This window comes from Phenylobacterium sp. (genome assembly GCF_036495085.1).
Taxonomy (GTDB): domain Bacteria; phylum Pseudomonadota; class Alphaproteobacteria; order Caulobacterales; family Caulobacteraceae; genus Phenylobacterium.
Map to the genome: position 1 here is coordinate 1 of NZ_DASXNL010000011.1, position 55,088 is coordinate 55,088.

The window sequence follows — 55,088 nt, forward strand, 5'->3', positions numbered from 1 at the left end:
CTGGGCTTCGGCGGTCTCGGCGCGGTGCTGCGGTCTCGTCGTCGTTCCACGATCGTCGCAGCGTAGCCGCCCTCTTGGCCGAACTTTGCCGTGGCCGTCAAACGCTCGCGGCCGCTCTCGAATTAGACGGGAGCCGACCTCGTCCGACGCGTCCGGACCCTGGCGGGGCGAGGACGGGGCGGGAGCCGGCTCCCCGCCCGTCGGATGCCAATTGCGGAGAGAAACCCCCGATCGGCAGGCCGATCGGGGGATCCGCGGCCTAACGCGCCGGGACGATGCTCAGGTCCGGCTGATAACGAATGACCCGATAGTTCGTGCGCGCCACCATGCCGGCGGCTTCGGGCGGCAGCTGAGCTGCGGTTGCGGCCTTGCTGAACTCGGCCGGGAACCTGTCCAGGTCGGCGAAGGAGTCGAAGTACACCACGATATTGAACTCGTTGGGATCGCCGCCCAGGCCAGTCTGCGACACGAGCGCGCCCTTGGCGTTGGTTTTCGCGATGACCGCAGTGAGCGCCTTCAGGTTGCTCATGTAGGCTGAGACGTGACCCGGCATGACGCTCTGGGTCGAGAGGACCGCCACCTTGGCCTGATAGCCTGGCTTCGGCGCGACGCTGAGCTCCGGCCGCGGCGTGATCAGGTAGGTGCGCATGTCCAGGATCATCGACTGCCGCTTCGCCACCACCGCCGCGGTCTCGGCCTGACTGACACCGCTGGGCGGCGAGTCGTAGCTTGCGAGCCCGGTGATCGGCCGGACGAAGTAGACCTCGCCGCCGAGACCCATAGTCGTCGTCCAGGTCGAGCGGTCCTTGACCCCGCCCTTGATCCGCAGGGGATTGGATTCGTTCTTCACCCAGTCCCGGAAGGCCTGCTCCTGGCCCGGCTTCACGTGCAGGAGCGTGATCTCGATAGCCGGCGGCGCAGCAGCTTGCTGCGCCAGAGCCGCGCCCGGCGCCACCGCGGCGACAAGCAATCCACCAATGCCGACAAGAATACGTACAGCTCGCGTAACGTTCTTCATAGCGTGTCTTCCCCCGTGATTGCCTAATGGCTGGCTTCCAATCCTATCCCGTAGACAGATTACGGCTCGAATTGATTTCCAGTATTCTTCCAAGCGCACTCCATTGAAGGGAATGATTTCAAGAAATCATCTCGATAGCGGGTTTAAGTCTCGATCTCTCCCTCAGAGAGTGGACGTCCACATGTCTGTACGTGCTGTCCCCCCAACCGGCGCCGGAGATTCGTGTAACACGGCTCGGCGAACAAGCGCCATGGTCTGGGTTGTTTAGAACCGCCGGCCGACGAAAATCTCGGGCAAGGTTCTACCGCGGCCCGACTCTGGGTGTTCGCCCCTTTGCTGACATTCGGCGAATTAGGTTACATGAGCTCACCATAGCGATCCGCGGGGGGGCGGCGGCTTGGAGGTCCATCACAAACCGAAGCCGTGGCACGGCTGGCGCGAGTTCCTGAAGGAATACGCGATCATCGTGATCGGCGTGCTGACCGCCCTGGGGGCCGGTGAGGCTGTTCAGGCGCTTCATTGGCGCGCGGACGTCGCGGAGGCGCGGAAGGCCTTGGTTGACGAAGTGGGTGCGAACGCCCTTCTCAGCGCCCAGGGGGTTGAGGAGAGCCGATGCCTGCTGCGGAGGCTGGGCGAGTACACGACCTGGGCGAAGGGGGGGCCGCGGCCGGCCGTGCAACTGCAGGGTATACGGCTGAACGTGCCAAGTTCCACGGTCTGGAACGCCACGCAGGCCGCGCAATCGATTGGCCACATGCCTTTGAGGGAGCGATTGGCGTTCGCCCACTTCTATGCGGACGTCGTCAACCAGCAGGCGGTGTTCCAGTCGCTTCGCGCGGCATTTGTCGAACTTGCGCGGGACTCCGACAGGACCGAGCTGTCGCCCGACGAGGCGCACCGTGTGACTGGGGACGTCACAGCGCTGAGCATCTGGCTCAGCGTGCGCGGCATTACGGCGGCGGGCCTCGTCAAGGCCGCCAAGGATCTAGGAGTCGCCCGACCACCGATCCCTGACGCGGACCGGCAGCGCCTCGCCCAACTCTGTGGGACTTCAGGGGCGGGCCGCTAGTTTTCGCGGAGTGCGCAGCCCGAGCATCCCTGGGTCGAATTCCCGTCGGCCTTCCACAGCCCTGGCTGGGAAGCCCCTCGTCGGGATCCTGGGCGAACGGTTGCGCGGTGAGCTCCGCGGTTAACCAGCCTTTGTCGAGAACACGGTCCCCCTGACAGCAGTCCGTCGGCAGCGGCCTTTGATCGTCCCTAGAGGTGCATGGGCCGCATGGCGCGGTCCTTGTAGCGCAGGAAAGGCTTGGGGCGGGACGGATCGTCCATCCGCAGCACCGCTTCCTTCAACATCATGCGCGTGACGGTGGGGAGCGGCAGGGCCTGGGCCTCGTCAAAATCCACCCAGGCGATCTCCTCAAGTTCTCCACAGTCGGCCAGACGCTCGAGGCTCATCAGCCGTTCGGCCTCAGCTGAAAGGAACCAGGTGTCGAAGCGTTTTCCGACGCTTGGCGGGGTGATGGCGCGCGCGATGACGTCGAGCGCATCGAGGTCGGCCAGCGCGCCTTGCGCCACAAACTCACGCCAAGGCCCGGCTGCAGGCCGGACCGGGGCAGGGCGGGCGAGCAGCAGTCCGGTCTCCTCCCAGGTCTCACGTACGGCCGCCAGCGCCAGCGCACGCCCCCGGCCGGCCGGCAGGTAGGCGTCGAAGAGCGTATGCACGTCCGGCCGCATGTCGGTGGCGAAGGGCGCGCGATAGTCGGCCCGCTCGATGCGACCGCCTGGAAACACCCAGCGGTCGGGCATGAAGCTGTGGCCGCCGTGACGTTTGCCCATCAAGACGCGGGGCTTCTTCGCATCGCGCCGCACGATCATCACCGTGGCGGCGCTCTTCGGACGGACCGCGCGGGCTCCGGGGACCCGAGGCGGGCCCTCGGGCTTGCGGAATTGGCTTTCGGCTTCGCTCATCAAACAACTGTATGACCGCCCGCCCCGATGAGGAAACCCTGACCTTGCGGAACGTCGCCGGCGCGGCACTATGCCCCGAGGTCACGCGGGGACGGCGATGGCGCGGAGGGACCATGAGTGGCTGGGACTTTGCGAAGCGTGAAACCTAAGTCCGCTGGAGCCATGGCATGAGCGAACGCGGCGAAACCAACGTCACCAGGCACGAGACGATCGACGAGCGCCTGCTGAACAGGGTGATCTTCTTCACCGACGCAGTCTTCGCGATCGTGATGACCCTGATGATCCTCGATCTGAAGCCACCTCAGTTCGACAGCCCATTCGGCGCCGCCCACGCGGTGCAGGCGATGGCCAGCCATTTCCTGGCGCTGGTCATGAGCTTCTTCGTAATCGGGGTGTTCTGGATTGCGCACCTGTCGACCACGCGGCGCCTGCGCCGCTTCGACTGGGCGACGACTGTGGCCAACCTGATCTTCATGTTCCCGGTCTGCCTCATCCCCTTCGCCACGGCTTGGTGGGGGCGCGACCTGAATGCGCCGTTCCCGTGGGGCATGTATTGCGGAACCATGGTGGCGAGCTCGCTCGCCAACCTGGTCCTGGTGCTTACGGTCTCGCGCGACGAGGGGAGGCTCTTGGGCGGGATCTCCCGACAGGAGCGGGTCTATCGCGCCGCCCGCGCCGCCAGCCCCGGGATCGCCTTCGGCATGGGGATCGCGCTGATGGCGGTGCACCAGTTGGGTCTGGCGCATTTCAGCTGGCTGCTGATCCCAGCACAGATCTTTGTCTACGAGCGAACCCTCAAGCCCTCAAGCCCAGGACCGTCCGCGCCTAACGCCTAGGACCGCCTTTTTTTGCGGCCGTTGCGGATGTTCTTCGGACGCCCCGGTTGGCCTGGACGAGGTGGGCCTCGAAAGGCCCCGCCCGGCCGCCGATCGTTGCGCGCCCGCATGCCGAGCCGCGGCCGGGGCGCGGCCGGATCGGCCGGCGCGGGCTCACTGAGCATCTCGAACAGCAGGCCGCCGGTGAGCGGCGTCGCTTCGGCGAGCCTGACGCTCACCTGCATGCCGAGCGGCCAGCGGGCCCCGCTGAGTTCGCCAACCAGCGCATGCGCTCGGTCGTCGTGGACGAAATACTCGTGACCGAGCTTGGACACCGGGACGAGACCATCTGCGCCGGTCTCGTTCAGGCGCACGAACAGGCCGAAACGGGTGACACCGGTGATCCGCCCGTCAAACTCGGCTCCCACACGGTCAGCCAGGAAGGCGGCCACGTAGCGGTCGGTGGCGTCGCGCTCGGCAGCCATCGCCCGGCGCTCAGCGAAGGTGATGCTCTCGGCGGTGTCCTTCATCTTCTGGATATCGCGTTCGGAGAGCCCGTCGGCGCCCAGTGCCAAAGCGGTGATCAGGCCGCGGTGGACGATCAGGTCGGCGTACCTGCGGATCGGAGAGGTGAAGTGGGCGTACTTCGCCAGGTTCAGGCCGAAGTGGCCGATGTTCTCGGTCGAATAGATGGCCTGCATCTGGGTGCGCAGTACGACCTCGTTGATGATATCGCCGTTGGGGGTGTTGCGGGTCTCGTCCAGCAGCTTGTTGAAGCGGTCGGTGCGCGGCGCCTCGCCCTTCGACCAGGCGATCTCCAGCGTCTGCAGGAAATCGACCAGCGCCTGGACCTTCTCCTGGCTCGGCGTGTCGTGGATCCGGTAGATCAGCGGCGTCCGTTTGGCTTCCAGCGTCTCTGCGGCCGAGACGTTGGCCTGAATCATCATCTCCTCGATCAACTTGTGGGCCTCGAGGCCGGCGCGGGGCGTGATCGAGGCGACCTCACCCTCGCGGTTGATGACGATTCGCCGCTCGGCGCTCTCGATGGCCAGCGGCGAGCGGGCGTCGCGCCCCTTTTTCAGCACGGCGTAAGCGGCGTAGAGCGGCTGGAGGATGCTCTTCAGGATCGGCTCGGTCTGGCCGTCGGGCGTCCCGTCGGCGGCGGCCTGCGCCTGCTCGTAGGAAAGCTTCGCGGCCGAACGCATCAGGCCGCGAATGAAGGTGTGGGATCGCTTGCGGCCGTCGGCGCCGAACACCATCCGAACGGCCATGCAGGCGCGGTTCTCGCCTTCGCGGAGCGAACAGAGGCCGTTGGAGAGCACTTCGGGCAGCATCGGTTCGACGCGGTCGGGGAAGTAGACGCTGTTGGCCTTCTCGCGCGCCGTCTCGTCCAGCGCCGAGTTGGAGCGCACGTAGGCGGCGACGTCGGCGATGGCGACCCAGACGATCCAGCCGCCCGGGTTCTTAGGGTCGTCGTCTGGCTGGGCGAAGACCGCGTCGTCGTGATCGCGGGCGTCGGCCGGATCGATCGTGATGAAGGGGACGTTGCGCAGATCTTCACGGCCGGCCAGCGTGGGGGGCTGCGCCGTGGCGGCTTCCGCTTCGGCAGCGGCGGAGAAACCGGTCGGTATCCCATGGGCGTGGATGGCGAGCAGCGAGGCGGCGCGCGGCTCGTCCTCGCGCCCGATCACTTCCAGCAGCTTGCCGCGCTTCGGCCCATAGCGGGTCTCGGCGGTGGTGGCCTGAGCCAGCACAAGGTCGCCGTCTCGCAGCTCCTGGGCCTGCGGGTCGGTGAGCAGCAAGCTATCCTTCGAGCGCCGGTCGACCGGCTCCACGCGAACCTCGCGCCGCGCCTTGCGGATCACGCCGAGTACGCGCTGTCCGCCCGCGCCGAGCGATTTGATCAGCCGTGCTTCATGCTGGCCGTCCTCGAGCCTGGCGAAGCGCACGAGCAGGCGGTCGCCTATGCCGGGGGCCGGGCCGGTGTCGCCCTTGCGCGATGGGGCCAGGGTGACCAGCGGGGCGTCCTCGCCCTTGGTCAGGCGGACCAAGAGCTCACCGTCAGGATCGCGTTCGATGACGTCGACGACGCCGACCTCGGGCAAGGCGCCGGCCTCGGCGAAGCCGCGGCGCCCACGGCGTCCGAGCGTCCCGTCGGCTTCCATGGACTGCAACATCGCCCGGAGCGCGCGGCGCTCCTCGCCCTTCAGGGCGAAGGCCTTGGCGATGGCGGCCTTGTCGGTCTCACCGCTCTCGCGGACGTATTTCAGGAGCGTGTCTTTGTCGGGCAGTCCTTTCGGAAAGCGGGAAGATTTGGGTTGTCTGGGTTTAGGCATAAGGGGGTGCTTAGCACCTTTCATTGATTGTGAGACTTGGTAGGGGCGCGCAGACCCCGGCGACGCTCATCGGCATTTGGAGCGGAGCAGTCGTCGCGGCCGGTCTCGGCCCGCGATGCGCAGCGCTCATATAGGGCATTGGGGCGAGAATTGCACCTCAGGGACGCTGACTGCCCCCTATTGCCGGTAAGGTGCGTCCAGGAGGACCGGCCCCATGCTAAGCGGAACCCATCGATTTCCCCGCCAGGACCAGGTGTCCTACGGCCGTCCTGCTGCGGAGGTGCTGAAGGAACTCGCGGCCTCATATGGTTCGCGCCGGCTCCTGATTACGACCACGGCTTCGCTGGCCGACGGTTTGGCGGCGAAGACGGCGCACGCGCTCGGAGACATCTGCGTGGGTGTCTTCTCCGGGGTGAGCGCACATTCGCCGCGCGAGAGCGTGATCGCCGGCGCCGCTGAGGCTCGCAGGCTTGACGCTGACCTTCTCGTGGCGCTGGGCGGCGGTTCGGCGATCGACGCCACCAAGGTCATGCAGCTCTGCCTCTGGGGCGGCCTGACCAGGCCCGAGGAACTCGACCCTTACCGCGCCGGCCGCGGCGGCGAGCGCGAGCGAGTCGCTGGCCTGCCCGCAGGCGTCAGGATGCTTGCTGTGCCGACCACCCTCTCAGCAGCCGAGTTTACGCCGTTCGCTGGAGTCACCGACACGTCCAGGCACGCCAAGGAAAGCTACGGACACCCGCTGCTGGCGCCGCGGGCCGTCGTGCTCGACCCCGCCATGACGCTCTCCACTCCGCCGCAGCTATGGTTCTCGACCGGGTTGAAGGCGGTTGACCACGCCGTTGAGCAGCTCTGCAATCCGCAACGAGCGCCTTACGCCGACGCGCTCGCCGAAGATGGCCTGCGCCGGCTCGCCCAGGGTCTGACCGCATCCAAGGCCGATCCCACCGACCTCGATGCGCGTCTGCAATGCCAGTTCGGCATGTGGCTGGCGATCAGCGGTGCGGGCGCTGGGCGCGGGATGGGCGCAAGCCATGCCATCGGCCACACCCTGGGCGGCAGCTACGGCGTGCCGCACGGGATTACCTCGTGCGTGATGCTCTGGGCGGTGCTGAAGTGGAACGAGGGCGTGGGACCCCGGCGTCAGGCTTTAGTCAGCGACCTGATGGGCGCGAAGGGCGCCCCGGCGTCCGAAGCGGTGAAGCGACTCGCCTTGGGCCTGGGCCTCCCCACCGACCTGGCCAGCGTCGGCATCCGGCCCGACCAATTCGAGGCCATCGCCGAACACACTTTGCACGACGCCGGCATTCGTTCGAACCCGCGGCCGATCTTGGGCCCTGCCGACATCGTGGAGATATTGCAAATCGCCCGCGGCTAAGTCTCGGTCAGGAAGGCCGCCATGGCCGGGGCTGCAGTGCGGTCCTGGATCATGAACAGGTGGCCACCTTCGAAGAACTGCAGTTTCGCGCCCGGGATCTGTGCGGCCATCTTCTCCTGGGTGGCGGGGAGCGCGATCCCGTCGTGGCGGCCGGCGGCGATCAGCGTGGGGCACGCGATCTGCGGCAGCCGTTCCCAGGTGTCATGCGCGGCTCGGGCTTCGAGTTGGCGATGCGCCCCCATGGCGTGGCCGGGCTCCTCGGCGTAGGGATCGGCCGAGCCCATGGCGAGGAACAGGTCGTACTGGTCCGGATGGTCCTTCGCCCAGGCATCGTCGCGGCGGGTGTCGCTGATCGGGATCAGGTAGCGAGCTCGGGCCTCGCCCTTCAGGTGCTCGATCTCGTGAAACGGGAATGACGCCCCGCCTGCGCCGCCCGGCGAAGTGCAGGCCAGGACCAGGCGCTTTACCCGTCCGGGATGCCGCAGCGCCAGCTCCTGGGCCACCATCCCGCCGAACGAGACCCCGATCACTAGCGCCTGGTCCCAGAATTGCTCGGCCATCAAGGCGGCTGCGTCGTCGGCGTAGTCGGCCATGGAGTAGGGGATGTCCGGCTTCTCCGACTGGCCCAAGCCTCGCTGGTCGTAGGCCAGGAGATCGAACCGTTTGGCCAGCGGCCCTTCGAAGACGTTGGGCTTGTTGCGCAAGTCCCCGCCGGTCCCGGATATGAACAGCAGGGGCGGCCCGCTACCGGCGCGCTCAAAGTGGAATCTGAGGCCGTTGGCCTGCGCGTAGGGCATCACGAGCTCCGCCGTCCCCCCGCAATGGCGGGGACCAAGCCACCGAGGGTTGAAGCCTAGTTGGCTACGCGAAACCAGCCCAGACGGTAAACAGCTCCCCGGAACCTATGCAGTCCGCTCGTAGCTAAAGCTACGCCGCGGCCTTGCTGTCCGGTTCCTGCTTCGCCGAGATCCGTTTCACGCGAGGCTTGTGTCCCGCGCCGGAGCGTACCTCTCCACAGGCAGCCACCGCAGAGCTTGCGGCCAGTCGTTCGAGATTTCGCGCGGCGTTGGGGTCGCGATCGGCCGCATAGCCGCGGGTGTCGCATGTGATGTGAAGATCGCTGCGACAGCATGTCGTCCGACTACGCCCTCGATACGTCAGGATCGGACGCAGCCTCGGCCGCGGCCCGCTGCACGCCGGCCAACAGCGTCTGGGTCTTGCGCGACATCGCACCGGCAAGCGCAGGCCGCTGCAACGGCTCTCGAAGTCAGGCGGTTGCGGCCTTCTTCGCCGCCGTCTTCTTGGCAGGCTTCTTCTTCGCGGGAGACTTCCTGGCCGGAACCTTGGCGGCCGCCGCCTTCGGCGTCGCCTTGGCCTTGGCGGCGCGAGCCGGCTTTTTCTTACCGCCGCCTTTCGCGGCGCGTTCGGCGAGCAGCGCCACCGCCTGTTCCAGGCCAATCGCCTGCGGGTCGGTCCCGCGCGGCACGTTGGCGTTGGTGGAGCCGTGCTTGATGTAGGGGCCATAGCGGCCCGAGAGCACGCGGATCGGAGCGCCGTCGGCCGGGTGGGCGCCCAGGTCCTTCAGCGCCGTGGCCGCACCGTTGCGACCCACGCCGCCGGCGCGCTTTTCGGCCAGCAGGGTGACGGCCCGATTGAGGCCCACGTCGAATACCTCATCGGCGCCGGACAGATTGGCATAGGTGCCCGCGTGCAGCACGAAGGGCCCGTAGCGGCCGATGCCGGCGGTGATCGGCTGTTTGTCCTCGGGATGCAGCCCGACCTCGCGCGGCAGGCGCAGCAGGCGCAGGCCCTTCTCCAGGTCCATATCCGGCGCCGACCAGCCCTTGGGCAGGCTGGAGCGCTTCGGCTTCTCGCCTTCGCCCAACTGCACGTAGGCCCCGAAGCGGCCGGACTTCAGGAAGACCGTGAGGCCGGTCTCAGGGTCGACGCCCAGCTCGCGGTCGCCCGAGGGCGCGTCGCCCTCCTCGGTCTCAGCGATGGGGCGGGTGAAGCGGCATTCCGGGTAGTTCGAGCAGCCGACGAAGGGGCCGAACCGGCTGGTTTTCAGACCAAGCCGCCCTGAGCTGCAGTTCGGGCAGGCCCGCGGATCAGAACCGTCGGCTTTCGGAGGATAGAGGAAGGGCGCAAGCGCGCCGTCGAGCGCATCCAGCACCTCGCGGGTCGAGACCTTCAGCACCTCTTCGGTCTTCGGGTGGAAGTCCTGCCAGAACTCGCGCAGCAGCGCCTTCCAGTCGAGGTCCCCCGCCGAGACGAGGTCCAGCTTTTCTTCGAGCGCTGCGGTGAAGTCGTATTCCACGTAGCGGCGGAAGAACTCCTCCAGGAAGATCGTGACCAGCCGGCCCTTGTCCTCGGGAATGAAGCGGTTCTTCTCCATCCGCACGTAGGACCGGTCGCGCAATACGGTCAGGATCGAGGCATAGGTCGAGGGTCGCCCGATGCCGAGCTCCTCCATTTTCTTGACCAGGCTGGCTTCCGAGTAGCGTGGCGGCGGCTCGGTGAAGTGCTGGTCGGCGCGCGCGGCGATCGTCCGGGCGCCTGCCCCTTGCGTCACGGCCGGCAGCTTGGAGACAGCCTCTTCCTCGGGGTCGTCACGGCCTTCCTCGTAGACCGCCAGGTAGCCGTCAAAGAGCGTCACGTCGCCGGAGGCCCTGAGCGCGGTCTGCCCGTCGGAGCTTTCCAGGTCGATGGTCGTGCGCTCGATGCGCGCACTTTCCATCTGCGAGGCGATCATCCGCTTCCAGATCAGCTCGTAGAGCCGGCCGAGGTCGGGATCGAGGCGCAGTTTGCCAGGGTTGCGGGCCAAGCTCGTCGGACGGATCGCCTCGTGGGCCTCCTGGGCGTTCTTGGCCTTGGTGGAATAGATCCGGGCTTTGTCCGGGACATACTCGCGGCCGTAGAGCCCGCCGATCACGTCGCGAGCCTCGTCCAGCGCCTCGGGGGCGGTCTGCACGCCGTCGGTCCGCATGTAGGTGATCAGGCCGACGGTCTCGCCGCCGATGTCGATGCCCTCGTAGAGTCTCTGGGCGGCCTGCATGGTCCTCTGCGCGTTGAAACCCAGCTTGCGGGCGGCCTCCTGCTGCAGGGTCGAGGTGGTGAAGGGTGGCGGCGGCGAGCGCCGGGCGGGCTTCTTCTCCACCGCGGCGACGGTGAAGGTTGCGGCCTTGACGGCATCGCGCGCTGCAAACGCCGAGGTCTCGTTGGCCAGGTCGAACTTGGTTAGGCGCTTGCCCTCATGCTTGGTCAGCCGCGCCAGGAACGGGTCGCCGCCGGCCGAAACGTCAGCCTCCACGGTCCAGTATTCCTGGGTCTTGAACTTCTCGATCTCGATCTCGCGGTCGACGACGAGACGCAGCGCCACGGATTGCACGCGCCCGGCCGAACGAGAGCCCGGGAGCTTGCGCCACAGCACCGGAGAAAGCGTGAAGCCCACCAGGTAATCCAGCGCGCGGCGAGCCAGGTAGGCGTCCACCAGCTCCATGTCGATGTCGCGAGGGGCCTTCATGGCCTCGGTGACCGCCGTCTTGGTGATGGCGTTGAAGGTCACCCGTTGCACGGTGACCCCGGCGAGCGCCTTCTTCTTCTTGAGCACCTCCAACACATGCCAGGAGATCGCTTCGCCCTCGCGGTCCGGGTCGGTGGCCAAGATCAGCTTGTCGCAGCCCTTGGCGGCCGCGGCGATTTCGTTCAGCCGCTTGGCGGCCTTGGCGTCGACATCCCAGCTCATGGCGAAGTCGTCGTCCGGGCGCACCGAGCCGTCCTTGGCCGGCAGGTCGCGGACGTGACCGTAAGACGCCAGGACTTTGTAGTCAGAGCCCAGGTACTTGTTGATGGGTTTGGCTTTGCCCGGGCTTTCGACGACGACGATGTTCATGCGAGGGCAGTCTGCTGTTCCGTAGGCAGTGCGCCCGGCCTGGGCCGGGTTCCTGAGGGAGGCGGAAAGTGGGGGCGGCCCCTAGGCCCTGTCAACGGGCCTTGAAGCGCCGCGCGGGCGAGCCCCCTAAAGGGGCTCCTTTTTTCAGGGAGCACACGCGGAAAGGCCGGCGCCCAACGACGCCGGCCCAATCGTCTATAGGTATCGGTGGGCGATCAGCCGGCGGGGGGCGGAGGCGGGCGGCGTGCGGGCATCTTCGCCATAGCGTCCTTGCAGGCCGCGCTCAGCTTGTCGTTGTTTTCGCGCATGCACATCATCCTCTCGCGGCCCTCCTTGCCGTCGCAAAAGGTTTTCATGTCGGCCGCGCAGGCCTGGCGCATGGCTTGACGTGCGGCCTGCTGTTCCGGGGTGGGGGCAGGCCCGCCGCCGGGGGCTTCTTGGGCGAGGGCTGAGCCGCCGAGAGCGAGGGCGGCCAGCGCCACCGCGATTTGAAGCTTCATGGGGTTGGTCTCCGACTTGGTTGGGTCTTCACCATAGGTGCAGCCCCCGCCGGCAGTGTTTCGGATCGGTACGGTTAGATTGCGGCCACTATGTTACGGAAACCAGACGGCCGGGTCGCAACCGGGCCTGCCAGGGCCCCCAGGGTCACGACGTGGCGCTCTTCTTCCCCCCGATCCGTGGCTCGGCGCCGGCCAGCAGGCGTCGGATATTGGGCAGGTGGCGGATGTAGATCAGCACTCCCATGACCGCAGCCAGCACGGCTATCGGCGTGGGGCGGTGAACCAAGAACACCAAAAGAGGCGCCAGCAACGCCGCCGTCAGGCCGGCGAGGGACGAAATCCGGAACACCGCCGCCATCAAGATCCAGGTCGCCCCGGCCAACAGGCCAACAGGCCAGGCCGCCGCCAAGAGCGTACCGAAGTACGTCGCCACCCCCTTGCCGCCCTTGAAGCCCAGCCAGACTGGGAAGAGATGCCCGAAGAAAGCCGCGCCGCCCGCCAGGCTGGTCAGCACCGCCTGAGTCGCCTCGCCCTGGGCGCGGGTGGCCAGCCAGGCGAACAGCACCGCCACTGCGCCCTTGCCGCCATCGCCCAGCAAGGTCAGCGCGGCCAGGTCGCGGCGCCCGGAGCGCAGCACATTGGTCGCCCCGATATTGCCTGAGCCGATGGCCCGCGGGTCGCCGGCGCCCGCCAGCTTCATAACGATCACCCCGAACGGGATCGACCCCAGCAGGTAGCCGCCGAGCACGGCGCAGGCGATCTGGATGGTGCTCAAGCCTTCGAACATTGACGCTCCCCTTGCGGGATTCGTAACCCACCGTCCGCCCCGGGCCTAGACCTCCCTGGAAAAGGCCGCCTTCAGGGCGGCGATCCGCGACTCGTTACGCCGATAGAAGGTCCACTGCTTGATGCGTTTGGGCGTCACCAACTCCGCCTGCGCGAGAATACGCATGTGCTCGCTCAGAGTCGGCTGGGTCACGCCAAGCTTCTCCGCGATCAGTACGGCGCAGACGCCGTCATCGACCAGATCGCCGTCCACCTGCTCACGGAAGTGCGCGCGGGGGTCCTTCAGCCATTCCAGGATCAGCAGGCGTCGGTCGTTTCCAAGCGCTTTCAGGGCGTCGACGATATACATATCGGCGAATGGCTAACTGACGATGCGCCGCCGGTCCAGTGCGTGCGGCGGCGCCCTAGCCGGCGAACACGGTGCGCCCGTCCACCACGGTCCGCAGCACCTTGCCCTGCAGCCGACGGCCGTCAAAGGGCGAGTTCTTGGATTTCGAGATCAGCTTGTCCGCGTCGATCAGTAGCGGGGCGTTCAGGTCGCACAGCACCAGATCGGCCGGCGCGCCCTTGGCCAGTCGGCCCGCCTCCAGGCCCAGCAACTCGGCCGGCGCGCAGGTGACCGTGCGGATCAGGTCGATCAGCGGGATGCGGTCCTCGTGGTGGAAGGTCAGCAGCGCGGGCAGGAGCGTTTGCAGACCCACCGCGCCCGGCGCCGCCTCGTCGTAGGGCAGGCGCTTGTCCTCGGCCGGCGCCGGGGCGTGGGCCGAGACCACCACCTGGATCAGTCCGGTCGCGACCGCCTCAATCACCGCCTGGCGGTCGTCCTCGCTCCTGAGCGGCGGGTCGAGCTTACAGAAGGTGCGGTAGTCGCCGATATCGATCTCGTTGAACGACAGGTGGTTGATCGAGGTGGTGGCGGTGATCGCCAGGCCTTTGTCGCGGCCCCGCTTCAGGCTCTCCAAAGCCGACGCCGTGGTCACCTGGTCAACCAGCAGCCGACTGCCCGTGAGCTCCACTAGAGCCAGATCCCGCTCGAGCATGATTTTCTCGGCGATCGCCGGGACGCTGGGCAGACCCATCCGCGAGGCGAACTCACCCTCGCTGGCCGCCGCCCCCGCCGAAAGCCAGGGGTCCGCCGGCCGGTGCGCGACCAGCACGCCGAACGCCTTGGCGTAGGAGAGCACGCGCCGCATCACTTTGGAGTCGACGATCGGCCGGTCGGCGTCGGAGATGTAGAGACAGCCTGCCTCGGTCATCAGGCCGATCTCCGCCATTCGCTCGCCGCGCGCGCCCTTGGTAGCGGCCCCGGCCACGTGGACCTTGACCAGTTCGATGTCGCGGGCCCGCCTGAGAATGAAGTCGACGACGGAGGGCTCGTCGATCACCGGGTCGGTGTCCGGCTGCAGCACGATGGACGTCACCCCGCCCGCCGCCGCCGCCCGGGCCGCGGATTTCAGCGTCTCTTTGGTCTCGGTCCCTGGCTCGCCTGTCTTGACCCGGATGTCCACCAGTCCAGGCAAGAGCAGCGCACCCTTGCCATCGACCACCTCGACATCCCTGGACAACGCCCCCAGATCGCCGCCCTTCACCACGTCGGCGATGACCCCCTCGGTAACGATCAGGGCGCCCGGCCCGTCGTAGCCGCTGGCCGGATCCACCAGCCGCACGTTGGTGAAGGCGATGGGCTTGCCGCTCATCGTGCGTTCTCAAGCCGTGCGGCCAGGGAGGTCAGCACCGCCATCCGTGCGGCGACGCCCATCTCCACCTGGTCCTGGATCAGGCTGACGGAGAGGTCGTCGGCGACGTCTGAGTCGATCTCGACACCGCGGTTCATCGGTCCAGGATGCATCACCCGCACATGCGGCGCGGCGAAAGCCAGCTTCTCCCGGTCGAGGCCGAAGAAGCGGAAATACTCGCGTTGCGATGGGGCCATAACGCCATCCATGCGCTCGAGCTGCAGGCGCAGCATCATCACCACATCGCATCCAGCGATGCCCTCGCGCATGCGGTGGTGGATGGCGACGTTCCAGCGCTCGGCCTGGGCCGGTATCAAGGTCGGCGGGCCAACCAGCCGGACCTCCGCGCCCAGCATCTGCAGGAGCGCCACATTGGAGCGCGCCACTCGACTGTGCAGGACGTCGCCACAGATCGCCACCTTCAGGCCCGCGATGCGCCCGAACGATCGGCGCATGGACAGGGCGTCCAGCAGCGCCTGCGTCGGATGCTCGTGCTGCCCATCCCCGGCATTGATCACCGAACAGCTGACCTTCTGCGAGAGCAGGCTGGCGGCGCCCGACGAAGAGTGGCGCACCACCAGCAGGTCCGGCTGCATCGCGTTCAAGGTGACCGCGGTGTCGATCAGCGTCTCGCCCTTGGCGATCGACGACGAGCGCGGGCTCATGTTGACCACGTCGGCGCCCAAGCGCTTGCCCGCCAACTCGAAGGAGCTCTGGGTCCGTGTCGAATTCTCGAAGAACAGGTTCATCAGCGTCCTGCCTTTCAGCAGGTCGAGCTTCTTCGAGGTCTGCCGGTTCAGGCTGACGAATCCGTCCGCCAGGTCGAGCAGGTTTGCGACCTCGACTTCGTTGAGGTCGGTCGCTGATAGGAAATGGCGTTTGGGAAAGGAGAAGGTCCTTTGCAGGACCTCGTTCAAACCGGGCGGGGCCGTAGTCATTAAAGCGCCGTCTTAGAGCCCGTCGGCCCACAAGGGAAGGGCCGCGTTGCGTGCCTTGAGTTCGCCGCCTCCCGACGCCTAGGGTTCGACCCGCCGCCGGCCAGATTCGCCCACCGGAGCCGCCATGTCCGTCAACCTCTTCACCTTCGTCGGCCTTTATTCGCGCCTCCTCGACACCGCCGCCCACCTCCTGAAGAAGGGCGCCGCGCACGCCGTGGCCACCGGCGTTTCCGAAAACGAAATGCTCGACTGGCGTCTGATCGACGACATGCAGCCGCTTCGCTTCCAAGTGATGGTGGTCTGCAATTTCTCGCGGCAGTGGCCGGCGAGAGTGGCCGGTCTTGCCTTGCCAGCGGAGGTCGGCGCCGACCTGAGTCTCGCCGACTTCCTGGCCGCCATCGCCGAAGCCAAGGCCTATTTGGCGGCCCTGACCCCCGACCAGTTCGCCGGGCGCGACGATGTTCCGCTGACAGTCATGATCGGCACGGGGATGGAACCGACACTTCCGGCGGCTCAGTGGCTGACCGTCTTTGCGACCACCAACCTCTATTTCCATCTCTCGACGGCCTACGGGATCCTCCGCTCCAGGGGCGTCGAGATCGGCAAGGTGGACCTGTTCGCGGGCGGGCTTTAGCTCAGCCGGCCCGCGAACCCTGCTCGCGCAGGGCTGCGATCAGCCAGCCTTGGCCGGCTCGGACGAGCACAGCGGTGGCGAGGCCCTGTTCCGCCGCCCTCGCGCCACCCTGCGGCGTGTGCGCGCCGCGGATGGACCACTCGCCGTCCACGACCATCACGCCAGGCGCCGCCACCCTCGACCGTAGGGGCTTTGAAGCCCCCCTGGCTGCCGGCGTAGCCCATGGCGAACGCCTGGGCGTAGAAGGCTAAAATGTGAGCGCGGCCCTCGGCGTGGAGGCCGGTCGGATTGGTGAATCGCCGTCTGGACAGAAGAAGCCCGCGATGGCGGCCGCGTCGGCTCGGTTCCACGCCCGCACATAGCCTCGCTGCAGCACCTCGACCGCTGGGTCCGCCGCGGCCGCGGCGTGGACCGTGATCGTCGCCAAAGCCACGGCCGCAAGCGCTCCTCTACGGACGGGCGACATGGACGCCTCCGGAGTGCGACGGGAAATCGGCTAGCACGGGGCAGCCGCCCGCAGCGGATCTCGCCCGGCAGCCGGTGATAAAGCTCTCCAGTCTCGCCTGCTGTTCGGCAAGCGCACGAAGCTCGACCCGCACGCCGGCCAGCTTGGCCTCGGCGGTCTCGCGGACGACCGCACAGAACGTCCCGGGTCCATCGCCGGCGCGGGCGAGAAGGCGCTCGACGTCCTTCAGGGTGAAACCAAGACCCTGGGCAAGCCGAACGTAGCGCAGGATCCGCACAGCCTCGTCGTCGTAGTGACGATAGCCGCCGTCGGCGGGGCGGGCCAGCCTCGGCAGTACGCCACGGCGCTCGTAGAAGCGAATGGTCTCGACGCCCACGCCCGCCTCGCGGGCCAGGCGTCCGATGGTCCGGCGCCGCATCATGCTCTGTCGCCTCCTTCACATCGAAGGCATTTCTAGCCTCCGTACCTCGGTACGGAGTCAAGTCGCCGCGCGCAGGCGCTCCAGCGCGCCTTGCAGGATCCAGGCGGCGGCCATCTTATCCACCAGGTCGGCCCGCCGGGATCTTGTGACATCGGCCTCGTCGATCAGCACCCGATTGACCGCCATGGAACTCATCCGCTCGTCCCAGAAGGCGATCGGCAGGTCCTGGAGCCGCAGCAGATTGCGGGCGAAGGCGCGGCTGGACTGGCATCGCGGGCCTTCCGTGCCATCCATGTTGACCGGGAGCCCGATGATGATCGCCGCTGCGCCGCGGCTTTCCATCAGCTTGAACAGCGCCTTCGCGTCGTTGGTGAATTTGGTCTTGCGGATCAGCTCCATGGGCGTGGCGACCGTTCGCGTTGCGTCGGAGACGGCCACGCCGATCGTCTTTTCCCCCAGGTCCAAGCCCACGATCGGCGCATAGGCGCTCAGCTGGGCGGGGAGTTCGAGGAGGTCTACGACGGCCATCGGCCACCCATAGCTTGCAAAACCACCCGCCGCACGGCTAACCCACGCCCTTGAGTTTGAGGAGGATGGCATGACCATCGACGCGGCGACCGTGCGCAAGGTCGCCAGGCTGGCGAGGATCGCCGAGCCTGAGGAGAAGCTTGAGGGCCTGGCCAGGGAACTCTCGGCCATCATCGACTGGATCGAGCAGCTGAACGAGGTCGACACTGACGGCGTCGAGCCGATGGCGTCGGCTGTGCACATGCCCGCGCCCATGCGCGACGACGTGGTCACCGAAGGCGGCGATCCGGAGCTCGTGCTCTCCAACGCCCCCAAGCGGGCGGGTAACTTCTTCGTCGTCCCCAAGGTGGTCGAATAGATGACTGAGTTTACCTCGCTCACGCTCAAGGCCGCCCTGGAGGGCTTGAAGTCCAAGGCCTTCTCCTCTGTCGAGCTCACCCAGGCGCACGTCGAGGCCGTCGAAGCCGCACGCGCGCTCAACGCCTACGTTCTGGAGACTCCGGAACAGGCGCTGGCGATGGCCAAGGCTTCGGACGATCGCCGAGCGGCTGGGACGGCGGGGCCACTGGACGGCGCGCCACTGGGTATCAAGGACCTCTTCTGCACCAAGGGCGTGCGATCGACCGCCGGCTCGAAAATCATCGGCGAGTTCACGCCGACCTACGAATCGACCGTCACCGCCAATCTCTGGCGCGATGGGGCCGTCATGCTGGGCAAGCTCAACATGGACGAGTTCGCCATGGGCTCGTCCAACGAGACCTCGGCCTGGGGACCGGTGGTCAATCCCTGGCGCTCGAGCGGCGGCAACGCCAAGCTGACGCCCGGCGGGTCCTCCGGCGGCTCGGCCTCGGCGGTCGCCGCCGAGCTCTGCCTGGGCGCAACAGCCACCGATACCGGCGGCTCGATCCGCCAGCCGGCCTCTTTCACCGGCACGGTTGGTATCAAGCCCACCTATGGCCGCTGCTCGCGCTGGGGCGTCGTGGCCTTCGCCTCTTCGCTGGACCAGGCGGGGCCGATGGCGCGCACCGTCGAGGACGCCGCCCTCCTGCTGACTTCGATGGCCGGTCATGACCCGAAGGACTCCACAAGCCTGGCGGTCGAAACGCCTGACTTCGCGTCGTTCGTCGGCAAATCGGTGAAGGGCCTGCGCGTCGGCGTGCCACGCGAATACCGCGTGGACGGGATGCCCGCCGAGATCGAAGCGCTCTGGGAGCAGGGAATCGCCTGGCTGAAGGACGCCGGCTGCGAGATCGTCGAGATCTCCCTGCCTCACACTAAGTATGCCCTGCCGGCCTACTACATCGTAGCCCCGGCCGAGGCGTCGTCGAACCTAGCCCGCTACGATGGCATGCGTTACGGCCTGCGCGTCGACGGCGGAAACCTGACGGAGACCTATGAAAATTCGCGCGCCGAAGGCTTCGGCGCCGAGGTCAAGCGCCGGATCCTGATCGGCACCTATGTGCTCTCGGCCGGCTATTACGACGCCTATTACCTGAAGGCGCTGAAGGTTCGCCGCCGCATCGCCGACGACTTCGACCAGGCGTTCGAAAAGGTCGACGCGCTCCTGACGCCGACGGCTCCTTCGGCCGCCTTCAGCCTGGGCGACAAGTCGGACGACCCGGTCGCCATGTACCTGAACGACATCTTCACGGTCACCGTGAACCTCGCCGGACTGCCCGGGATGAGCGTGCCGGCCGGCCTCGACGCCTCGGGCCTCCCGCTTGGCCTGCAGCTGATCGGCCGCGCGCTCGACGAAAGCACCCTGTTCTCGCTGGGCGGCGCGCTGGAGAAGGCTGCGGACTTCCGGGCCAAGCCGCAAAAATGGTGGTGATCCGCCCCTGACGCGGGCAATCTGCGCCGAAGCGCTGGGGCGTGGGGGGCCGGACTGTCGTGAAATCCTGGATAACCAGCGCGCTGGCGCTTGGCTTGTTGCTCGCGGCGAGCGCCGCACAGGCCTCCGATGTCGGCAAGCCTGCCCACGACTTCAGCCTGACGACGCTCGATAAGCAGGAGGTGACGCTGGCCGGCCTGAAGGGCAAGGTTGTCGTCGTAAACCGCTGGGCGACGTGGTGCACCCCATGCAAAGCCGAGATGGTCGCGTTTGAGAACTATCTGCGGACCCATCCGGGCACGGATCTGAAAATCTACGCCGTGACTGTCGAGTTGCAGTTCCCGAGCTCCAAGCTGAAACCGCTGCAGGGAGTCCTGTCGTTTCCGCTCGCAACCAGCATTTCCGGGGCCAGCTACCGCGTCAAGGAAGGGGTGCCGACGAGCTATGTGATCGATCGGGCGGGGACGCTACGCTACGCCGCGTCGGGCGCGTTCGACCTGGAGGGTTTTGATGCGCTGGTAACGCCGTTGCTGAAGGAACCGGCGCCGGACGCGCGGCCTGCGGCTTCAGCCACCTCCGCGGCGCGCTAGAAGGTGCGGCCTCCCGCCCCGAGGGGCGAGAGACTGCTATAATCCAAACCTACTTGCCGGCCTTGTCGAGGTCGGCCTGGATTTGCTTCAGCTTGGCGTCGTCGATGGCGCCTTGGCTCATCGGGGCGACCTGGGCCAGCGTCATGTCCTTGATCTGGTCCATGTACTGGTCAATGCCGGGAACGTCCTTTTCGAGGACCGCCTTGGAGGTCGGGTTGGCCCACAGGGCGCCGATGGTGGTCTTGTCGACCGACACCGGACCGCTCGCAGCGGCCGGCGCGGCGGCAGGAGCCGCGGCGGGCGCTTGAGCGAATGCCGGAACGGCGGCGAGGGTCGCGAGGGCGATAAGGCCCGCGGCGAGCTTAATGGTCATCTGATGGGTTCCTTCCCCGGGTGTTGATCCCGCCGAGCATGAACGCAGCGGCGGGGTGCGGCGCAAGCTTGATGCTTGAAGCGCGGCGCTGTTGATCCGTCGTCGAGCACAGGCGACCACCGACCCGCGAACGGGACGAGTGGGCGCACAAAAAAGACTCTATTTGATTTTGTCGAGCTCGGCCTGAATGGCCTTCAGCTTGGCGTCGTCGATCGCGCCCTGGCTCATCGGGGCGACCTGGGACAGCGTCATGTCCTTGATCTGGTCCATGTACTGCTCAAGCGTCGGCAACTCCTTCAGGAGCACCGCCTTGGCGGCCGGGTTGGCCCACAGGCTCCCGATCGGGGTCTTTTCGACGCTTAAGGGGCCTGCGGCGGCCGTCGCGGGCGCGGGCGGAGGGCCCGGTTGGGCGAAGGCCGGCGCAGCCGCCAGCGTGGCGAGGGCGGCCAGCGCCGCGAGGGTGGTGGTCTTCATGGGTTCCTTCCCCGAGGTTCCAATAGCGGCGTCCTTTGAGCCTGCTTTTGTAGCCTTGCGCAAGCTGACGCGCGCGTCACGCTTTCTCTGGGGCCTTCGGGGCGTTAGTGAGGCGGAATGACTGAGAAGAGCAAGTTGATCGAGGGCCGCACCGGCCCGTGGGAAATTGTCCTGGGGTTGGAGGTCCACGCCCAGGTGGCTTCGAACGCGAAGTTGTTCAGCGGCGCGGCCGTGGGATTCGGCGCTGGGCCGAACGAGCAGGTCTCGCTCGTGGATGCCGCCATGCCGGGCATGCTGCCGGTGATCAACCGGCACTGCGTTGAACAGGCGGTGAAGACCGGACTTGGCCTGAAGGCCCAGATCAATCTGAAGAGCCATTTCGACCGGAAGAACTATTTCTACCCCGACCTGCCGCAGGGCTATCAGATCAGCCAGTACAAGCATCCGATCGTGGGCGAGGGCGAGGTGACCGTCGAACACGATGATGGCTCGACCTTCACGGTTCGTATCGAGCGGCTGCACCTGGAACAGGATGCCGGCAAGAGCCTGCACGATCAGGATCCCGGCTCGACTTACGTCGACCTCAATCGCGCAGGCACGGCCCTGATGGAGATCGTCTCTATGCCCGACATGCGCTCGTCGGAAGAGGCGGCCGCTTACGTCAAGAAGCTGCGCACTATCCTGGTCTATCTGGGCACCTGCGACGGCGACATGGAGAAGGGCAACCTGCGGGCTGACGTGAACGTGTCGGTCTGCCGCCCCGGCGCCTACGAGAAGTTCCGCGAGACCGGCAGCTTCAGCCATCTGGGCACGCGCTGCGAGATCAAGAACGTCAACTCCTACCGCTACATCCAGCAGGCCATCGAGTATGAGGCGCGCCGCCAGATCGAGATCATCGAGGATGGCGGCAAGGTCGACCAGGAGACCCGGCTGTTCGATCCGGGCAAGGGGGAGACCCGGTCCATGCGCTCGAAGGAAGAGGCGCACGACTACCGCTACTTCCCCGATCCGGACCTCCTGCCGCTCGACCTCGATCCCGCCTGGGTCAAGGCTATCGAGGCGACCCTGCCGGAACTGCCCGACGCCAAGAAGGCCCGCCTTCAGTCCCAGTACGGGCTCTCGGCCTATGACGCCGGCGTGCTGATAACCGAGCAGGCCCGCGCCGACTTCTACGAGGCCGCCGCCAAGGGCCGCGACGCCAAGCTCACCGCCAACTGGGTGACCAACGACCTGGCCGCGCGGTTGACCGCCGGAGGGCTGGAGATCGCGGATTCGCCCATCGGCCCCGACGGCGTCGCCGAGCTGGTGCAGCTCATTGAGGAGGGCGTGATCTCCTCGAAGATCGCCAAGGACGTCTTCGAACGCATGTGGGCCGGGGAGGGCCGCGCGCGCGAGGTGGTGGAGAAGCAGGGGCTCCAGCAGGTCTCCGACACCGGCGCTCTTGACGCCATTATCGACAGGTTGATCGCCGGTAACCCCGGACAGGCCGCCCAGGTCAAGGACAAGCCCCAGGCCATCGGCTGGTTCGTCGGTCAGGTGATGAAGGAAACCGGCGGAAAGGCGAACCCGGGCCTCATCAACCGACTGCTTCGCGCCAAGCTCGGCGCCGGTTGAAGCCGCAGGCTCAGGGATAACGGCCCAGGGATCAGATCGAATCGATCTGATTGCGCCGGACCTAGTACGGCACCACGTCAAAGACCTGGCCGGTGGACCGCGAGACCAGCGCCATGCCGGCGGGCGTGCGCACCCAGTCATAGCCGCGCGGCGGCGGGCGCAGGCGATAGCGGCCAGGGTCCTGGATCACCTCGCCCCCGTAGGGTCCAAGATAGCCGCCGCGACGCGGAGCAGCCTGGTAGGGGCTTGGCGGCGGGGCGTAGGTGCGCGGGTCGGCGCGGCGCTCGTACCGAGGATCAGGACGCGTCTCGCGGCGGGGTTCCTGGCGCTCCCAGCGTCCGTCGCCGCGATATTCGGTCCCGCCCCGGTATTCGCCGCCCGGCCACGCCTGAGGTGGTGGCGCGCCGTGGCCGCCGCCGGGCATGCGGCCGTAACCGCCCGGCATGCGGCCGTAGCCTCCGGGCGCACGGCCGTCGCTCCCTGGGCCGTGCTGCTCAGGGCGGCCGCCGCCGTCGTGATGATCCTTCGCCATGGCCTCGCCGTTCGTCGCCAATAGACCGGCTACGAACACAGCGGCCGACGCGAAGGAGATCAGGCGTCGCATTCGCCGGTCGTCCTAAAAAGCCCCTCTGTCGGCGTTTACAATGTCAGGCACGCCTGAACTGCGCCTGAACAAATGTGGGCGATCTGCCCGTACGCTTGCCTATGTCAGAGGCTTGGCCATCTATCGTGGCAGAAGCGCGCGTAAAAGGGGAAGATCGCATGGTTCGACCGATCGAAGTTTACTACTGGCCGACGCCCAACGGGCACAAGATCACTATCGCGCTCGAGGAAATGGGCCTCCCTTACGAGATCAAACCGGTGAACATCGGTCGCGGCGAACAGTTCACCTCGGCGTTCCTGGCGATAAGCCCCAACAATCGCATGCCGGCCATTATCGATCCTGACGGACCTGACGGCGCGGCGATGTCGGTTTTCGAATCTGGCGCAATCCTCCAGTACCTTGGCCGCAAGACGGGGCAGTTCTACGGATCGGACGAGCGCACCCGCGTGCAAATCGAGGAGTGGGTGTACTGGCAGATGGCCAATCTCGGCCCAAACGCCGGCCAGGCGCACCACTTCCGAGGCTACGCGCCCGCGATGATCGCCGACCAGCGCCAGGTCGCCTACGGCGCCATCCGATATACCAACGAGGTCAACCGCCTCTATGGCGTGCTCGATGCCCGACTGCAGGGGCGTGAGTACATCTGCGGCGACTATTCCATCGCCGACATGGCCAGTTGGCCGTGGACCGTGCCCTGGAAGCTGCAGGGGATCGACCTTGAGGAATTTCCCAATCTGAAGGCGTGGTTCGCGCGCATGGAGGCCCGCCCCGCCGTCGCAAAGGCCATGCAGATCGGGCACGACATTCGCCGCGGCCCTGGCCTGCAGGCCACGGGCAAGGAGGCCGAAGAGGCGCGAAAGATGTTGTTCGGCCAGAGGGCGCGCCACTAGCACCGCGCGTGCGACCTGCAGGCCACATGAAAATCAGACAACGGCGGCTTTAACCATGTGTTCAGCGCCATGCCTGTTTCCTGAGGCTGCGATAGGGCCGGAACAGGGTTCCCAGAACGGGGGTTCGCCGGTCGCAACAGGGACAAGGTCATGCTTGCGCAGCTGCAAGTCGCCACCGAGGGATTGCCGTTGCCGGACGCTCAAGCGACCGGGGACGAGTTGTTCCGCCTGGGTCTGCTCTATTCGACGGGCCAGGGCGGGGCGCCGCTGGACTATGTTTCGGCTCACATGCTGTTCAACCTTGCCGCCATGCGCGGCTCGGTCGAGGCCAAGGTGTACCGTAAGGAGATTTCCGAGGAGATGGCCTCCGACGACGTCGCCGAAGCGCAACGCCAGGCCCGCGAGTGGCTTGCCCAAGGCTGAGAGGCCGTGTTTGGCCATGAGCTTCCGTTTGCGGCCGAGGCGCACAGCCGTCTAGGCAGAGCCGCGCGCGTCAGCTAGAAACCCGCTCCCAGCTCGGCCGGCCGTTAGGCCGCCTGCTGCTGGATCGGGCGCCGAGCGAAATCTCGACGTCTCAAGGTGACGTGGCCGAGTGGCTGAAGGCAACGGTTTGCTAAATCGTCATACCTGAAAGGGTATCGAGGGTTCGAATCCCTCCGTCACCGCCACTTCTATCTGAAATGATTGAAGTTTCCGACCGTGCCGGGTCGGAAATCCACCGACCGGCCCGCCAAAGGAAAAAATGGCGGTCAGCGGCTGGCCCTGGCCGTCGGCCCGGCAGTCTGACACAGCGCTGGCGCTCGCCGTGTCCTCGGAGGCTCTAAGCGAATCACCACTGGGGAACGGATTTGGTGACGAGCAATTTCGGCCGCGAACTGGATCGAAGCCTGGCACGGCTCAAACCTGCAGCCCTTCGCTAAACCAGGTTCGCCGCCGCTCAGGCCGCTGCCGGAATACGGACCGTCAGTTGGCGATAGGCGCGCAGGAAGCAGGACTTCAGCCGCACAGGCTTGTCCAAGACCTCGATCGTCGGGAAGCGCTTCAGGATCTCCTCCCAGACGATCTTCAGCTGCATCTCCGCCAGCCGCATGCCGACGCAGCGGTGGATTCCGAAGCCGAACGAGACGTGGTGGCGTGGACGCTCGCGGTCGATGATGAATGCCTCGGGGTTCTCGATCGCCGTGTCGTCCCGGTTACCCGATACGTACCACATCACCACCTTTTCGCCGGCCGTGATGGTCTTGCCGCCAAGCTGGAAATCGGCCCTTGCGGTGCGGCGCATGTGGGCAACCGGGGTCTGCCAGCGAATGATCTCAGGGATCGTCGAGTCCAGCAGCGCCGGATTGGCGCGAAGCTTGGCGAGCTGATCCGGATTCTGGGTGAACGCGATCAGGCCGCCGGTGATCGAGTTGCGGGTCGTGTCGTTGCCGCCGACGATCAAGAGGATGATGTTCCCCAGGAACTCCATCAGCGGCATTTCCTTGGTGGACTCGCCGTGGGCCAGCATCGAGATCAGGTCGTTCGCGGGCGGGGCGTCGACGCGCTGGTCCCAAAGGCCCTTGAAATAGGCGGCGCACGCCATGAGCTCGGCGTGAACCTCATCGCGGGTCATGACATCGCTCATGTCGGTGACGGCGAGGTCGGACCAGTAGCGGAGCTTGTGACGCTCCTCGAAGGGAAAGTCGAATAGGGTCGCCAGCATCTGAACGGTGAGTTCCACCGATACCCGCTCGACCCAGTCGAAGGGCTCGCCGATCGGTAATTCGTCGAGGATCTTCGCGGCCCGGCTGCGGATCAGAGGCGCGAAGTTGGCGAGGTTGTCGGAGGAGACGATCGGCGCAATCGTCTTGCGCTGCACGTCGTGTTTCGGGGGGTCCATGGCGATGAAGTTGGGCATCTGCATGTCATCGTCGGCGGGGTCGTAGATCGAGATCGCGCCCTGGGAAGAGAAGACGTCGTGATGCGTCTCCACCTCGACGATGTCGTCGAACTTGGTCACTGACCAATAAGGCCCGAACTCGCTCTCGGCGCAGTAGTGGACCGGGTCCTCGCGGCGAAGGCGCTCGAAGAAGGGCCAGAAGGTGTCGGTGACGAAGCGGTCCTGCAGGCTGACGTCGATCTTATCGAGGGGCGTCGAATACGCTTCGGCGCGCGCGGCGTCGAAGGCGGCGGCATCGTCGGCCATGGCCGGTCCTCCGTTTCAGCTCGGAGGGAAGGTGAGACCCGCCTTACCGATCTGGCAAGGGGCGTTCGCAATCCGACCGGTGGCGCGGCCTGACCTAGTGCGATGGTCCGTCGTGCGCCTGTCAGGCCGCCGAGGCCGTTCGGCTGAACGGGACCGACTGCGCCGGGGGCGATTCAACGACTTGCGCGATGGCCGCAAAGAGGGCGGTTGCATCGATGGGCTTGGGCACCATCTGGTCCATGCCGGCCGCCTTGTACTCGGCTACCTGATGGGTCATGGCGTTGGCCGTCACCGCGATGATCGGCGTGTGGCGCAACCCGCGCGCCCGTTCGCGGTCGCGGATAGCCAGTGTCGCGGCCACGCCGTCCATCACCGGCATCTGGATATCCATAAGGATCACATCCCAGTCCTGCACCTCCCAGGCCTCCAGGGCCTCGCGTCCGTTCTCGACAACGGTCGCGATGATGCCGGCCTGATCCAGCAGGGCTTTCAGCACCACGCGGTTGGTAACGTTGTCCTCGGCGGCGAGGATTCGGATTTCGCGAGGGGTCACGGCCGCCGGCGTCGGGGATCTCTGGGGGCCGACGGCGGAAGGGCGCGCGTCGACCCGTGGCAGGGGCAGCCTCAGGATGAAGGTCGAGCCACCGCGCGGCTCGCTCTCGGCCTCGATCGCGCCGCCCATCAGGAGGGTCACCTCACGGCAGATGGCGAGCCCGAGGCCGGCGCCGCCATACCGGCGGGTGCGGCTCGCGTCGGCTTGGAAGAAACCGTCGAAAAGGCGCTCGAGATCCACCGCAGCAATGCCGATCCCGGTGTCAGCGACGCGGAACACCAATCCGTCGGCTTCCCACGTCGCGCTGAGGGTCACTCCGCCCGTGTCGGTGAACTTAACCGCGTTGTCGGCCAGGCTGTATAGCATGCGCCGGATGCGCGGCGAGTCGCCCTCGTAGTGGCCGCGGGCGGCGGCGTCGATCTCAAAGGAGAAGGATAGACCCTTCTTTTCGGCGAGCGGCTGATAGGCGGCGACAATGCCGCGCATCAGGTGTTCCAGGTCGAACTCAGCCACTTCCAGCTCGAGGGCGCAGGCCTCGATCTTGGAAAGATCGAGGAGATCGTTCAGCACCGCCAGCAGGCTCTCGCTCGAGCGGCGGATGACTCTCACCTGTTCGTACTGCACCTGCGTCAGCGGTTCGGCGGCGAGCGCTTGGGTCATGCCCAGCACCCCGTTCAGCGGCGTGCGCAACTCGTGGCTCATCGTCGCCAGGAAGTCCGACTTGGCGCGGTTGGCCTGTTCGGCCGCGCGCTCTCGTTCCTCCGCAGCCTCGCGTGCGGTCATCAGCTCGTTCCAGGCGGCGGCAAGCTGCCCCCGGGCCGACCAGAGCTGCACGGCAACGGTGACCATGGTGAAGCAGGCGACAAGCGCACGCCAATTATGACCATGCGCCAGAGCGATCGCGGCCTGATTGTAGGTCACCAGGCCCAGCACCGCGGCATACGGCGACAGGCACGCGATCAGAATCCGCCAAGAGCGGTAGTAGCACATGAGCACGTGCACCATGGAGACGCTCATCAGGGCGAAGGCGAAGAGGCGCTCGCTGGGTCCGCCCCGGGCGATCAGTGCGAGCGCCGCCAGGGCCGAGAGGCTCGTCGCCACGATGCGCGCGAGGACCGCCCAGGCTCCGGCCGCGCTCGTAAAGCGGCCGCCCCTGGCGACGACGCGCAACAGAATATCCTCGAGCGCCAAAACCACGAACGCCGCCACCGACCAACCGAGCACCCAGCGCCAGGGCGTCACGGTCAGGAGGGCGATGACGATCATGGCCAGTCCGCTGGCCTGAATGACCAGGTTCCGGCTGATCTGAACGGCGAAGACCATTGTGTTCGGCAGCGGGCTTCGCATCATGGTCCGGCGTCCTGGGCGGGGAGACATGGTTGACGACTCCGCTCAGTCGCCAACCTGCCCGCAATTTACTGACGCAATGTTACGACCATCAGTTGCAAATGATGTCGCTGCACTCTGAGGTCAGGTGACCGCCGCGCGCGTTTGGAACTCCACCCGGTCCCAGGCCCGGGTGGCGAGCACTTCGCAGAGGATTTGCGCCGCCTCCCAGACTTCGGCGAAGCCCAGGAACAGCGGCGAGAAACCGAAGCGTGCGATGTCCGGCGCACGGAAATCGCCCACCACCCCGCGCGCCATCATGGCCTGGACCAGCGCATATCCCTGAGGATGGGAGAAGGCGACGTGAAGTCCCCGCGCTGCGCCGTCCCGCGGGCTCGCCAACGCGAGATCGGGATCGACGTTGCGGGCCTCCACCTCGGCGATGAACAGGTCTGTCAGCGCCCGGCCCTTAGCCTCCACCGTCCCGGGATCGGCTTCCAGCTGCAGGTCGACACCGACCTCTAGCGCCGCCAGACCAAGGATCGGCGGGGTTCCGGTGATCTGGCCGCGAATGTCCGTAGCCGGACGATAACCATCCTCGAAGGCGAACGGCTCTGCGTGGCCCATCCAGCCGGTCAGCGGCGAGCGGATCGAGGCCTGGTGACGTTTGGCCACGAACAGGAAGGCCGGCGCGCCAGGTCCGCCGTTCAGGTACTTGTAGCTGCAGCCCACCGCCAGGTCGGCCCCTGCAGCGGTCAGGTCGACGGCGATAGCGCCTGCGCTATGGCACAGGTCCCAGAGCACCAGAGCGCCTTTGGCGTGGGCCAAAGCGGTCACCTTCGCCATGTCCCAACGGAGCGCTGACTTATAGTGGACGTGAGTCAGCACGACGACGGCGGTGTCCTCATCGATGGCGGCGATGAGGTCTTGCGGCGCCACGGTCTTCAGCTTGGCGCGCTCGCCCAGCAGCGCGGTCAGGCCCTGGAGGGCGTAGAGGTCGGTCGGAAAGTTGCCGAATTCCGACAGAACGGTTTTCCGGCCTGGCCGAAGCGACAGCGCGCCGGCGGCCAGCTTGAAAAGGTTCACGGAGGTGGAATCGGCGACGACGACCTCATCGGGCTGAGCCCCGAGCAGCCGGGCGATCTTGGACCCGACCCGCATGGGTGCGGCGATCCATCCGGCTTCATTCCAGCTGCGGACCAAGCCTTCACCCCACTCCTCGCGAATCGTTTCGGCGAGGCGCTGATGGGCCGCCAGCGGAGGCGGGCCGAGTGAGTTTCCGTCGAGGTAGATCACGCCTGGCGGCAGGGCGAACGCGCCGCGGAACCTCGCCAGCGGATCGGCCGCGTCCAGCCCTTCGGCGTCTTGCCGGGTCACGGCGCCGGATCTGGATTTCAGCGGACGCATGGAAGCGTCTTAGTGCGCGCCGGCGGAGCCTGGAAGGGCGCGCGCGATAAGGCGCGCTGGCGTCGAGCCCCGGCCGGCCTGTTCCAGGTCCGTCTACGGGCTGACATCAGTGAGGTTGGCGTGCTTACATCGTCTCGGCCCGACGTCATGCGTCAGCGGCATTTGAACCAAGCCATTTTCGCGGGCGCAAAGACCCGCCGGGGGATTCCACGATGAGCAAACTGACCCATTTCGCCCTGGCCTTGGCGCTGGCGACGAGCCCGGCCTACGCGTTGGAGCCGGCGGCGAAGCCCGCAGTGGCGACGCCCGCCCCGAAGTGGCCTGGCCTGCCGCCGGGCGCGGTCGAGGAGATGGCTGCGATGCGCGACGGCGTGAAGCTCGCCGCCAACGTCTTCAAGCCCGCGGGAACCGGTCCATGGCCCGTGGTGATGACCCGCACGCCCTATCTGAAGGACGGCCGCCTCGACAAGGAGCACGATCCGGATGGCGCGAAGATGCGCGCGGCGCTCGTCAAGCAGGCCAAGCACTACACCGATGCGGGCTTCGTCTTCGTGCTGCAGGACGTACGCGGCAAGGGGCGCAGCCAGGGCTTCTACGCCGCGTTCGAGAACGACATCGAGGACGGCTACGACAGCGTCGAATGGGCCGCCGCCCAGCCCTGGAGCAACGGCAAGGTCGGCCTCTCCGGAGGCTCGGCGATGGGCATCACCTCCAACGAGGCGGCCATGGCCGCTCCGCCGCACCTGAAGGCGGCCTACGTCGTGGTGGCGCCCTACGACCTCATGCAGAACAGCTACATGGGCGGGGTGCTGAAGGAGAAGGACGTCCTCGGGTGGTCGAAAGGGCAGGGCGTTTCGGACGCGGTGCTCGATGGCCAGCGTCGGCGGGTCGCGGACGACATCATCTGGAACCGCAGCGCGATGAGCACGAACCGCAAGTACATCCAGATCCCGATCTACAACGTCGGCGGCTGGTACGACATCTTCGACCACGGGAACATTTCGAACTTCGAATATCTGCAGAACCAAGGAGCGAAGGGCGCGCGGGGCAACCAGAAGCTCCTGATGGGGCCGTTCGGCCATGGGACGCTGAGCGGGAACCTGGAATATCCGGGCTTCGACCGGCTGAACCTGGCCGGCGACCAGGAGATACGCTGGTTCGACTACTGGCTGAAGGGCGTCGACAACGGGATCATGGATGAGCCGCCGGTCAGCTACTACATGATGGCCGCAGCGGAGAAGGGCGCGCTCTCGCCCAAGAACCGCATGCTGACCTCGGCGAACTGGCCGCCGGCCAACCGCGAGGTGCGCTACTATCTAACCCACGACAAGGTGCTCAGCGCCAAGGCCCCGACGGGCGACGGCGTGAAAGTCTCCTACCGCTTCGACCCGGCCAACCCGGTCCCCACCGTGGGCGGCGCCAACCTGACCTTCGAACGCGGACCGATGGATCAGCGCGCGATCGGCCCGCGGGGCGACTACCTGCGCTTCCAGACGCCGGCGCTCGACAAGGATGTGACGATCGCAGGGCCCGTAAAGGTTGAACTCTATGGGGCCACCGATGGCCCCGACACCGACTTCATGGCCAAGCTGGTCGACGTCTATCCGGACGGCTACGAGGCCCTCGTGCTGGACGCTCCCGTCCGCGCCCGCTACCGCCACGGGCGCATGCCCGACGAGGTGAAGATGATGACGCCCGGCGCGCCAGAGGAGCTCGACATCGACCTCTGGTCCACCGCGATCACCTTCGAAAAGGGCCACAGGATCGCGTTGCACATCACCTCGTCGAGCAGCCCGCGCTTTGAAGTGAATCCCAATACCGGCGAGGCGCCGGGAGAGCACAGGCAGGCACCCCGCGTGGCGACCAACAGCGTCTTCATGGACGCTGCCCATCCGTCGGCGTTGGTCCTGCCGGTCGTCTATCCCGACGCGAAGTAGGCCGCGTTCAGGCGCGTCCGGCGACGGCCATGGTCTCCACGACCATGACGTCGGCGCCGTCCCCGGCGTCCATTATCTTCCGGAGCCGGGCCCGGGCGCGGTTCACGCGGCTCTTGATGGTGCCAAGTGCACAGCCGCAAATCTCGGCGGCCTCATCGTAAGAGAGGCCCGCCGCGCCGACCAGGATAAGCGCTTCACGATGCTCGGCCGGAAGCTTCTGCAGGGCGGCCTGCAGTGAACGCATGGCGACCCGCCAGTCCTGGGTCGGAGCGGATTTCAGAGACGCGGCATACTCGCCCGCCTCGTCGCGCACCTCGCGGCGGCGGCGCAGGACGTGCGTGTAGTAGGTGTTGCGCAGGATCGTGAAGAGCCAGGCGCGCAGGTTGGTGCCGGGCTCGAATTTCTCTCGGTTGGTCCACGCCTTCACCAGGGTGTCCTGGACCAGATCATCGGCATCCGATCCATTGTGGCTCAGAGACCATGCGAAAGCTCGCAGCGCGGGGATCATGCCGATGACTTCGTCCCGCCAGACGGACGTCTCGATCATCAGGACCTCGAAAGGTTCCCAGCAAACCCGACAGTTCACCGGACGCTCCCCAGCGTTCGATGAACGCGGCCCCGCTTCAGTCCGTTCCGGAAGCAACCATCCCTTTTTCTGAACGCTGTTTGCCGGGTGCGGTTGGCGCCGGGGTCCGGAGTGCTTAGGTCTGGCCCCTGCGCGGAGAGCGTGTCCGGCGACGGACGCGGAGAGGAGGCACATGGCCCAGTCCGATGATCCGCAGGCGCTCGCCACGGCGCAGGCCCTCAGTCCTGCCTCCGGCAGCGCCAAGCCGCCATCGAGCGCAAGCCACCGCTACCGCGCCCTTCGCCAGGCGACCGAAGCGCTCACGCGCTCACTGACTGCGGAGGATCAGCTCGCTCAGTCGATGCCTGACGCCAGTCCCACCAAATGGCACTTGGCGCATACCACCTGGTTCTGGGAAACCTTCCTGCTGATCCCCGGCTTGCCAGCCTACAGGCCATTCGATCCGCGCTTCCACTACCTGTTCAATTCCTACTACGAGGCGCTTGGGCCCCGGCAGCCAAGGCCGGAGCGCGGTCTTCTTACGCGGCCGTCACTGGACGACGTGCTGGCCTATCGGGCGCATGTCGACGAGGCCATGGGCCGCCTGCTGGCCGATGATGCTGGCGCGTTCAGCGACCTGTTGGAGCTGGGCCTGGCCCACGAAGAGCAGCATCAGGAGCTGATCCTGATGGACATCCTGCACCTTTTCGCCCAGTCGCCGCTGCAACCCGCCTACGCTCCGCCGCGCTGGGGTGTCGCCAATCCGGTTTCGCCCGATCCGCTGCGCTTTGTCCGCTTCGAGGGCGGGCTGGTAGAGGCAGGTCATGGGGGGCCAGGCTTCGCCTTCGACAACGAGGGGCCGCGCCACAGGGTCTGGCTGGAAGCCTTTGAATTGGCTGACCGGCTGGTGACCAACGCCGAATGGTTGGCCTTCATGGCCGATGGCGGCTACCGCCGTCCCGAACTGTGGCTCGCCGAAGGCTGGGCGCGCGCCCAGGCCGAGGGCTGGCAGGCGCCGCTCTATTGGCGGGCCGACCCAGGTAGGGAAGACACCTGGAGCGCGATGACGCTGCACGGGCTACGTCCCCTCGATCCTGCCGCCCCGGTGTGCCATGTCAGCTTCTACGAGGCCGAGGCTTACGCCGCCTGGGTCGGCGCACGCCTTCCGACGGAGGCGGAGTGGGAACATGCGGCGCAAGGCTTGCCGGTCGCCGGCAATTTCACCGCCTCTGGCCGCCTCGCAGCAGCCGCCCCGCTGTCCGGGGCGGGCCTGCGCCAGATGTTCGGCGATCTTTGGGAGTGGACGCGTAGCGCTTACGGGCCTTACCCGGGGTTCAGTCCCTCGCCCGGCGCCGTCGGGGAATACAACGGCAAGTTCATGGCCGGGCAGTTCGTCCTGCGCGGCGGTTCCTGCGTGACGCCGGCTGGCCACCTGCGCGCCAGCTATCGCAATTTCTTCTATCCCCAGCAGCGCTGGATGTTCTCAGGCGTGCGCCTGGCGCGCGACGCCGCTGCCGCCGATGCGTCCCAGGTTACCGACGCCTTCGAGGCCGACGTGCTGGCCGGCCTCGCCAGACCCCAAAAGTCGGTTCCGCCGAAATATTTCTATGACGCTGAGGGTTCGCGGCTGTTCGAGGCGATCACTGAGCTGGCGGAGTACTATCCCACCCGCACCGAAATCGCGTTGCTGCGCCGGATCGCGCCGGAAATCGCCGGGTTGATCTCACCTGATGCAGCACTGGTCGAGTTCGGCAGCGGGGCGAGCGTCAAGACCCGCATTCTGCTGGACGCCGCCCCGCACATCGGCGTCTACGCGCCCATCGATATCAGCCGATCCGCGCTGGACGAGGCTGCCGCAGCTGTCCGCCGCGACTACCCGGAGCTCATCGTGGCTCCGCTGCTGGAGGATTTCACCCGCGCGCTCACCTTGCCGCATGCCGCGCAGGCAAGGCCGGTCACCGGTTTCTTCCCCGGTTCGACGATCGGCAATTTCACACCTGATGAAGCCGAGGTGTTCCTGGTTGGCGCGCGGAGCCTGCTGGGCCAGGGCGCTCGGTTCCTCGTGGGAATCGACGTCGTGAAAGCGCCGGAGACCCTGGTTGCGGCTTATGACGACGCTCTTGGGGTCACCGCGGCGTTCAACAAAAACCTGCTGGCGAGGATCAATCGCGAACTTGGCGCCGATTTCGACCTGACGGCCTTTCGCCATCGCGCTCTGTGGAACCCCGACCAGAGCCGGATGGAAATGCACTTGGAGAGCACCAGGGACCAGCGCGTGAGAGTGGCCGGCCGCACCTTCACCTTCGCGAAGGGCGAAACCTTGCACACCGAGAACTCCTACAAGTTCACTGTCGAGGCCTTCGCCGCCTTAGCGCACAGGGCCGGCTGGACGCTGGAAACCAGTTGGCTCAGCGCCGAGCCCACCTTCGCCGTAGTCTCGCTTATCGCCTAGGCGAGGAAGTCAGGACTCTCGACCGCGCGTGCGTCCGCCACCGCGGCTGGCTTCGCCGCCTTTGCGGCCTGCGGAGGCCGCGAGATCGCGATCCTTCGCAAAGCTGCGCTTCTCGCCCGGTACGCTGGCCCCGCCCTTGCGGGCGATCTCGCGGCGGCGTTCGGGGTTCATGGCAGCGAAGCCGCGGCGGGCTCTCGGCTTGCCAGAGTCGACGGTGGGCATATCGTACGCTCCTCAATGCGTCTTGGGCGTTGCGGTTCAGCTAACCCGCGAGACGTGGCCAAGGTTGCGTCCGAGTCGGCGCCTTTTCTGGGCAAAGCACGACAATGGCCCATGGCGCCGCTGGAAAAGCGCCCTTTGGAGGCTCGATCACAAGCTCGCGATCAGCCCGATTTTTCGACCTAGAGTGGCAACTGAACCCGAACTGTCAGGCCGCCGCCGCTTCGGTTGACCAGGTCTACATCGCCGCCGTGGCCGCGGGCGATTGAGCGCACCACAGCCAAGCCAAGGCCGATCCCGCCCGTCTGGCGGCTGCGCGAGGGCTCGCGACGGTAGAAGGGCTCGAAAACCTTTTCGCAGTCCGCTGGCGGGATACCGGGGCCGTCGTCCTCGATCTCGACAAAAGCATTGGCGGCGTCGCGGAACACTCGCGTGCGGGCCCGACCACCGAACTTGACGGCGTTGTCCAGCAGGTTCGCGAACAGCCGTCGTAGCGCCATCGGGTCGCCCTCCAGCACCACCTTTTCTCCCGACTCCACTTCGGTGGAGGCGCCGGTTTCGGCCATCTCGTCGCAGAGGCTCTCCAGGAGCGACGAGAGCTCCAGCGGCGTGCGCTCGCCTGGCCTGCTCGCATCGCGAACGAAGGTCAGCGCTGCGGAGATCATCGCCTCCATCTGATCGATGTCGTTCGCCATTTTGGCCCGCTGGTCTTCGGGCAGGCTCTCGATGCGGAACCGCAGTCGGGTCAGCGGAGTGCGCAGGTCATGGGCGATGGCGCCAACCATGGCCGTGCGGTCCTCGACATAGCGACGCAGGCGCTCCTGCATGTCGTTGAAAGCGCGCACGGCGACGCGGATCTCCATAGGCCCCTTCAGCGCCAGCGGCTCGGCGCGTGGGTCGCGGCCCAGCCGTTCGGCGGCATCGGCGAAGAGCCGGATGGGCGCGGAGAGCCTACGGGCGAACACATAGGCGACGGGCGCCATGGCGATGGCCGACAGCACGAACCACAGGGCGATCCGTTGTTGCCAGGGTGTGAGGCCGAACGCCGGCTCCGGCCGAACCACCCGCCAGCGGCCGTCCGGTTGTCGGATGCCGACATCGAACGGGGCGATGAGGAAATGCTCCTCGCGAACCCCCTCACGAGCGATTCGTTCGCGTATGATGCGGAACACCCGGCGGTCGGCGAATGGCCCGGCCTTGGTGGCGATCACGACGCTATCGGCCGGAATGCCGAGGTCCTGGGCAAACTGAGCGCGTATGCGCGGCGCCGTGAGGCCTTCCATCGCCGGTCCCGGCGGCCTGTCGGCGGTTGTCACCTGGAGCTGTCGGCGCTCGGTGAACGACGGCGCGTTGCCGCGGAAGGTCTGCTCGATCTCCGAGAGCCGGTAGAAGTCTGGCGTCGGCGGCGGCAGATTGAAGATCAGGAAGAGGCTGATCGCCTGGGCCGCAACCAGGGTCAGGCCGGTCAGCGTCGCGAGTTGGACGAACAGTGAACCGGTGGGCCTGGAGCGGAGGTCGAACCTCACGTGCGCTTGACCTTCGCCGTGAACATGTAGCCCTCGTTGCGGATCGTGCGGATCAGTTCGTGGCCACCGCCGCCGTCGTCCAGCTTGCGTCGCAGCCGGCTGATCTGCACGTCAATCGCTCGGTCGAAGGCGTCGGAGTCAGGCCCGCGCGCGAATTCCAGCAGCTGGTCGCGGGTGAGGACCCGTTGCGGCCGTTCCACGAAGGCGCGGAGCAGGCTGAATTCGCCTGACGACAGGTTCACCACCACGCCGTGGGGGGAGCGCAGCTCGCGGCGCACCAGGTCGAGGCGCCAGCCGGCGAACTCGCAGCCCGCGCCGACACCGCCCGTCGTGCTACGTTGCTCGGCGCGACGCAAAACCGCGCGCACCCGCGCCAGCAGTTCGCGCGGATTGCAGGGTTTGGCCAGATAGTCGTCGGCGCCCAGTTCCAGCCCGACGATGCGGTCGGTGTCCTCGCCCATCGCCGAGAGCATGATGATCGAGGGTCCGCCTTCGCTGCTTGCGAACCGGCGGCAGATCGCCAGGCCGTCTTCGCCAGGCAGCATGACGTCCAGGACGATCAGGTCGACTGGGCCGCGCTCCAGCGCCTGCTCCATCTCCTGGGCGTCGCCCGCAGTGTCGACCTTATAGCCGTGCTTGCCCAGGAAGTCGGACACCACGTCCCGGATACCGGGGTCGTCGTCGACCATCAGGATGCGGGCGCCTGAGGTGGTCATATCGAGAATTGGCTCCATGGCCATGACGTTGGCTGCGACGGGTAACGTCCAGATTTCGCGGCTGAAATCACTGGCGCGACAAGACGACGTCGGCGACAAAAGGATTGGTTTGCCGCTCCTGGCCGAAGCTCGACATCGGCCCGTGCCCCGGCACAAAGCGGACGTCGTCGCCCAGCGGCCAGAGCTTGCCCGTGATCGCCGCGATGAGATCGGCGTGGTTGCCGCGTGGGAAGTCGGTGCGCCCGATCGAGCCCTGAAACAGAACGTCGCCAACCTGAGCGAAGCGGGCCTCACGGTGGAAAAAAATCACGTGGCCCGGGGTGTGGCCCGGACAGTGGTAAACCTCGAACTCGGTTTCCCCCAGCGACACCTTGTCGCCGTCCCGGAGCCACCGGTCAGGCGTGAACGCCCGCGCCTCGGGCATCCCCCACTTCGCGCCGGAAGCCTCGATCTGGTCGATCCAGAAACTGTCGTCTGGATGTGGTCCCTCGATAGGGACGCCGGTGGCCTCCTTGAGCGCAGCTGTCCCACCTGCGTGGTCCAGGTGGCCGTGGGTGATCCAGATCTTTTCGAGCGTAAGTCCTTGATCCTTAATGGCCTCCAGAAGGCGAGGAACCTCGCCGCCGGGGTCGATGACCGCGGCCTTCAGGGTCTTGGCGCACCAGACGATGGTGCAGTTCTGCTGTAGCGGCGTCACCGGCGCGATCATGGCGCGGATCGGGAGCGGGGGTTTCGTGCCGTCCAAGGGGCGTCCTTACACCAGCGGGGCCGACGGACCGGGCGCCGCCGAAATTCCCCCTTAGAATAGGTCTCGCGACCGAATTCACAACAAAGTCCGGCAGCTTAAGGGCAAAACCATGCGCGGCCACTCATTGCCCGCGCCAGCCGACACCGCTAGCGTGCGCCAACGCTCGTCTTGGGGGGCGTCGCGAGTCACGGCAACGGGGAATTCCCACTTATGGCGAACGCTTCAGGGGTAGGGCGCATCTTTCTGCGCAAGTCGGTCGCTCAGATTCAGGCCGAACATGAACATGGCGAGCTGAAGCGCTCGCTCGGCGCGCTCAATCTGGTTCTCCTGGGGATCGGCTGCATCATCGGGACCGGCATATTCGTGCTCACCGGCCGCGCCGCCGCACAGTTCGCCGGCCCTGGGATCATGATCTCGTTCATCATCACCGGCACGCTGTGCGCCTTCGTGGCGCTCTGCTATGCCGAATTGGCCTCGGCGCTGCCTGTCTCGGGTTCTGCCTACAGCTACACCTACGCCTCGATGGGCGAGGGCGCGGCCTGGGTCATGGGCCTGCTGCTGCTTCTGGAATACGGCCTCGCCGCCTCGACGGTCGCCGTCGGCTGGTCGGGCTATTTCGTAAGCCTGCTCCACGACATAGGCCTTACGATACCGCCGGCCCTGACCGCAGCGCCCGGTGTCGCCGTCAAGGACGCCACAGGCGCGGTGATCGCAACCGGCGTGATGAACCTGCCGGCCATCGTGATCATCGGCCTGGTCACCATGCTCCTGGTCCGCGGGGTCACGGAATCGGCGACGGTCAACAATATCATCGTGGCCATCAAGCTGACGGTGGTGATCGCCTTCATCATCATCGGCATCAAGTATGTGCACCCCGCCAACTGGGCGCCGCTTGTTCCCGCCGAGATCCCGGCTCGCGGGCCGGAGGTCAACATGGACATCTGGCACCAGATCGGCCGTGCGCTTTCGGCCGTCGTCACCGGCGACACCAGCCACAAGTACGGCATCGGCGGCGTGATCCACGGGGCGGCGATCATCTTCTTCGCCTACCTGGGCTTCGAGGCGGTCTCTACGGCCGGCGCCGAGTCGCGCAATCCGGGCAAGGACATGCCGATCGGCATCCTGGGCGCGTTGGTCGTTTGCACCATCCTCTACATCATGACCTCCGCGGTCCTGGTCGGCATCGTGCCCTACAATCTGCTGGATGTTCCGGCGCCGATCGCCCTGGCGACCGACACGATGGGATTGAAGTGGTTCTCGGTCCTGGTGAAGATCGGCGCGATCGCAGGCCTCTCCAGCGTCATGCTGGTGCTGCTCTATGGCCAGACGCGCATTTTCTACACCATGAGCCGTGACGGCCTGCTGCCGGCTTCGCTCGCGACCGTGCACAAGAAGTTCCTGACGCCGTGGATCAACACCATCATCGTTGGCATCGCCGCCATGGGCGCGGCGGGCTTCCTGTCGCTCGATGCGCTCTCGGACCTGTCCAACGTAGGCTCGCTCGCGGCCTTCACCCTGGTCTGCATCACCGTCATCTACCTGCGGGTCAGCGAGCCTGGTCTGACCCGACCGTTCCGCACTCCGCTCTACCCTGCCGTGCCGATCCTGGGCGCGATCATGTGCCTCGTGCTGCTCATGAGCCTGATGTCGACGCCGGCGACCCGGAATTTCTTCCTGGGCTATCTGGTGATCGGGATCGTGGTCTACTTCATCTATGGGATCCGCGCCTCGAAGCTGGGCCGCGGCATCATCGTCGGTCCGCCCGCCGAGGGGGGACCTCGTGAACTGCCGCACCGCGTGGGCGAGGAGCCCAAGGGGCAAGGCTAAATCCAGGGACTAGGACGTAGATCGCGGCGCGCTCTAGAAAGAGCTGGTGCCGTCCGGACTCCCGATCGATGAAGCCCTTCCCGGGCTGAAGGCGGCGCTCTCGCAAGGGAGCGCCGCTGTCCTTGTGGCCCCGCCCGGGGCGGGCAAGACCACCGTCGTGCCGCTCGAGTTGCTAAACGAGCACTGGACGGCCGGGGGCAAGATCATCGTCCTGGAGCCACGGCGCCTGGCCGCACGCGCCGCCGCCGAGCGGATGGCCGCGACGCTCGGGGAGCCTGTCGGCCTGACGGTCGGATTTCGCGTCCGATTGCAGTCGAAAGTCTCCGCCGCCACCCGCATCGAGGTGGTCACCGAAGGGGTCTTCACGCGGATGATCCAGACCGACCCGGAATTGGCCGGGGTCGCCTGCGTGATCTTCGATGAGTTCCACGAACGCAGCCTCGATGCCGACCTGGGCCTGGCGTTGGCGCGCGACACGCAAGGCCTTCTGCGCGGGGATCTGCGTCTGCTGGTGATGTCGGCAACCCTCGACGGGGCGGCAGTGGCCCGGCTTCTGGACGAGGCGCCGGTGATCGAAAGCAAGGGCCGGGCCTGGCCTGTCGAGACCTACTATCTGGGCCGCGACGAACGCCTTCGCCTTGAGGACCGGACCGTGCGCGCCATCGACAGGGCCCTGGTCGAACAGGCTGGAAGCCTGCTGGTGTTCCTTCCAGGCCAGGGCGAAATCCTGCGCACGGCTGAACGCCTGGCCGAGCGCCTGCGAGACCGGACGGTCGAGGTGGCTCCGCTCTATGGCGCGCTGGATACGCGTGACCAGGACCGCGCCATCGCGCCGGCGTCGGAGGGAAAGCGCAAGGTGGTGTTGGCCACCTCCATCGCCGAGACCAGCCTGACCATCCAAGGCGTCCGGGTGGTCGTCGATTGCGGCTTGGCGCGCGTTCCGCGCTTCGATCCGGCCAGCGGCCTCACGCGCCTGGCGACCGTGAGGGTCTCCAGAGCCGCCGCCGACCAGCGTCGGGGACGGGCCGGCCGCACGGAGCCGGGCGTTTGCTACCGCCTGTGGGACGAGGCCGAGACCCGCGCACTGCCAGCCTACGTCGACCCTGAGATCCTCGATGCCGACCTCTCCGGCCTTGCGTTGGACCTCGCCCGCTGGGGCGCGAAGGACGCCTCCAGCCTCGCCTTCCTCGATCCGCCGCCCGGCCCCGCCTTTACTGAAGCCAGGAACCTGCTCGTCCGCCTCGAGGCCCTCAGTCACGACGGTGTCCTGACCTCTCACGGCAGGGCCCTGGCCGATATGCCGCTCGCTCCGAGGCTCGCCCACATGGTGCTGAAGTCGGCCCAATCCGGGCAGGCAGTGCGGGCCGCGCGCATCGCGGCCCTGATCACGGAGCGCAATCTCGGCGGTCGCGACGTCGACCTGCGCCATCGCCGCGCAGCCTTTGATCGCGACCGTAGCCCTCGAGCCCGCGACGCCAGGGCGCTTGCTGACCGCTGGGCCGGGATGACGGGCCGCCCTGGGAAGGGCGAGGAACTATCCGATGGCCTGCTGCTGAGCTTCGCCTACCCGGAACGGATCGCGCGCGCCCGCGGCCCCAAGGGGGAGTTCCAGCTGGTCAGTGGCCGGGGCGCGTTCGTCGAGCCGACGGACGCCCTGGCCCGCGAGACCTGGCTGGCGGTGGCCGAGCTGGGCGGCGGCGAGCGCCGCGACCGCATCTTGCTGGCTGCGCCATTGGCGGAGAGCGAGCTCCTCGACGCCTTCGCAGGCCAGTTCACGGTCGAGGATCGGCTGGAGGAGAGCGGGGCAGGGCGCCTGCGCGCCAAACGCCTCACGCGTCTGGGCAGGCTGGTCGTGCGTGAGAGTATCGACGACAAGCCCGACCCAGCTCTGATAGCCGCAGCTCTGGCCGAGCGCGTGCGCGCTGAGGGTCTCGACCTGCTGCCGTGGAGCGATGGCGCGATCGCGCTGCGCCGGCGCGTGGCGTTCCTCCGCGGCCGGGACCCGGCCTGGCCAGACCTCTCCGACGAGGCCCTGATCAGCGACCTGGACCATTGGTTGACGCCGATCCTTGGAGGCGTGCGATCACTGGAAGCCCTGAAGACCGACGACCTGGAAGGCGCATTGCGAGCCCTGGTTCCCTGGGACATGCACCGCCGCCTGGACGCCGAGGCCCCCGCCCGCTGGACCGCGCCCACCGGCAACAGCTTCGCGATCGACTATGCCGCAGAAGCAGGGCCGCGCGTTGATGTCCGCGTGCAGGAGGTCTACGGCTTGGCCGCCCACCCATACGTGGCGGGCGTCCCGATCACGCTCTCCCTGCTCTCTCCCGCCCATCGCCCGGTGCAGACCACCAAGGACCTGCCGGGCTTCTGGAAAGGCTCCTGGAAGGACGTACGGGGCGATATGCGCGGCCGCTATCCGAAGCACCTTTGGCCGGAAGACCCTGCCGCCGCGGAGCCGACGGCCCGGGCCAAGCCGAGAGGGACCTGATTAGGCGGCCGCCTTCAGCCTCGCGTCGTTGGGATGCTCCACGCGTAGACCAATGGCGATCCGGTTCCAGCTGTTGATCGCCGTGATCAACACGGTCAGATAGACGATCTCGGCCTCGCTGAACTCGGAGGCCACGGCCTCATAGTCAGCGTCCGGCGCGTGAGTTTCGTGGATCCTGGTCAGGCTCTCGGTCCAACCCAGAGCCGCCCGCTCGCGCGGCGTGTACATCTTGGACTCCCGCCAGGCCTCCAGCAGGTAGATGCGCTCTTCCCGCTCGCCGTGCGCTCGGGCGTCGGCAGTGTGCATGTGCAGGCAATTGCCGCATTCATTGATCTGCGAGGCGCGGATCTTCACAAGCTCCATCAGCGCAGGCTCAAGCGTGCTCTCGGCCAGGATCGGGCCTAGCGCCATCAGCGGTTCGAGTGCTCTCGGGGCCGCGGTGTAGAAATTCAGTCTTTGGGTCATTAGCCACTCCAAACGTTGCCAACCCTAGACGCGCGAGACCGGCCGTTCGCGACATCCTTGCGCCCGACATCCGGAGTCCACCCGATTTCCGGGGCCGTGCGGCTTGCTAAGACGCACTGCCCAGCCGGCTGGACCCAGCGGGCCGCGAAGGTGGTTTGATGCGCTCGGCTGACGGAGCTCGAAGGGCTTGATGATGACGCGGGCTCCCATGCGCCTGGCGGTCGCAGCAGTCTTCCTGCTCGCCGACTGCTCGCCCAAGTCGCCGACGAACGGTCAGGCCCATGCGCCGGCGGCCCCGGCCGCCCCGGCCGTTCCGCCGGTGACGGCCGCCGAAAAATACTCCAACGAGCAGCTCGAAGCCCTGCTGGCGCCCATCGCACTCTATCCAGATGAGCTCCTCACGCAGGTCCTGATGGCCGCGACTTATCCAACTGAGATCGTGACGGCGCATCGCTGGCTGAGCGAAGGGGCCAACAAGTCGCTCAAGGGCGCGGCGCTGGAGACGGCGCTGAAGAGCCAGCCCTGGGATCCGTCCGTCAAGTCGCTCGTCCCGTTCCCCCAGGTGCTGGATCCGATGAACCAGCACCTCGATTGGACCCAGCAGCTCGGCTACGCCATGCAGGTCCAGCAGAACGACGTGTTCAACACGATTCAGCGGCTGCGGCTCAGGGCGCAGCGGGCCGGCCATCTGAAGTCCGGCCCGCAGATGAGGGTGACGACGCAACCGAACCCGCCGGCGCCTGCGAACTCGCCGCCGCCGCCGGCCGACTTGCCGGCGCAGTCGATCGTCATCGAGCCGACCCGTCCTGAGGCAGTCTATGTGCCGACCTACGATCCGTCGGTGGCCTACGGCCAATGGACCAATCCGACGCCACCGGTCTATTACCCGCCGCAGCCGGCCTACTATCCGGGCTACGTCCCCGGCCAGGCGCTCGCCACCGGCCTGATGTTCGGAGCAGCCGTCGCGATCACAGCGGGGCTGTGGGGCTGGGCGCGCCCGTCATGGGGCTGCTGCTGGAGCGGCTACGGCGGCGGCTATGGCTACTCCAACGTCAACGTCAACGTGAACAACTACAATAACCTGAGCGGCGGCAACCGCACCTGGAAGGGTGGCCCCAATGGGGCCTGGCGGCCGAACGCGCCGGCGAATCGGCCGGGTGGCGGCGTGAACCGACCCGGCGGCCCGGTCGGACGCCCGGGTGGCGCCGGAGGGATTGGCGGAGTCGGCGGTCCAGGCGGAATCGGCGGCGCAGGCCGGCCTGGTGGCCCAGGTGGAGTGGGTGGCCCAGGTGGAGTGGGTGGCCCAGGCAGGCCGGGGGGCGTTGGCGGTCCAGGTGGCGCGGGCACGCCGGGCGGCCCAGGTGGCCCAGGCGGCATCGGCGGCGCAGGCAGACCCGGTGGCGCCGGAGGTCCTGGGGGGGTGGGCAAACCCGGAGGTGTCGGCGGTCCAGGCGGAGTGGGTGGCCCAGGCAGGCCGGGGGGCGTGGGCGGCGCAGGTGGCGCGGGTAGGCCGGGCGGCGCAGGCGGAGTCGGAGGCGCGGGCAAGCCCGGCGGGCCGGGTGGGGCAGGCGGCGTTGGCGGCGCAGGCCGGCCTGGAGGAGCCGGTGGAGTTGGCGGCGCTGGCAGGCCGGGCGGGGTTGGTGGCGTCACAGGCCCAGGCGGCGGCCAGGCGTCGACCCGTCCTGCCCCGGGCGGCCGTGGCGGGGCCTCGGCAGGCGCAGGTGGTGGCAGGGGAGGGCAAGCCGCGTCGCGTCCTGCTCAAAGCGGCAGGGGCGGGCAACCGGCTCGTCCTACACAAGGCGGCTTTGGCGGGCCTGCGGCGGGCGCTGGAGGCGCCAGGGGCGGCCAGGTCGGGGCTCGTCCCGCGCAAGGGGCTCGCGGTGGCGCGGCAGGCCAGGCGCAAAGAGGTGGCCGGAGCGGCGCTCCCTCCCATGGCGCCCGAGGTGGCGGTGGCCACCACCGGAGCAGCCATCACGGTGGCGGCGCGAGCCGTGGCGGAGGTGGCGCCAGTCGCGGCGGTGGCGGTGGCGGACGCGGCGGCGGCGGCCGCCGCTGAAGGGCCCCGCGCTCGACCTAAGCCTTGTGGATGAGCGTCCCCGCGGTGATTTCCTTCAACGACCGCGCGCCGACGCCGGCCATCGCCAGCCGAAGTTCGTTGTTCAGCAGATCCAGAGTTCGCTCGACACCAGGCTGGCCGAAGGCGCCAAGGCCCCAGATGTAGGGGCGCCCGATGCCGACCGCGCTCGCCCCCAGGGCAAGCGCTTTAAGCGCGTCGGTTCCGCGCCGCACGCCCCCATCCACCAGCACCGGGATGCGCCCGCGCACCGCAGCCACCACCTCGGGCAGCGACTCCAGCGTGCCCCGCTCCGTCTCTGTCGCCCGGCCGCCGTGGTTCGACACGACCACGCCGTCGGCGCCGTATTTCACAGCCAGAGCCGCGTCCTCGCCGGACTCCAGCCCCTTCACCAAAACCTTCATCCGGGTCTTGTCCCTCAGCCGGCGGACGAAATCCCAGGTCAGCGCCGCTGAGGTGTTCGAGGTCACCTGCCTGAGGTCGAGGCCCGCCACCATCGGCCGGGTGGTCCACGAAGACCCACCGGCCGCGTGGCAGGCGGTGCACTGGCGCGTGTCGCTGCGGATTGCCCGGCTCAGAGTTTCGGTATTGCGTCCGATCGGCAGGTCCACGGTGACCGCCACCGCCGTACATCCGGCCGCCTCGGCGCGCGCCACCATCTTCATGGCGTAGTCCAGGTTCTGCGTCGTATAGAGCTGGAACCAGATCGGCGCGCCCCGGGCCTGAGTCACCTCCTCCACCGAGCAGGAGGCGACGGTCGAGAGCACCTGTAGCGTGTTGCGTGACCTTGCCGCGCGCGCCACGGCGACTTCGCCCTCGGACTGGAACGCCTTCTGCGAACCCAGCGGGCACAGGAATATCGGGCCGGCGTAGCGGGTTCCGAACAGTTCCACGCCCATGTCGAGCCGGCTGACGTCCACCAACCGGCGCGTGCGCAGCTGGTATCGGCCGAAGGCGGCGCGGTTGGCGTTCATCGTAGCCTCGCCGTCGACGCCGGTCATCAGATAGCCCCAGTGCGCGGGCGGGATGCTCCGGCGCGCCACCCCTTCAAGGTCGAACACGTCCAGCGCATCGCCTGCCTTGGTCACCAGTTCCGCGGCCGGCGCTTGCGTATGGCCGGGCGTTGCGAGGCCCAGCCCCGCGTAGAAGGGACTGGCCGCCAAGAACCTCAGGAAAGCTCGCCGATCGTCCATCCCGCCCCCGCAGTGTCGATCTCTCAAGACTGCAATGGGCGACGCTTTGTCGTCGGGCGCAAGCCTAAGCCGTCGCCGCGTAGATCATGATCCCGGTCGCGACAGACAGGTTCAGGCTGTCAGCGCGGCCGCGCATGGGGATCTTCACGTTGACGTCGCAGAGCGCAGCCATGTCCGGGGGCAGGCCCTGCTGCTCGTTGCCCATCAGCAGAAGCGTGGGAGAAGCATAGGCGGCTTCGCGGTAGTCGACCGTGGCGCTCAGCAGGGCGCCCACCACCGATCCGGGCCAGCCGTTTCGCCAGGCGGCGAACTCGGCCTCGCTCGCCTTGACCAGCGGCACGGCGAAGATCGAACCCATTGTGGCCCTGACCGCCTCCACCGAATAGGGATCGCAGCATTCGCCGACGAGGATCACTCCGCCGCAACCGGCGGAGTCCGCCGTGCGGATGATGGTCCCGAGGTTGCCGGGATCGCGCACCCGATGCAGCGCCACCCAGCAGCGGGCGGCCTGCGGCTCCACGGCTTCCAGTCGGCTGAAGGCCTGGCGGAACACGCCGACGACAGCCTGCGGATTTTCGCGCCGCGAGACCTTGGCGAGGACGCCTTCAGTGACCTCAATCACCTCGCCGTTGGCCGCCAGGGTCGCGGCCACGGCCTTCTTCAAAAGCGGGTGGGCTGCGGCTTCTGCGCCGTGCATCAGGATGGCCGGCGTGTGCCCGGTCTCCAGCCCCTCGGTGATCGCCTTCAGGCCCTCGGCGACGAATAGGCCGGTTTCGTCGCGTTCCTTGCGCAGGTGAAGGGCGCGTACGGCCTTGACCGTGGGATTGGTGAGGGAGGTGACCGTGCGACTGTTCACGCCTGCCACCGGGCGTAGAAACTCATGCCGATCTCGCGAGCGCCATCCTCCTGGACCAGCGCCAGTTCACCCCACTCGATGCGCCCGCCGCGCCCCTTCAGCTTGTCGGCCAGCAGCCCGGATAACGCGGCGCCGCTGATCCGCTCAGCATAGGCGTTCAGCACCAGGAATTTGCCGTTTTCCGAAAGAAGTTCTGCGCATAGGCCGGCAAGTTCAGGTAAATGCTCGAACAGCCGCCAGACCTCTCCGCCGGGCCCACGGCCATATTTGGGAGGGTCCAGGATGATGCCCTCATACTGCGAGCCGCGGCGGACCTCGCGTTGGACATATTTGCGCGCGTCCTCGGTGATCCAACGGATCGGCCGTTCGGCCAGGCCGGAGAGCTCAGCGTTTTCCCGCGCCCAGGCTACGGCGCGCTTGGAGGCGTCCACGTGGGTGACCGCCGCCCCGGCAGCGGCCATCACCAAGCTTGCGACCCCGGTGTAGCCGAAGAGATTCAGCACCCTGGGCTGAGGCCCGGCGGCGCGCACCGCGGTGTCGAGCCAACTCCAGTTCGCGGCCTGCTCAGGAAAGAAGGCCAGGTGCCTGAAGCTCGTGAACCGGCCATGGAACTTCGCCTCTCCCCAGGCGAGCGGCCAGGCTTCGGGCGGCTGGCCTTTGAGCTTCCAACGCCCGGCGTCCTCCTCGTCGGTGGGATCGAACACCGCGTCGGCCGCGTCCCACGCCTGCGCAGGCAGGGCCGGCGTCCACAGGCACTGCGGTTCTGGCCGTACGACGGTAAAGCGCCCGTAACGTTCAAGTTTGCGCCCATCGCCAGAATCCAGGAGCCCATAGTCCATCCACCCCTGCGTGCGCATCACGCTGGGGAGTTCTGCGACCGTCGGGTCCTTTGCGCTCATTGTCGCGCCTTACGCGCTCGTGCGCCCGCTCGTCCAGAGGCGCTGCGTGACCGGGCTGCGTGCGCAGCGAGGAATCGAGTTGCAGATTTGCAACCCGCACTTGTCACAAAGGTGGAATTGGGGTCCCGTAGGTGGCGCTAGCAGCGGAAGGTTCCACTTGTCGGTCGCAGCCACAACGCCTCGCCGATCCGCCCGCAAAGCCAAGGGTGACGGGCATCTTCGCCGCGCGGAAATCCTCGAAGCCGCAGAACGGATCTTCGTCGCGGAGGGCTATGAAGGAGCCACGATCCGCAAGATCGCCGATGAGGTCGGCGTCTCCTCGACGGCCCTCTATATGCACTTCCAGGACAAGGGCTGCATCCTGCTCGAGATATGCGAGCGGACCTTGACCTTGCTTCTCGAACGCAACCGCGAGATCGCCGCCAGGCCGCTCGACCCGGTGGTCCGCGTCAGGATGATGCTCGACGCCTACATGCGCTGGGGGCTGGAACATCCAAACGCCTACCACCTGGTCTATTCCGGACGCCCTGTCTCGGCTGGTCTCTGGCCAGAGGATACGCGCGACCTTTCTACCCAGTGCTACGAGATCTTCCGCGGCGTGGTGCGCGAGATCGCAGCTTTGGGGCGCTTGCGCACCGGCACGGCCGACTCGGCTGGACAGGCGTTGTGGATGTCATGCCACGGGGTGGTGGCGCTCCTGGCTTCCCGACCGAATTTCCCATGGGCGGAGCGTGATGAGCTGATCCAGGTCACCCTCGAGGGCCTGCTGAACGGCCTTGTGGTCGACTAGGGGTCAGAAACCGGAGGGCGATGCCGCCGCCGCCACGGTCGGCAACTGCGGCGAGGCATAGCTATAGGAGCCTCGTTTCAGGTCGGCCGAGAGGGTGATGGGAATAGACCCGCCATTCAGCTTCGCCCGATACAGCTGCATGTTCTCCATCACCCGCATCACGTAGTTGCGGGTCTCGGAAAACGGAATGCACTCGATGTAGTCGACGGGGTCGGTCGCACCGCTCCGCGGATCGCCGCAGAAGGCGGTCCACTGGGTTGGTCGCCCGGGGCCTGCGTTGTAGCCCGCCGCGGCCATCACGTAAGAACCGGAGAATTGGGTCACCAGCTGGCCTAGGTAGGTGGCGCCCAGCCGCATATTGTAGTCGGGCTCGTCCAGCATGCCCGGCGAATAGCTGATGCCGTTGCGCCGCGCGAGGACGGCCGCGGTTGCCGGCATCAGCTGCATCATGCCCCGGGCCCCGGCGCCTGAGCGCACGCTGGGGTCGAACCCGCTTTCCTGGCGTGTGATGCCGAGCACCAGGGCCGCCTCGGCCGGGCCGCCGCCATAAGGCAGGTTGCGCATCGGATAGGCGCGCTGTGGCAGGATGAAGCCCCGCTGGGCTGCACCGCGCGCGGCCTTCATGGAGGTGTCCATTTCGCCGTAGTTGCGCGCCAGGTCGACGAGCTGAGCCTCGTCCTCGACCGTCGGCAGGATGTCGTCGAGGTTCAGTACGAAGACGCGGAAGAGTTCGCGCGGGCCGTAGTCGAAGAGGAGGCGCGTGGCCTGCACCGGCTCGCGGGCCTCGAACGTCGCGCGGGCTTGCGGCGTGATCACCGGGTCGCCAGGCAGGGTCAGTCGCTGGCCGATCTTCTCGGCGGCCAGCATGCCGTAGAAGGTCGAGTAGTACTGGGCCGCGCGCGAATAGAATCCGGCGCTGGCTGTTTTATCGCCCTTGGCCTCGGCCGCGCGGCCTTCCCAGTAGAGCGCTCGGCCGCGGGTGATCGGCGAAGTCCCGATGCGCTCCAACGCCGCGAAATGGGTAGCCGCCCGGTCAGGGTCCTTCAGCTTGGTAAGCGCGATCCAGCCTGCGCAGAACTCGGCCTCAGCAGCGGCAGGCCCGCTCGTCAGGCCGCTGTCCGAGGCTGCGGCATATGCGCCGCGCGCATCGCCATTGCGCAGCGCCGTGAGCACCAGACGGTGGCGTTCGTCCCAGATGCGGTCACCCTGGTCCGAAGTGGCCACCTCCTTGGGAAAGTATTGCACCTGCGCAAGGGCCAGGGTGTCGAGACCCTTTCGGCGCAGGAAAGCGGCGTGTTCGAAGATCACGCCCGGGGTCTGGGCGAGGTTTGGGGGGAGGGCGTTCAGCAAATCGTTGGCGTCGCGGGCCTCGGTGCGGAGCGCAATCCGCACACGAGCAGCGTCCTGCCGATCGGCGGGCAGCAGGGGGACCATTTCGCGCGCGGCCGGTCCTTGCGAACCGTAGAGCAGGATGTCGGCGCGGCGGGCGTGGTCGTCGGCGCTCAGCACATCGCCAAAACGAGCCAGCATGGTCCGCTGCGCATCGGCCTCGAAACTCTTGTCCCGCCACCAATGCCTGATCAGCGTGGCGGCGTCGGCCGGCCGGCCAAGCCCCCGATAAGCTGCCGCGAGCGCCATAGCACCCTGAGCGGTGGTGGGCTCGGCGCCGGCGAACCAGTCCAGGGTCTGCTGCGGGGTCTTGCCGCTGGTTTCCAGCAGTCGCTCAGCGGCGGCCTGGCGCTTGGGCGCGCGCGGCCATCCGCTCAGTTCGCGCCGCGCATTGTCCACCTCGAAGAAGCCGAGGGAATCGGCGTTGCCGTCGACGAGCACCCAATTGGCGGTCTTTCTGGCCAGCGGGTCGTTGATTCCGGCGACGGCCCCGCGCGCGTCGGTCACATTGCCGCGCCTGGCGGACTCAATGGCCTGGCGGAACAACTGGACGTCGCGGTCGGAGAGCGCGTGGGAGATCGCATGCGGCGCAGCGGGCGTATCCAGGGGCGCTGCCCTGGTTACGTTTTGCAGCAAATCCCCCAGGGGATCGCCGGCCGCATCCGCGGTCGGCTGCGCGCGCGCGGCCACGCTCGCCATCACGGCGACGCCGGCGATCAGGAGGGCTTTGTACGCGATTGAATGCACCTCACGCCCCAAGGGAATGGCGAACCGAATCAATAGGACATTGCGGGGAATGCCCGCCCCACCATATTGTCGCGGCGATTCTGAACGCCGCTTCAAGAACCGTCCAATCACGGCAATTTGCACGAATATGTCTGAGCCTTTGTTCAAGGGCGTGCTTCCAGCGCTCGTCACGCCCTTCCGCAATGGCGCGGTGGACGAGGACGCCTTCGTGCGCCTGGTCGAGCGCCAGATCGCAGGCGGCGTCCATGGCCTGGTGCCGGTCGGCACCACCGGCGAAACCGCGACACTCAGTCACGATGAGCACCGTCAGGTGGTGGAGCTCTGCGTCAAGACGGCGGCCGGACGGGTGCCGGTTGTCGCCGGCGCGGGCTCCAACGCCACCGACGAGGCCATCGAACTGGTCCGCCACGCCAAGCAGGTGGGGGCCGCGGCCGCCCTGGTGGTCACGCCCTACTACAACCGCCCCAGCCAGGAGGGCCTCTACGCGCACTTTGCGGCTATCAACGAGGCCGTGCAGTTGCCGGTCCTGGTCTACAACGTGCCCTCGCGGACCAGCGTCGACATCTCAAACGAGATCCTGGCGCGTCTCGCCAAGCTTCCAAACATTGTTGGGATCAAGGACGCCACCGGCGACCTGGCTCGCGCCAGCTTCCAGCGGCTTATGTGCGGCGAGGGCTGGACGATGCTCTCGGGCGACGACCCGACCGCGCTTGGATACATGGCCCATGGCGGCCACGGCTGTATCTCGGTGACCGCCAACGTCGCGCCGGAGCAATGCTCGACGTTCTACAACGACGCCCTGGCCGGCCAGTGGCAGGGCGCGCTCTACGGCCAGGACCGGCTGGTGCGCCTGCACAAGGCGCTGTTCACCGACGCCTCGCCGTCGCCCACCAAGTTCGCCCTTGCCCACCTTGGCCTTTGCGAGGAGGACGTGCGTCTGCCGATCGTGCCCGCCTCGGAGGCCTCGCGCACCGAAGTCCTCGCCGCCATGCGGGACGCGGGCGTGATCTGATGGCCGGCAAGCTGATCGCGGAGAACCGTCGCGCGCGGTTCGACTATTTCCTGGAGCAAACTTTTGAGGCGGGCCTTGCCCTGACCGGCTCGGAGGTCAAGTCCCTGCGCAATGGCCGCGCCAACATCGCCGAAAGCTATGCCGCCGTGCAGGGCGACGAGATCATGCTCGTCAACGCCGATATTCCGCCTTATGCCCAGGCTGGTCCCCACTTCAACCACGAGCCCCGCCGGCATCGGAAGCTGCTTCTGAAGCGCAAGGAAATCGACCGGCTGATCGGCGCTGTGCAGCGCGAAGGCCGCACGATCATTCCCACCAAGCTGTTCTGGAACGACCGGGGCCTGGCCAAGCTCGAGGTGGCGCTGGCCAAGGGCAAGAAGGAACATGACAAGCGCGAGACCAGCGCCGAGCGGGACTGGCAGCGCGACAAGGCCCGGCTCATGCGGGAGAAGGGCTGACTTGGGCGCCGGCGAGATCGAGGTCCTGGAACGCGATACGGTCGCAGCCGTCGCACCGCCCGAAATGCTGGAAATCGGCGGCTGGCTGGTTCCGCTCGACAATGGGACGATCGGGCGCGCCAAGAGCGCCGTGCCGCTCAGCCACGACCTCGGGCCCGAGGCGATCGGCGAGATCGCCGCCGCCTACCGCGATCGAGGCCTGGAGCCGAGCTTCCGGATCGCCGACATCAGGTCGCTGGAGGCCGTGCGGAACGAGCTCGCTCGGCTGCGGTTCACGCCTCGCCAGCCGACCATCTTCAAGACCGGCGTCGCGGCAAGACTCGCCGTCTTGTCAAAAGCGCCCGCGAACGTCCTTGCCGCGCCCGACGCCGCCTGGGGCGCGGTCTTCCTGGCCGAAGGCTTCGATGCGGCGGATGGCGCACACCGCATCGCCGCGCTCACCCGCTCGCCGCAGGCCATCTACGGTTCGGCCGGCGAGGGCCAGGAGACCTGTGCTGTCGGAGTCATGAGCTTCGGCGCGACTTGGGCCGGCATCCACGGCATGCGAACCGCGCCGGCTCACCGCGGCAAGGGTTACGCCAGCGCCATCCTGGCCGCCCTCGGTCGCGTCGCCGAGGCCCGTGGCTTCGAAAACGTCTTCCTGCAGGTCGAGGAAGCCAACCCCGCCCGTCGCATCTACAGGCGCGCCGGGTTCACGCCGGTCTGGCGGTATCACTACTGGCGTTAGCGCCGATGGTCGTCGAGCGTGGGGCCGACACGCCGTGACGAGCCCCGAGCTGGCCTGGCTCTCGAACGGGGTCTACTTCGCGAGGTCCTTCAGTACGCTCTCCCACTGCGCCAGGGCCCCGTCGATGGTCGCCACCGGTACGCGCTCGTTCAGACCATGGGCGAAGTCGTCCGAGGACTTCATGAAGACGCCCGCGACGCCGTAGGCCGGCACGCCGAGCGCACGGAAGAACATGCTGTCGGTCGCCCCCGCCGACATGTTCGGCACCACGGGCAGGCCTGGATAGCGCGCGTGCACGGCCTTGGTCACGGCCGCGAGCACGTCTGCGCGAAGGGGTGAGGGGCCCGCATCGATCGCCCCGTCGCTCTGGCGCTCGACGGTGGCGCCGGGATCGGCCAACACCTTGATGATCGTCTGGCGCACCTCCTCCGACGGCGTGCCGGGGAAGATGCGGCAATTGACGTTGGCGGCCACCTTCTGCGGCAAGGCGTTGGTCGCGTGGCCGCCGTTGATCATCGTCGCGACGCAGGTGGTGCGCAGCTGGCCCACGAAGTCCGGGTCCGCCGACAGGGTGGCGATGGCCGCCTGATCGTGAGGGTCTGCGATATAGCGGCGCAGCGCATCGCCGGCTGCGCCCGGCGTACTGGCCGCTGCGGCCTTGAACGCGGCCGTGGTGATCTCACTCTGCATGGCCGGGAACTGATAGGCGGCCAGCCGGCCAAGATCCTGCGCGAGCTGGTAGATGGCGTTGACCTTGCCGGGGCGGCTGGAATGGCCGCCGGGATTGGTCACCGTGATCTGGAAGTCTGCGTAGGTCTTCTCCGCAGCCTGCAGGCCATAGAACACTGGCTTGCCGTCCTCTGAGAGCTGGCCGCCGCCCGCGTCGCCATTCAGGACAAGCTCGGCGTTCTTCAGGTCGGCCGCGAACTTCCGTGCGGTCTGCTGCAGGGTTTCCTCATCGCCGGAGAGCGCCAGGATCACGTCTCGGCCCGGCTTCCAGCCTTCGCGCTTCAGCTTGGCGAGCACGGTCACGATCATCGAGACGTCGAACTTGTCGTCCAGCGCGCCGCGGCCGAACACGTAGCCGTTCTCCACGACCGGGGTGAACGGGTCTCGCGTCCAGTCCTCCTTCCTGGCCTCCACCACATCCATGTGGTCGATGACCACGATGGGCTTCTTCGACGGGTCGGCGCCGGCATAGCGCGCCACCAGGACGGCGCTGCCCGCCACCGGCTCGATCTTCACGTCCTCAGGCTTGAAACCCGCCTCAACCAGCACGCTTTTCAGATACTCCGCATAGCGCGGGACCTGGTCGCCGGGGATCACGGTGCGGAACGCAATGCCCTTCTTCAGCAGATCAAGCGCCTGGTCGTGCAAAGCGGTGTCGGGCTTTGTGGGGAGCGCAGGCGCCGCCGAGGACGGCAACGCGAACACGGCGGCCGACGCGGCCAGGCCGAGGAACAAGCTGATTTTCAAGGCAGGAAATCCACTGAGCGACTAAGGCCCCAACCGTAGCCTTGAGGCTCTGCCGAGGCGAGAGGCATCAGGTCTCGAGCGGAAATTCAGCCTCGCGCCACGCCTTCATGCCGCCGTCCATCGCCCCAGCACGGCCGTAGCCCAGTTCGCGCAAGGTGGCGGCCGCAAGCGTGGAGATCTTACCGAACTCGCAGCAGGTGATGATGCGCACGGTAGGATCGGGCAGTTCACCGTTGACCCTCAGTTCAAGTTGGCCGCGGGGCAGGTGGATCGCGCCGGGCACATGCCCGGCGTCAAAGGCGTCCTTCTCGCGGATGTCCAGGACCACCAGATCGCGACGGTTGCCGCTCAGCCGCTCGTGGAGCTCGGCCAGGGACATGAAAGGCACCCTGGCGGCTGCCTCGCTGAGTAGCTGCGAGACGGTCTTGCCGCCGCTCATGTTGGTCCTGAGCGCCTCGGTCAGATGGGTCGGCGCAGCCAGGTCCAGCGTCTGCATCATGGCTACGAACTCGGCGCGGTCGGTCTTCTGCAGCCGCGGATTGTCAGCGATCTCAGCCCCGATCGTGGAGTGGCTGCGGCCTTTGTAATCGTGCGCCGGGAACACCATCGTCTCCGGCGCCAGCTTCAGCAGCCCCTGAAACAGACTTTCATAGAGCTGATGCGGGTCCCCGGTGGGCAGGTCGGTGCGGCCGGTGCCCCCGATCAACAACGCATCGCCCGTGAAGACCCGGTCCTCCATGACCAGGCTCATGGAGTCACGTGTATGGCCCGGCGTGTGCAGCGCCCTTAACCGCAGCTCGCCTGCGATCAGCATGTCACCGTCGTCGAGCCTCATGTCCGCATGCGGGGCTGGCGAGAGGCGATGCATCACCACCGGTACGCCCAGGGCCTTGCCGAGTTCATGGCTGGCCGAGAAGTGGTCGGCATGAGTGTGGGTGTCGATGACGTATTTCACGGTCAGCCCGTGCTGAGCGCAGAGCCCACGGTAGTGGTCGATCTGCGACAGCTCCGGATCGATCAGCACGGCTGCGCAGGTCTTCTCGCAGCCCAGAAGGTAAGACTGACATCCGCCCGTAGCGATCTGCTCGAAGATCATCCGCCGCACCCCTTGCTGTCGAGGCGAGGAAATTCGCGCTCACGGGGTTGGATGGCAAGTTGGTTTGCCTTCCGGCAGGTCAAGGCAGCACTATCCGCTCCCCAAGACCTCACAAGAGCGACGCGCCATGCCTGCCCCCGTAAAGATCTCCGACGTCGGACACGT

General features: G+C 67.1%; 52 protein-coding genes and 1 tRNA gene (1 of these 53 running past the window's edge). 21 read left to right on the top strand and 32 right to left on the bottom strand.

Annotation, left to right across the window (positions count from 1 at the left end):
• Positions 1–259: 259 nt before the first annotated feature.
• Positions 260–1,018, bottom strand: coding sequence for a hypothetical protein (locus VGI62_RS01470; protein ID WP_331502613.1), 759 nt, complete (start codon positions 1,016–1,018; stop codon positions 260–262).
• A gap of 397 nt (positions 1,019–1,415) precedes the next feature.
• Here VGI62_RS01470 and VGI62_RS01475 point away from each other — a divergent pair, with 397 nt between their 5' ends.
• Complete coding sequence (locus VGI62_RS01475) at positions 1,416–2,087, top strand: hypothetical protein (RefSeq protein ID WP_331502614.1); 672 nt, start codon at positions 1,416–1,418, stop codon at positions 2,085–2,087.
• 188 nt (positions 2,088–2,275) lie between these two features.
• Here VGI62_RS01475 and VGI62_RS01480 read toward each other — a convergent pair whose 3' ends face one another.
• Positions 2,276–2,986 carry an NUDIX hydrolase gene (locus VGI62_RS01480; RefSeq protein WP_331502615.1) on the bottom strand — a complete coding sequence of 237 codons (711 nt, stop codon included), beginning with the start codon at positions 2,984–2,986 and terminating at the stop codon, positions 2,276–2,278.
• A gap of 167 nt (positions 2,987–3,153) precedes the next feature.
• Between VGI62_RS01480 and VGI62_RS01485 the strand changes: the two genes are divergently transcribed.
• Positions 3,154–3,822 (top strand): TMEM175 family protein, encoded by a 669-nt coding sequence (locus VGI62_RS01485; protein WP_331502616.1) that lies wholly within the window; start codon positions 3,154–3,156, stop codon positions 3,820–3,822.
• On the opposite strand, the gene rnr is transcribed toward VGI62_RS01485, so the two are convergent.
• The gene (rnr, locus tag VGI62_RS01490) at positions 3,819–6,137 is read right to left on the bottom strand and encodes a ribonuclease R (RefSeq protein ID WP_331502617.1); all 2,319 of its coding nucleotides are present in this window, start codon (positions 6,135–6,137) and stop codon (positions 3,819–3,821) included. The genes VGI62_RS01485 and rnr overlap by 4 nt on opposite strands.
• Before the next feature lie 214 nt (positions 6,138–6,351).
• Here rnr and VGI62_RS01495 point away from each other — a divergent pair, with 214 nt between their 5' ends.
• On the top strand, positions 6,352–7,512 hold the full coding sequence (locus VGI62_RS01495; protein ID WP_331502618.1) for an iron-containing alcohol dehydrogenase: 1,161 nt from the start codon (positions 6,352–6,354) through the stop codon (positions 7,510–7,512).
• Here the strand turns inward: VGI62_RS01495 and VGI62_RS01500 are convergent.
• The 7 genes from VGI62_RS01500 to VGI62_RS01530 all read right to left on the bottom strand — a co-directional run bounded on the left by VGI62_RS01500 (position 7,509) and on the right by VGI62_RS01530 (position 15,364).
• Positions 7,509–8,309: an alpha/beta fold hydrolase gene (locus tag VGI62_RS01500; protein ID WP_331502619.1), complete on the bottom strand. Its 801-nt coding sequence runs from the start codon at positions 8,307–8,309 to the stop codon at positions 7,509–7,511. The two genes, VGI62_RS01495 and VGI62_RS01500, sit on opposite strands and share 4 nt — an antisense overlap.
• A 470-nt stretch (positions 8,310–8,779) precedes the next feature.
• A complete protein-coding gene (topA, locus tag VGI62_RS01505) occupies positions 8,780–11,404 on the bottom strand; it encodes a type I DNA topoisomerase (RefSeq protein ID WP_331502620.1) in 2,625 nt (874 codons plus the stop codon).
• 215 nt (positions 11,405–11,619) lie between these two features.
• The gene (locus tag VGI62_RS01510; RefSeq protein WP_331502621.1) at positions 11,620–11,904 is read right to left on the bottom strand and encodes a hypothetical protein; all 285 of its coding nucleotides are present in this window, start codon (positions 11,902–11,904) and stop codon (positions 11,620–11,622) included.
• A gap of 145 nt (positions 11,905–12,049) precedes the next feature.
• Positions 12,050–12,691, bottom strand: a complete 642-nt coding sequence (gene plsY / locus VGI62_RS01515; RefSeq protein ID WP_331502622.1) for a glycerol-3-phosphate 1-O-acyltransferase PlsY — start codon at positions 12,689–12,691, stop codon at positions 12,050–12,052.
• 45 nt (positions 12,692–12,736) lie between these two features.
• Entirely contained in the window at positions 12,737–13,039 is a 303-nt protein-coding gene (locus VGI62_RS01520; RefSeq protein WP_331502623.1) for an ArsR/SmtB family transcription factor, read from the bottom strand.
• Positions 13,040–13,094: 55 nt separating this feature from the next.
• On the bottom strand, positions 13,095–14,387 hold the full coding sequence (gene pyrC, locus VGI62_RS01525) for a dihydroorotase (RefSeq protein WP_331502624.1): 1,293 nt from the start codon (positions 14,385–14,387) through the stop codon (positions 13,095–13,097).
• Entirely contained in the window at positions 14,384–15,364 is a 981-nt protein-coding gene (locus tag VGI62_RS01530; RefSeq protein WP_331502625.1) for an aspartate carbamoyltransferase catalytic subunit, read from the bottom strand. Before VGI62_RS01530 ends, pyrC begins: the two co-directional genes overlap by 4 nt.
• A 124-nt stretch (positions 15,365–15,488) precedes the next feature.
• Between VGI62_RS01530 and VGI62_RS01535 the strand changes: the two genes are divergently transcribed.
• Positions 15,489–15,998 carry a DUF1993 domain-containing protein gene (locus tag VGI62_RS01535; RefSeq protein WP_331502626.1) on the top strand — a complete coding sequence of 170 codons (510 nt, stop codon included), beginning with the start codon at positions 15,489–15,491 and terminating at the stop codon, positions 15,996–15,998.
• A 1-nt stretch (position 15,999) separates the two neighbouring features.
• On the opposite strand, the gene VGI62_RS01540 is transcribed toward VGI62_RS01535, so the two are convergent.
• The 4 genes from VGI62_RS01540 to ruvX form a co-directional block, all read right to left on the bottom strand.
• On the bottom strand, positions 16,000–16,158 hold the full coding sequence (locus VGI62_RS01540; RefSeq protein WP_331502627.1) for a hypothetical protein: 159 nt from the start codon (positions 16,156–16,158) through the stop codon (positions 16,000–16,002).
• 87 nt (positions 16,159–16,245) lie between these two features.
• A complete protein-coding gene (locus tag VGI62_RS01545; RefSeq protein WP_331502628.1) occupies positions 16,246–16,464 on the bottom strand; it encodes a hypothetical protein in 219 nt (72 codons plus the stop codon).
• On the bottom strand, positions 16,448–16,885 hold the full coding sequence (locus VGI62_RS01550; protein WP_331502629.1) for a MerR family transcriptional regulator: 438 nt from the start codon (positions 16,883–16,885) through the stop codon (positions 16,448–16,450). Before VGI62_RS01550 ends, VGI62_RS01545 begins: the two co-directional genes overlap by 17 nt.
• A 57-nt stretch (positions 16,886–16,942) precedes the next feature.
• Entirely contained in the window at positions 16,943–17,413 is a 471-nt protein-coding gene (gene ruvX / locus VGI62_RS01555) for a Holliday junction resolvase RuvX (protein WP_331502630.1), read from the bottom strand.
• Positions 17,414–17,483: 70 nt separating this feature from the next.
• On the opposite strand from ruvX, the gene gatC reads away from it, so the two are divergent.
• From gatC to VGI62_RS01570, 3 genes are all read left to right on the top strand, one after another.
• The gene (gene gatC, locus VGI62_RS01560) at positions 17,484–17,771 is read left to right on the top strand and encodes an Asp-tRNA(Asn)/Glu-tRNA(Gln) amidotransferase subunit GatC (protein ID WP_331502631.1); all 288 of its coding nucleotides are present in this window, start codon (positions 17,484–17,486) and stop codon (positions 17,769–17,771) included.
• Positions 17,772–19,244 carry an Asp-tRNA(Asn)/Glu-tRNA(Gln) amidotransferase subunit GatA gene (gatA, locus tag VGI62_RS01565; protein ID WP_331502632.1) on the top strand — a complete coding sequence of 491 codons (1,473 nt, stop codon included), beginning with the start codon at positions 17,772–17,774 and terminating at the stop codon, positions 19,242–19,244. It begins immediately after the preceding gene.
• Positions 19,245–19,339: 95 nt separating this feature from the next.
• Positions 19,340–19,834, top strand: a complete 495-nt coding sequence (locus VGI62_RS01570) for a TlpA disulfide reductase family protein (protein WP_331502633.1) — start codon at positions 19,340–19,342, stop codon at positions 19,832–19,834.
• A 49-nt stretch (positions 19,835–19,883) separates the two neighbouring features.
• On the opposite strand, the gene VGI62_RS01575 is transcribed toward VGI62_RS01570, so the two are convergent.
• Together VGI62_RS01575 and VGI62_RS01580 are read right to left on the bottom strand one after the other, a co-directional pair.
• Positions 19,884–20,207, bottom strand: coding sequence for a hypothetical protein (locus VGI62_RS01575; RefSeq protein ID WP_331502634.1), 324 nt, complete (start codon positions 20,205–20,207; stop codon positions 19,884–19,886).
• Positions 20,208–20,366: 159 nt separating this feature from the next.
• Positions 20,367–20,681, bottom strand: a complete 315-nt coding sequence (locus tag VGI62_RS01580; protein ID WP_331502635.1) for a hypothetical protein — start codon at positions 20,679–20,681, stop codon at positions 20,367–20,369.
• A gap of 117 nt (positions 20,682–20,798) precedes the next feature.
• Here VGI62_RS01580 and gatB point away from each other — a divergent pair, with 117 nt between their 5' ends.
• Positions 20,799–22,295, top strand: a complete 1,497-nt coding sequence (gene gatB / locus VGI62_RS01585) for an Asp-tRNA(Asn)/Glu-tRNA(Gln) amidotransferase subunit GatB (RefSeq protein WP_331502636.1) — start codon at positions 20,799–20,801, stop codon at positions 22,293–22,295.
• Positions 22,296–22,356: 61 nt separating this feature from the next.
• Here the strand turns inward: gatB and VGI62_RS01590 are convergent, their stop codons facing one another.
• Positions 22,357–22,899, bottom strand: a complete 543-nt coding sequence (locus VGI62_RS01590) for an RcnB family protein (protein WP_331502637.1) — start codon at positions 22,897–22,899, stop codon at positions 22,357–22,359.
• A 158-nt stretch (positions 22,900–23,057) separates the two neighbouring features.
• Here VGI62_RS01590 and VGI62_RS01595 point away from each other — a divergent pair, with 158 nt between their 5' ends.
• The 3 genes from VGI62_RS01595 (at position 23,058) to VGI62_RS01605 (ending at position 24,457) form a co-directional block, all read left to right on the top strand.
• On the top strand, positions 23,058–23,789 hold the full coding sequence (locus tag VGI62_RS01595; RefSeq protein ID WP_331502638.1) for a glutathione S-transferase N-terminal domain-containing protein: 732 nt from the start codon (positions 23,058–23,060) through the stop codon (positions 23,787–23,789).
• Positions 23,790–23,939: 150 nt separating this feature from the next.
• Positions 23,940–24,212: a sel1 repeat family protein gene (locus VGI62_RS01600; RefSeq protein ID WP_331502639.1), complete on the top strand. Its 273-nt coding sequence runs from the start codon at positions 23,940–23,942 to the stop codon at positions 24,210–24,212.
• A gap of 155 nt (positions 24,213–24,367) precedes the next feature.
• A tRNA-Ser gene (locus tag VGI62_RS01605) sits at positions 24,368–24,457 on the top strand.
• A 269-nt stretch (positions 24,458–24,726) separates the two neighbouring features.
• Here the strand turns inward: VGI62_RS01605 and VGI62_RS01610 are convergent.
• From VGI62_RS01610 to kynU, 3 genes are all read right to left on the bottom strand, one after another.
• Positions 24,727–25,974, bottom strand: a complete 1,248-nt coding sequence (locus tag VGI62_RS01610; protein WP_331502640.1) for a cytochrome P450 — start codon at positions 25,972–25,974, stop codon at positions 24,727–24,729.
• 121 nt (positions 25,975–26,095) lie between these two features.
• Positions 26,096–27,877 carry an ATP-binding protein gene (locus VGI62_RS01615; RefSeq protein ID WP_331502641.1) on the bottom strand — a complete coding sequence of 594 codons (1,782 nt, stop codon included), beginning with the start codon at positions 27,875–27,877 and terminating at the stop codon, positions 26,096–26,098.
• 120 nt (positions 27,878–27,997) lie between these two features.
• Positions 27,998–29,230 (bottom strand): kynureninase, encoded by a 1,233-nt coding sequence (kynU, locus tag VGI62_RS01620; RefSeq protein WP_331502642.1) that lies wholly within the window; start codon positions 29,228–29,230, stop codon positions 27,998–28,000.
• 242 nt (positions 29,231–29,472) lie between these two features.
• On the opposite strand from kynU, the gene VGI62_RS01625 reads away from it, so the two are divergent.
• Positions 29,473–31,197, top strand: a complete 1,725-nt coding sequence (locus tag VGI62_RS01625; protein WP_331502643.1) for a CocE/NonD family hydrolase — start codon at positions 29,473–29,475, stop codon at positions 31,195–31,197.
• A 7-nt stretch (positions 31,198–31,204) separates the two neighbouring features.
• Here VGI62_RS01625 and VGI62_RS01630 read toward each other — a convergent pair whose 3' ends face one another.
• The gene (locus VGI62_RS01630) at positions 31,205–31,744 is read right to left on the bottom strand and encodes a sigma-70 family RNA polymerase sigma factor (protein ID WP_331502644.1); all 540 of its coding nucleotides are present in this window, start codon (positions 31,742–31,744) and stop codon (positions 31,205–31,207) included.
• A gap of 211 nt (positions 31,745–31,955) precedes the next feature.
• Between VGI62_RS01630 and egtB the strand changes: the two genes are divergently transcribed.
• Complete coding sequence (gene egtB, locus VGI62_RS01635) at positions 31,956–34,214, top strand: ergothioneine biosynthesis protein EgtB (protein ID WP_331502645.1); 2,259 nt, start codon at positions 31,956–31,958, stop codon at positions 34,212–34,214.
• Positions 34,215–34,223: 9 nt separating this feature from the next.
• On the opposite strand, the gene VGI62_RS01640 is transcribed toward egtB, so the two are convergent.
• The 4 genes from VGI62_RS01640 to VGI62_RS01655 all read right to left on the bottom strand — a co-directional run bounded on the left by VGI62_RS01640 (position 34,224) and on the right by VGI62_RS01655 (position 37,384).
• Positions 34,224–34,436, bottom strand: coding sequence for a general stress protein (locus tag VGI62_RS01640; protein WP_331502646.1), 213 nt, complete (start codon positions 34,434–34,436; stop codon positions 34,224–34,226).
• 179 nt (positions 34,437–34,615) lie between these two features.
• On the bottom strand, positions 34,616–35,959 hold the full coding sequence (locus VGI62_RS01645) for an ATP-binding protein (RefSeq protein WP_331502647.1): 1,344 nt from the start codon (positions 35,957–35,959) through the stop codon (positions 34,616–34,618).
• Positions 35,956–36,699, bottom strand: coding sequence for a response regulator (locus VGI62_RS01650; protein ID WP_331502648.1), 744 nt, complete (start codon positions 36,697–36,699; stop codon positions 35,956–35,958). The genes VGI62_RS01645 and VGI62_RS01650 overlap by 4 nt, the downstream gene beginning before the upstream one ends.
• Positions 36,700–36,742: 43 nt before the next feature.
• Positions 36,743–37,384, bottom strand: coding sequence for an MBL fold metallo-hydrolase (locus VGI62_RS01655; protein WP_331502681.1), 642 nt, complete (start codon positions 37,382–37,384; stop codon positions 36,743–36,745).
• Between the two features lie 249 nt (positions 37,385–37,633).
• On the opposite strand from VGI62_RS01655, the gene VGI62_RS01660 reads away from it, so the two are divergent.
• Together VGI62_RS01660 and hrpB are read left to right on the top strand one after the other, a co-directional pair.
• A complete protein-coding gene (locus tag VGI62_RS01660; RefSeq protein WP_331502649.1) occupies positions 37,634–39,250 on the top strand; it encodes an APC family permease in 1,617 nt (538 codons plus the stop codon).
• Between the two features lie 46 nt (positions 39,251–39,296).
• The gene (hrpB, locus tag VGI62_RS01665) at positions 39,297–41,741 is read left to right on the top strand and encodes an ATP-dependent helicase HrpB (protein WP_331502650.1); all 2,445 of its coding nucleotides are present in this window, start codon (positions 39,297–39,299) and stop codon (positions 41,739–41,741) included.
• Here the strand turns inward: hrpB and VGI62_RS01670 are convergent, their stop codons facing one another.
• Positions 41,742–42,206: a carboxymuconolactone decarboxylase family protein gene (locus VGI62_RS01670; protein ID WP_331502651.1), complete on the bottom strand. Its 465-nt coding sequence runs from the start codon at positions 42,204–42,206 to the stop codon at positions 41,742–41,744.
• Positions 42,207–42,396: 190 nt separating this feature from the next.
• Between VGI62_RS01670 and VGI62_RS01675 the strand changes: the two genes are divergently transcribed.
• Positions 42,397–44,262, top strand: coding sequence for a DUF3300 domain-containing protein (locus tag VGI62_RS01675; RefSeq protein ID WP_331502652.1), 1,866 nt, complete (start codon positions 42,397–42,399; stop codon positions 44,260–44,262).
• Between the two features lie 17 nt (positions 44,263–44,279).
• Here the strand turns inward: VGI62_RS01675 and VGI62_RS01680 are convergent, their stop codons facing one another.
• The 3 genes from VGI62_RS01680 to VGI62_RS01690 form a co-directional block, all read right to left on the bottom strand.
• Complete coding sequence (locus VGI62_RS01680) at positions 44,280–45,473, bottom strand: alpha-hydroxy acid oxidase (protein WP_331502653.1); 1,194 nt, start codon at positions 45,471–45,473, stop codon at positions 44,280–44,282.
• 64 nt (positions 45,474–45,537) lie between these two features.
• The gene (locus VGI62_RS01685; protein ID WP_331502654.1) at positions 45,538–46,329 is read right to left on the bottom strand and encodes an RNA methyltransferase; all 792 of its coding nucleotides are present in this window, start codon (positions 46,327–46,329) and stop codon (positions 45,538–45,540) included.
• Positions 46,326–47,228: a class I SAM-dependent methyltransferase gene (locus VGI62_RS01690; RefSeq protein WP_331502655.1), complete on the bottom strand. Its 903-nt coding sequence runs from the start codon at positions 47,226–47,228 to the stop codon at positions 46,326–46,328. The genes VGI62_RS01685 and VGI62_RS01690 overlap by 4 nt, the downstream gene beginning before the upstream one ends.
• 157 nt (positions 47,229–47,385) lie before the next feature.
• Here VGI62_RS01690 and VGI62_RS01695 point away from each other — a divergent pair, with 157 nt between their 5' ends.
• Complete coding sequence (locus VGI62_RS01695; RefSeq protein ID WP_331502656.1) at positions 47,386–48,018, top strand: TetR/AcrR family transcriptional regulator; 633 nt, start codon at positions 47,386–47,388, stop codon at positions 48,016–48,018.
• 3 nt (positions 48,019–48,021) lie between these two features.
• Here VGI62_RS01695 and VGI62_RS01700 read toward each other — a convergent pair whose 3' ends face one another.
• Positions 48,022–50,154, bottom strand: coding sequence for a lytic transglycosylase domain-containing protein (locus VGI62_RS01700; RefSeq protein WP_331502657.1), 2,133 nt, complete (start codon positions 50,152–50,154; stop codon positions 48,022–48,024).
• Positions 50,155–50,281: 127 nt separating this feature from the next.
• On the opposite strand from VGI62_RS01700, the gene dapA reads away from it, so the two are divergent.
• Genes dapA through VGI62_RS01715 form a run of 3 tightly spaced genes read left to right on the top strand, consistent with a single transcriptional unit; the run spans position 50,282 to position 52,351 of the window.
• Positions 50,282–51,166 (top strand): 4-hydroxy-tetrahydrodipicolinate synthase, encoded by an 885-nt coding sequence (dapA, locus tag VGI62_RS01705; RefSeq protein WP_331502658.1) that lies wholly within the window; start codon positions 50,282–50,284, stop codon positions 51,164–51,166.
• Positions 51,166–51,624, top strand: a complete 459-nt coding sequence (gene smpB, locus VGI62_RS01710) for an SsrA-binding protein SmpB (protein ID WP_331502659.1) — start codon at positions 51,166–51,168, stop codon at positions 51,622–51,624. The genes dapA and smpB overlap by 1 nt, the downstream gene beginning before the upstream one ends.
• A 1-nt stretch (position 51,625) precedes the next feature.
• The gene (locus VGI62_RS01715; protein ID WP_331502660.1) at positions 51,626–52,351 is read left to right on the top strand and encodes a GNAT family N-acetyltransferase; all 726 of its coding nucleotides are present in this window, start codon (positions 51,626–51,628) and stop codon (positions 52,349–52,351) included.
• 72 nt (positions 52,352–52,423) lie between these two features.
• On the opposite strand, the gene VGI62_RS01720 is transcribed toward VGI62_RS01715, so the two are convergent.
• Both VGI62_RS01720 and VGI62_RS01725 read right to left on the bottom strand, forming a co-directional pair.
• On the bottom strand, positions 52,424–53,827 hold the full coding sequence (locus tag VGI62_RS01720) for a M20/M25/M40 family metallo-hydrolase (RefSeq protein ID WP_331502661.1): 1,404 nt from the start codon (positions 53,825–53,827) through the stop codon (positions 52,424–52,426).
• Positions 53,828–53,894: 67 nt separating this feature from the next.
• The gene (locus VGI62_RS01725) at positions 53,895–54,923 is read right to left on the bottom strand and encodes an MBL fold metallo-hydrolase (RefSeq protein ID WP_331502662.1); all 1,029 of its coding nucleotides are present in this window, start codon (positions 54,921–54,923) and stop codon (positions 53,895–53,897) included.
• 127 nt (positions 54,924–55,050) lie between these two features.
• Between VGI62_RS01725 and VGI62_RS01730 the strand changes: the two genes are divergently transcribed.
• Positions 55,051–55,088: the start of an enoyl-CoA hydratase/isomerase family protein gene (locus tag VGI62_RS01730; RefSeq protein ID WP_331502663.1), read on the top strand. Its footprint extends 760 nt past the window's final position; 38 of the gene's 798 nt are visible here — the first part of the coding sequence; the start codon lies at positions 55,051–55,053; its stop codon lies beyond the right edge, outside the window.

What these genes read in the sequence shown, in the direction of transcription:
- VGI62_RS01470 (WP_331502613.1), bottom strand. Translation starts at nt 1,018, where the DNA reads ATGAAGAACGTTACGCGAGCTGTACGTATTCTTGTCGGCATTGGTGGA.
- pyrC (WP_331502624.1), bottom strand. Translation starts at nt 14,387, where the DNA reads ATGAGCGGCAAGCCCATCGCCTTCACCAACGTGCGGCTGGTGGATCCG.
- ruvX (WP_331502630.1), bottom strand. Translation starts at nt 17,413, where the DNA reads ATGGCCGTCGTAGACCTCCTCGAACTCCCCGCCCAGCTGAGCGCCTAT.
- VGI62_RS01595 (WP_331502638.1), top strand. Translation starts at nt 23,058, where the DNA reads ATGGTTCGACCGATCGAAGTTTACTACTGGCCGACGCCCAACGGGCAC.
- VGI62_RS01680 (WP_331502653.1), bottom strand. Translation starts at nt 45,473, where the DNA reads ATGGACGATCGGCGAGCTTTCCTGAGGTTCTTGGCGGCCAGTCCCTTC.
- gatC (WP_331502631.1), top strand. Translation starts at nt 17,484, where the DNA reads ATGACCATCGACGCGGCGACCGTGCGCAAGGTCGCCAGGCTGGCGAGG.
- VGI62_RS01520 (WP_331502623.1), bottom strand. Translation starts at nt 13,039, where the DNA reads ATGTATATCGTCGACGCCCTGAAAGCGCTTGGAAACGACCGACGCCTG.
- VGI62_RS01610 (WP_331502640.1), bottom strand. Translation starts at nt 25,974, where the DNA reads ATGGCCGACGATGCCGCCGCCTTCGACGCCGCGCGCGCCGAAGCGTAT.
- VGI62_RS01600 (WP_331502639.1), top strand. Translation starts at nt 23,940, where the DNA reads ATGCTTGCGCAGCTGCAAGTCGCCACCGAGGGATTGCCGTTGCCGGAC.
- dapA (WP_331502658.1), top strand. Translation starts at nt 50,282, where the DNA reads ATGTCTGAGCCTTTGTTCAAGGGCGTGCTTCCAGCGCTCGTCACGCCC.
- rnr (WP_331502617.1), bottom strand. Translation starts at nt 6,137, where the DNA reads ATGCCTAAACCCAGACAACCCAAATCTTCCCGCTTTCCGAAAGGACTG.
- VGI62_RS01625 (WP_331502643.1), top strand. Translation starts at nt 29,473, where the DNA reads ATGAGCAAACTGACCCATTTCGCCCTGGCCTTGGCGCTGGCGACGAGC.
- gatB (WP_331502636.1), top strand. Translation starts at nt 20,799, where the DNA reads ATGACTGAGAAGAGCAAGTTGATCGAGGGCCGCACCGGCCCGTGGGAA.
- VGI62_RS01530 (WP_331502625.1), bottom strand. Translation starts at nt 15,364, where the DNA reads ATGACTACGGCCCCGCCCGGTTTGAACGAGGTCCTGCAAAGGACCTTC.
- VGI62_RS01670 (WP_331502651.1), bottom strand. Translation starts at nt 42,206, where the DNA reads ATGACCCAAAGACTGAATTTCTACACCGCGGCCCCGAGAGCACTCGAA.
- VGI62_RS01480 (WP_331502615.1), bottom strand. Translation starts at nt 2,986, where the DNA reads ATGAGCGAAGCCGAAAGCCAATTCCGCAAGCCCGAGGGCCCGCCTCGG.
- VGI62_RS01675 (WP_331502652.1), top strand. Translation starts at nt 42,397, where the DNA reads ATGATGACGCGGGCTCCCATGCGCCTGGCGGTCGCAGCAGTCTTCCTG.
- smpB (WP_331502659.1), top strand. Translation starts at nt 51,166, where the DNA reads ATGGCCGGCAAGCTGATCGCGGAGAACCGTCGCGCGCGGTTCGACTAT.
- plsY (WP_331502622.1), bottom strand. Translation starts at nt 12,691, where the DNA reads ATGTTCGAAGGCTTGAGCACCATCCAGATCGCCTGCGCCGTGCTCGGC.
- VGI62_RS01510 (WP_331502621.1), bottom strand. Translation starts at nt 11,904, where the DNA reads ATGAAGCTTCAAATCGCGGTGGCGCTGGCCGCCCTCGCTCTCGGCGGC.
- VGI62_RS01495 (WP_331502618.1), top strand. Translation starts at nt 6,352, where the DNA reads ATGCTAAGCGGAACCCATCGATTTCCCCGCCAGGACCAGGTGTCCTAC.
- VGI62_RS01690 (WP_331502655.1), bottom strand. Translation starts at nt 47,228, where the DNA reads ATGAGCGCAAAGGACCCGACGGTCGCAGAACTCCCCAGCGTGATGCGC.
- egtB (WP_331502645.1), top strand. Translation starts at nt 31,956, where the DNA reads ATGGCCCAGTCCGATGATCCGCAGGCGCTCGCCACGGCGCAGGCCCTC.
- VGI62_RS01500 (WP_331502619.1), bottom strand. Translation starts at nt 8,309, where the DNA reads ATGCCCTACGCGCAGGCCAACGGCCTCAGATTCCACTTTGAGCGCGCC.
- VGI62_RS01630 (WP_331502644.1), bottom strand. Translation starts at nt 31,744, where the DNA reads ATGATCGAGACGTCCGTCTGGCGGGACGAAGTCATCGGCATGATCCCC.
- VGI62_RS01590 (WP_331502637.1), bottom strand. Translation starts at nt 22,899, where the DNA reads ATGCGACGCCTGATCTCCTTCGCGTCGGCCGCTGTGTTCGTAGCCGGT.
- VGI62_RS01575 (WP_331502634.1), bottom strand. Translation starts at nt 20,207, where the DNA reads ATGACCATTAAGCTCGCCGCGGGCCTTATCGCCCTCGCGACCCTCGCC.
- gatA (WP_331502632.1), top strand. Translation starts at nt 17,772, where the DNA reads ATGACTGAGTTTACCTCGCTCACGCTCAAGGCCGCCCTGGAGGGCTTG.
- VGI62_RS01485 (WP_331502616.1), top strand. Translation starts at nt 3,154, where the DNA reads ATGAGCGAACGCGGCGAAACCAACGTCACCAGGCACGAGACGATCGAC.
- VGI62_RS01535 (WP_331502626.1), top strand. Translation starts at nt 15,489, where the DNA reads ATGTCCGTCAACCTCTTCACCTTCGTCGGCCTTTATTCGCGCCTCCTC.
- VGI62_RS01725 (WP_331502662.1), bottom strand. Translation starts at nt 54,923, where the DNA reads ATGATCTTCGAGCAGATCGCTACGGGCGGATGTCAGTCTTACCTTCTG.
- VGI62_RS01580 (WP_331502635.1), bottom strand. Translation starts at nt 20,681, where the DNA reads ATGAAGACCACCACCCTCGCGGCGCTGGCCGCCCTCGCCACGCTGGCG.
- VGI62_RS01545 (WP_331502628.1), bottom strand. Translation starts at nt 16,464, where the DNA reads ATGTCGCCCGTCCGTAGAGGAGCGCTTGCGGCCGTGGCTTTGGCGACG.
- topA (WP_331502620.1), bottom strand. Translation starts at nt 11,404, where the DNA reads ATGAACATCGTCGTCGTCGAAAGCCCGGGCAAAGCCAAACCCATCAAC.
- VGI62_RS01650 (WP_331502648.1), bottom strand. Translation starts at nt 36,699, where the DNA reads ATGGCCATGGAGCCAATTCTCGATATGACCACCTCAGGCGCCCGCATC.
- VGI62_RS01655 (WP_331502681.1), bottom strand. Translation starts at nt 37,384, where the DNA reads ATGATCGCGCCGGTGACGCCGCTACAGCAGAACTGCACCATCGTCTGG.
- VGI62_RS01550 (WP_331502629.1), bottom strand. Translation starts at nt 16,885, where the DNA reads ATGATGCGGCGCCGGACCATCGGACGCCTGGCCCGCGAGGCGGGCGTG.
- VGI62_RS01640 (WP_331502646.1), bottom strand. Translation starts at nt 34,436, where the DNA reads ATGCCCACCGTCGACTCTGGCAAGCCGAGAGCCCGCCGCGGCTTCGCT.
- VGI62_RS01660 (WP_331502649.1), top strand. Translation starts at nt 37,634, where the DNA reads ATGGCGAACGCTTCAGGGGTAGGGCGCATCTTTCTGCGCAAGTCGGTC.
- VGI62_RS01615 (WP_331502641.1), bottom strand. Translation starts at nt 27,877, where the DNA reads ATGATGCGAAGCCCGCTGCCGAACACAATGGTCTTCGCCGTTCAGATC.